The organism is Camelimonas sp. FR25 (genome assembly GCF_059740505.1).
On record NZ_JCAWFG010000021.1, the window covers coordinates 1 to 57,671 of the forward strand.

Annotated in this window: 44 protein-coding genes and 1 pseudogene (1 of these 45 running past the window's edge); 32 read left to right on the forward strand and 13 right to left on the reverse strand. The window is 67.9% G+C overall.

Annotated elements, in window-relative coordinates; all coding sequences use genetic code 11:
• The first annotated feature begins 680 nt into the window (after nt 1–680).
• Both AC6A67_RS02700 and AC6A67_RS02705 read left to right on the forward strand, forming a co-directional pair.
• A complete protein-coding gene (locus tag AC6A67_RS02700) occupies nt 681–1,247 on the forward strand; it encodes an HK97 family phage prohead protease (protein ID WP_498035008.1) in 567 nt (188 codons plus the stop codon).
• 233 nt (nt 1,248–1,480) lie between these two features.
• Nucleotides 1,481–2,782, forward strand: a complete 1,302-nt coding sequence (locus tag AC6A67_RS02705) for a phage major capsid protein (protein ID WP_498035009.1) — start codon at nt 1,481–1,483, stop codon at nt 2,780–2,782.
• Nucleotides 2,783–2,810: 28 nt separating this feature from the next.
• Here the strand turns inward: AC6A67_RS02705 and AC6A67_RS02710 are convergent, their stop codons facing one another.
• The gene (locus tag AC6A67_RS02710; RefSeq protein ID WP_498035010.1) at nt 2,811–3,596 is read right to left on the reverse strand and encodes a S1 family peptidase; all 786 of its coding nucleotides are present in this window, start codon (nt 3,594–3,596) and stop codon (nt 2,811–2,813) included.
• Between the two features lie 220 nt (nt 3,597–3,816).
• Here AC6A67_RS02710 and AC6A67_RS02715 point away from each other — a divergent pair, with 220 nt between their 5' ends.
• From AC6A67_RS02715 to AC6A67_RS02840, 26 genes and pseudogenes are all read left to right on the forward strand, one after another.
• Complete coding sequence (locus AC6A67_RS02715; RefSeq protein ID WP_498035011.1) at nt 3,817–4,383, forward strand: head-tail connector protein; 567 nt, start codon at nt 3,817–3,819, stop codon at nt 4,381–4,383.
• Between the two features lie 111 nt (nt 4,384–4,494).
• Nucleotides 4,495–4,830, forward strand: a complete 336-nt coding sequence (locus AC6A67_RS02720; protein WP_498035013.1) for a phage head completion protein — start codon at nt 4,495–4,497, stop codon at nt 4,828–4,830.
• Nucleotides 4,827–5,252 carry a DUF3168 domain-containing protein gene (locus tag AC6A67_RS02725; RefSeq protein ID WP_498035015.1) on the forward strand — a complete coding sequence of 142 codons (426 nt, stop codon included), beginning with the start codon at nt 4,827–4,829 and terminating at the stop codon, nt 5,250–5,252. The genes AC6A67_RS02720 and AC6A67_RS02725 overlap by 4 nt, the downstream gene beginning before the upstream one ends.
• Nucleotides 5,253–5,321: 69 nt before the next feature.
• Nucleotides 5,322–5,735 carry a phage major tail protein, TP901-1 family gene (locus AC6A67_RS02730; protein WP_498035017.1) on the forward strand — a complete coding sequence of 138 codons (414 nt, stop codon included), beginning with the start codon at nt 5,322–5,324 and terminating at the stop codon, nt 5,733–5,735.
• Nucleotides 5,736–5,743: 8 nt separating this feature from the next.
• Complete coding sequence (locus AC6A67_RS02735; protein ID WP_498035018.1) at nt 5,744–6,262, forward strand: gene transfer agent family protein; 519 nt, start codon at nt 5,744–5,746, stop codon at nt 6,260–6,262.
• Complete coding sequence (locus AC6A67_RS02740) at nt 6,208–6,387, forward strand: phage tail assembly chaperone (protein WP_498035020.1); 180 nt, start codon at nt 6,208–6,210, stop codon at nt 6,385–6,387. Before AC6A67_RS02735 ends, AC6A67_RS02740 begins: the two co-directional genes overlap by 55 nt.
• A 52-nt stretch (nt 6,388–6,439) precedes the next feature.
• On the forward strand, nt 6,440–6,997 hold the full coding sequence (locus AC6A67_RS02745; RefSeq protein ID WP_498035174.1) for a phage tail tape measure protein: 558 nt from the start codon (nt 6,440–6,442) through the stop codon (nt 6,995–6,997).
• 43 nt (nt 6,998–7,040) lie between these two features.
• A pseudogene (locus AC6A67_RS02750) lies at nt 7,041–7,683 on the forward strand (phage distal tail protein, Rcc01695 family).
• A 58-nt stretch (nt 7,684–7,741) separates the two neighbouring features.
• Nucleotides 7,742–8,632: a phage/gene transfer agent baseplate hub protein gene (locus tag AC6A67_RS02755; RefSeq protein WP_498035022.1), complete on the forward strand. Its 891-nt coding sequence runs from the start codon at nt 7,742–7,744 to the stop codon at nt 8,630–8,632.
• Nucleotides 8,629–9,093 carry an NlpC/P60 family protein gene (locus tag AC6A67_RS02760; RefSeq protein ID WP_498035023.1) on the forward strand — a complete coding sequence of 155 codons (465 nt, stop codon included), beginning with the start codon at nt 8,629–8,631 and terminating at the stop codon, nt 9,091–9,093. The genes AC6A67_RS02755 and AC6A67_RS02760 overlap by 4 nt, the downstream gene beginning before the upstream one ends.
• Nucleotides 9,094–9,095: 2 nt before the next feature.
• Nucleotides 9,096–10,442 carry a hypothetical protein gene (locus AC6A67_RS02765; protein WP_498035024.1) on the forward strand — a complete coding sequence of 449 codons (1,347 nt, stop codon included), beginning with the start codon at nt 9,096–9,098 and terminating at the stop codon, nt 10,440–10,442.
• Entirely contained in the window at nt 10,439–13,009 is a 2,571-nt protein-coding gene (locus AC6A67_RS02770; protein ID WP_498035025.1) for a baseplate multidomain protein megatron, read from the forward strand. Before AC6A67_RS02765 ends, AC6A67_RS02770 begins: the two co-directional genes overlap by 4 nt.
• A gap of 71 nt (nt 13,010–13,080) precedes the next feature.
• Nucleotides 13,081–14,484 carry a DUF2793 domain-containing protein gene (locus tag AC6A67_RS02775; RefSeq protein WP_498035026.1) on the forward strand — a complete coding sequence of 468 codons (1,404 nt, stop codon included), beginning with the start codon at nt 13,081–13,083 and terminating at the stop codon, nt 14,482–14,484.
• A 111-nt stretch (nt 14,485–14,595) separates the two neighbouring features.
• The gene (locus tag AC6A67_RS02780) at nt 14,596–14,931 is read left to right on the forward strand and encodes a hypothetical protein (RefSeq protein WP_498035028.1); all 336 of its coding nucleotides are present in this window, start codon (nt 14,596–14,598) and stop codon (nt 14,929–14,931) included.
• A 19-nt stretch (nt 14,932–14,950) separates the two neighbouring features.
• On the forward strand, nt 14,951–16,117 hold the full coding sequence (locus tag AC6A67_RS02785) for an SGNH/GDSL hydrolase family protein (RefSeq protein WP_498035029.1): 1,167 nt from the start codon (nt 14,951–14,953) through the stop codon (nt 16,115–16,117).
• 129 nt (nt 16,118–16,246) lie between these two features.
• Nucleotides 16,247–17,152, forward strand: coding sequence for a glycoside hydrolase family 108 protein (locus AC6A67_RS02790; RefSeq protein WP_498035030.1), 906 nt, complete (start codon nt 16,247–16,249; stop codon nt 17,150–17,152).
• Nucleotides 17,153–17,870: 718 nt separating this feature from the next.
• The gene (locus AC6A67_RS02795) at nt 17,871–18,536 is read left to right on the forward strand and encodes a response regulator transcription factor (protein ID WP_498035031.1); all 666 of its coding nucleotides are present in this window, start codon (nt 17,871–17,873) and stop codon (nt 18,534–18,536) included.
• Nucleotides 18,537–18,708: 172 nt separating this feature from the next.
• Nucleotides 18,709–20,157: a sensor histidine kinase gene (locus tag AC6A67_RS02800; protein ID WP_498035032.1), complete on the forward strand. Its 1,449-nt coding sequence runs from the start codon at nt 18,709–18,711 to the stop codon at nt 20,155–20,157.
• A 142-nt stretch (nt 20,158–20,299) separates the two neighbouring features.
• On the forward strand, nt 20,300–21,400 hold the full coding sequence (gene ccmI, locus AC6A67_RS02805) for a c-type cytochrome biogenesis protein CcmI (protein WP_498035034.1): 1,101 nt from the start codon (nt 20,300–20,302) through the stop codon (nt 21,398–21,400).
• Between the two features lie 9 nt (nt 21,401–21,409).
• Entirely contained in the window at nt 21,410–21,865 is a 456-nt protein-coding gene (gene ccmE, locus AC6A67_RS02810) for a cytochrome c maturation protein CcmE (RefSeq protein WP_498035035.1), read from the forward strand.
• Nucleotides 21,862–23,907 (forward strand): heme lyase CcmF/NrfE family subunit, encoded by a 2,046-nt coding sequence (locus AC6A67_RS02815; RefSeq protein ID WP_498035037.1) that lies wholly within the window; start codon nt 21,862–21,864, stop codon nt 23,905–23,907. The genes ccmE and AC6A67_RS02815 overlap by 4 nt, the downstream gene beginning before the upstream one ends.
• Before the next feature lie 26 nt (nt 23,908–23,933).
• Nucleotides 23,934–24,425, forward strand: coding sequence for a cytochrome c-type biogenesis protein (locus tag AC6A67_RS02820; RefSeq protein WP_498035175.1), 492 nt, complete (start codon nt 23,934–23,936; stop codon nt 24,423–24,425).
• 252 nt (nt 24,426–24,677) lie between these two features.
• The gene (locus tag AC6A67_RS02825) at nt 24,678–26,255 is read left to right on the forward strand and encodes a Do family serine endopeptidase (RefSeq protein WP_498035039.1); all 1,578 of its coding nucleotides are present in this window, start codon (nt 24,678–24,680) and stop codon (nt 26,253–26,255) included.
• A 310-nt stretch (nt 26,256–26,565) separates the two neighbouring features.
• Nucleotides 26,566–27,249, forward strand: coding sequence for a response regulator transcription factor (locus AC6A67_RS02830; protein ID WP_498035176.1), 684 nt, complete (start codon nt 26,566–26,568; stop codon nt 27,247–27,249).
• Nucleotides 27,250–27,280: 31 nt separating this feature from the next.
• Nucleotides 27,281–28,708, forward strand: a complete 1,428-nt coding sequence (locus AC6A67_RS02835; RefSeq protein WP_498035177.1) for a HAMP domain-containing sensor histidine kinase — start codon at nt 27,281–27,283, stop codon at nt 28,706–28,708.
• A 258-nt stretch (nt 28,709–28,966) separates the two neighbouring features.
• Nucleotides 28,967–31,933, forward strand: a complete 2,967-nt coding sequence (locus AC6A67_RS02840; protein ID WP_498035040.1) for a bifunctional [glutamine synthetase] adenylyltransferase/[glutamine synthetase]-adenylyl-L-tyrosine phosphorylase — start codon at nt 28,967–28,969, stop codon at nt 31,931–31,933.
• 142 nt (nt 31,934–32,075) lie between these two features.
• Here AC6A67_RS02840 and AC6A67_RS02845 read toward each other — a convergent pair whose 3' ends face one another.
• Nucleotides 32,076–34,331, reverse strand: coding sequence for a PAS domain-containing sensor histidine kinase (locus AC6A67_RS02845; RefSeq protein WP_498035042.1), 2,256 nt, complete (start codon nt 34,329–34,331; stop codon nt 32,076–32,078).
• Nucleotides 34,332–34,586: 255 nt separating this feature from the next.
• Nucleotides 34,587–37,253, reverse strand: coding sequence for an aminopeptidase N (gene pepN, locus AC6A67_RS02850; RefSeq protein WP_498035044.1), 2,667 nt, complete (start codon nt 37,251–37,253; stop codon nt 34,587–34,589).
• A 1,382-nt stretch (nt 37,254–38,635) separates the two neighbouring features.
• Between pepN and AC6A67_RS02855 the strand changes: the two genes are divergently transcribed.
• Together AC6A67_RS02855 and AC6A67_RS02860 are read left to right on the forward strand one after the other, a co-directional pair.
• Nucleotides 38,636–39,076 carry a VOC family protein gene (locus tag AC6A67_RS02855; protein ID WP_498035045.1) on the forward strand — a complete coding sequence of 147 codons (441 nt, stop codon included), beginning with the start codon at nt 38,636–38,638 and terminating at the stop codon, nt 39,074–39,076.
• Between the two features lie 168 nt (nt 39,077–39,244).
• Complete coding sequence (locus AC6A67_RS02860; protein ID WP_498035046.1) at nt 39,245–40,147, forward strand: PfkB family carbohydrate kinase; 903 nt, start codon at nt 39,245–39,247, stop codon at nt 40,145–40,147.
• A 95-nt stretch (nt 40,148–40,242) separates the two neighbouring features.
• On the opposite strand, the gene cysG is transcribed toward AC6A67_RS02860, so the two are convergent.
• Nucleotides 40,243–41,658, reverse strand: a complete 1,416-nt coding sequence (gene cysG / locus AC6A67_RS02865; RefSeq protein ID WP_498035047.1) for a siroheme synthase CysG — start codon at nt 41,656–41,658, stop codon at nt 40,243–40,245.
• Between the two features lie 352 nt (nt 41,659–42,010).
• Between cysG and AC6A67_RS02870 the strand changes: the two genes are divergently transcribed.
• Nucleotides 42,011–42,379, forward strand: a complete 369-nt coding sequence (locus AC6A67_RS02870) for a ComEA family DNA-binding protein (protein ID WP_498035048.1) — start codon at nt 42,011–42,013, stop codon at nt 42,377–42,379.
• 63 nt (nt 42,380–42,442) lie between these two features.
• Here AC6A67_RS02870 and AC6A67_RS02875 read toward each other — a convergent pair whose 3' ends face one another.
• The 4 genes from AC6A67_RS02875 to AC6A67_RS02890 form a co-directional block, all read right to left on the reverse strand.
• On the reverse strand, nt 42,443–43,966 hold the full coding sequence (locus tag AC6A67_RS02875; protein ID WP_498035049.1) for a malonate--CoA ligase: 1,524 nt from the start codon (nt 43,964–43,966) through the stop codon (nt 42,443–42,445).
• A complete protein-coding gene (locus tag AC6A67_RS02880) occupies nt 43,963–45,501 on the reverse strand; it encodes a malonyl-CoA decarboxylase (RefSeq protein WP_498035050.1) in 1,539 nt (512 codons plus the stop codon). Before AC6A67_RS02880 ends, AC6A67_RS02875 begins: the two co-directional genes overlap by 4 nt.
• A 354-nt stretch (nt 45,502–45,855) precedes the next feature.
• Nucleotides 45,856–46,932 carry a glycosyltransferase gene (locus AC6A67_RS02885; RefSeq protein WP_498035051.1) on the reverse strand — a complete coding sequence of 359 codons (1,077 nt, stop codon included), beginning with the start codon at nt 46,930–46,932 and terminating at the stop codon, nt 45,856–45,858.
• A 420-nt stretch (nt 46,933–47,352) separates the two neighbouring features.
• On the reverse strand, nt 47,353–47,721 hold the full coding sequence (locus AC6A67_RS02890; RefSeq protein ID WP_498035052.1) for a 4a-hydroxytetrahydrobiopterin dehydratase: 369 nt from the start codon (nt 47,719–47,721) through the stop codon (nt 47,353–47,355).
• A 400-nt stretch (nt 47,722–48,121) separates the two neighbouring features.
• On the opposite strand from AC6A67_RS02890, the gene folB reads away from it, so the two are divergent.
• Nucleotides 48,122–48,484, forward strand: a complete 363-nt coding sequence (gene folB, locus AC6A67_RS02895; RefSeq protein WP_498035053.1) for a dihydroneopterin aldolase — start codon at nt 48,122–48,124, stop codon at nt 48,482–48,484.
• A gap of 489 nt (nt 48,485–48,973) precedes the next feature.
• Here the strand turns inward: folB and AC6A67_RS02900 are convergent, their stop codons facing one another.
• From AC6A67_RS02900 to AC6A67_RS02920, 5 genes are all read right to left on the reverse strand, one after another.
• Complete coding sequence (locus AC6A67_RS02900) at nt 48,974–50,086, reverse strand: S-(hydroxymethyl)glutathione dehydrogenase/class III alcohol dehydrogenase (protein ID WP_498035054.1); 1,113 nt, start codon at nt 50,084–50,086, stop codon at nt 48,974–48,976.
• A 378-nt stretch (nt 50,087–50,464) separates the two neighbouring features.
• Nucleotides 50,465–51,757 carry a chromate efflux transporter gene (gene chrA, locus AC6A67_RS02905; protein ID WP_498035055.1) on the reverse strand — a complete coding sequence of 431 codons (1,293 nt, stop codon included), beginning with the start codon at nt 51,755–51,757 and terminating at the stop codon, nt 50,465–50,467.
• Between the two features lie 39 nt (nt 51,758–51,796).
• Nucleotides 51,797–53,845 (reverse strand): NAD(+) synthase, encoded by a 2,049-nt coding sequence (locus AC6A67_RS02910; RefSeq protein ID WP_498035056.1) that lies wholly within the window; start codon nt 53,843–53,845, stop codon nt 51,797–51,799.
• Nucleotides 53,846–54,126: 281 nt separating this feature from the next.
• Entirely contained in the window at nt 54,127–57,645 is a 3,519-nt protein-coding gene (locus AC6A67_RS02915) for an autotransporter outer membrane beta-barrel domain-containing protein (RefSeq protein WP_498035057.1), read from the reverse strand.
• A protein-coding gene (locus AC6A67_RS02920) for a hypothetical protein (RefSeq protein WP_498035058.1) crosses the window boundary here: on the reverse strand, nt 57,639–57,671 show its 3' end. 1,263 nt of this gene lie beyond the right edge of the window; 33 of the gene's 1,296 nt are visible here — the last part of the coding sequence; its start codon lies beyond the right edge, outside the window; the stop codon is at nt 57,639–57,641. Before AC6A67_RS02920 ends, AC6A67_RS02915 begins: the two co-directional genes overlap by 7 nt.

Sequence of the window (57,671 nt, forward strand, 5' to 3'; positions counted from 1 at the left end):
AGCGATGATGAGAAGCGCGCAGCTGTTGGCTATGGCCGGGCGGGTGTGGCGTGATTTGATGGGGCGTTGTGTGGTGTTCCGGTAATTATGTAAGTATTTAATGATTATAAATTCAATATTTGTAACGTTTTTCGAGGGAAATTTCAGAAAAAATGTCCGTGTTGAGGGGTATTGGTTTGGAAGATGGGTGGGTCAATCTTTTGATTGATGCGATTGCCTGTGCGCCGCGTGGCGCGGGTGAGGCGCGGACGCTGCGAATGGGTGCGTCAGCCTGTGCGACTGGCGGGCGCTGCGTCGGGCGCGGCGATGCAGCTGAGGGAGATGCGCCATGGCACGTTATGTCAGATGCAAGCAGAAACGGCGCGAAGCGCCGGGCGCAGTCCGACGTCGTTTCCAGCCGCGATTTACCGCCCTGAGCGACGGGGCCTGGCGACAGCCTGGCGTCCAGGGGAGCGGCGCCGGGATCATCGCCGACTTTATTGGCGTGATTGGCGCGCCGGCGCATGGGCCAGCGGCAAACTGTTGCGATGGCGGTGGGCCATCCGAGTGAGCTGCGCAGGGGGCTTACGATTGGCGCCGGGCCGCGACGGGCCGGGCGGCATGGTCGTGGCGCGGTGTGCCGGGCCATTTTTCGTTGCGGAGCTTTGCTGGGGACGGCGGTGGGCCGCCGGGGGGATGCGATGGCGCAGGCGGAGGCACGGAGCGGGGTGTTCAGCGGCTATGCCAGCGTGTTCACCCAGCCGGATCTGGCAGGCGATGTGGTGCTCGCCGGGGCTTTCACGCGCACACTGGCCCGGCGTCCGCCGGCCATGGTGCGGATGCTGTGGCAGCACGATCCGGGCCAGCCGCTCGGGCGCTGGCTGGAGCTGCGCGAGGACGGGCGTGGCCTGTTCGTGCGTGGCGCGCTCAATCTGGCGGTGCGTCGCGCCGCTGAAATTCATGCGCTGGCCATGGCTGGTGATATCGACGGGCTGTCGATTGGTTTTCGCGCCGTCGAGGCGACCCGCGATCAGCGCAGCGGATTGCGCCGCCTGAGTCAGATCGATCTGTGGGAGATTTCGCTGGTCACCTTTCCCATGCAGCCGATGGCGCGGGTGCAGATGGCGGCGCAGGACGCAGGCGCGGCGCTTGCCCATGCGGGCGACGCCGGGACCGAGCGCCGCATGCTGGCCAGTCTCAGCCTGATGCGCGCCGCTTGTGGCGGGGCTGGATTGCAGCAGCCTCCCGCTGGCATGCGAAGACGCTGACGCCTTGGCGGCCTCCAGGCTCAGGCGCTGAATGGCTGTCGCCGAGCCGGGTTAGGGGCACATCGCGCTGTTTGGCGTCGCAAGGGTCTGCGGCGCCCCTTTAAACACCATCGCTGGTTTTGTTGGGCCGTGCTGACGCGCAGCATGGCTGCTTGCGACCGCCGCCTGTCCGATCTTGTGCAAAGGTTATGGCTCGCGTTGCGGCGTGGGCATGACCATCACCGGAGTTCGTCATGACCATCACCGCCTTACCCATGCCGGAGAACCTGACTGGCCAGCTGGCTGCGCCCGAGTGCAAGGCGCTGGCTGCGTCTGTGGCGCCTGTGGCCACGCCAGAGGTTGTTCAGGCTTTCGAGGATTTTTCGCGTCAGTTCGCCGCCTATCAGGAGGCCAATGACTCAAGGCTCAAATCACTCGAAAAGCGCCAGGCCGATGTGCTGAGCGATGAGCGGCTGGCGCGTATCGACGCGGCGCTCGATGAAAGCCGACGTCGTCATGACCGGGCGCTGCTCGACAGTCGTCGGCCACAACTTGAGGTCGCAGGCGTCGCTGATCCGCTGCGGCAGGAGCATAAATCTGCCTTCGACGCTTATGTGCGGACCGGCGAGGCCGCCGGGCTGAAGCAATTGGAGACCCGGGCGCTGTCGGCGGGCTCCGGGCCAGACGGCGGTTATCTGGCGCCGGCGGAGGTGGAGCGGGACGTGCTCGGGCGGCTGGCGGCGCTGTCGCCGATCCGGGCGCTGGCCTCGGTGCGGACGATTTCCGCCGCCACCTATCGCAAGGCTTTCAGCGTCGCTGGGGCCGCTGCTGGCTGGGTGAGCGAGACCGCCGCGCGGCCGCAGACCACATCGCCGACGCTTGCGGAAATCGCCTTTCCGGCCATGGAGCTTTACGCCCAGCCCGCCGCGACCCAGACCTTGCTTGATGACGCGGTGGTCGACATTGATCGCTGGCTGGCCGAGGAAGTGGAGCAGGCCTTCGCCGAGCAGGAGGGGGCGGCGTTTGTCGCTGGCGACGGCACGTCGCAGCCGCTGGGTTTTCTCACCGCGACCAAGGTGGCTAACGCCAGCTGGGAGTGGGGCAAGCTGGGCTATGTCGCGACCGGCGCTGCAGGGGCCTTCGCCACTACCAGCCCAGGCGATGCGCTGGTCGATCTGATCTACGCCCTGAAATCGGCGCACCGGCAGAAGGCGACCTTCGTCTTTAATCGCAAGACCCAGAGCGCCATCCGCAAGTTCAAGAACGGCGACGGCAGCTATCTGTGGGCGCCGCCGGCCACGGCGACTGGCGCGGCTTCCTTGCTGGGCTTTCCGGTGGTGGAGGTCGAGGACATGCCCGATGTGGCGGCCAACAGCTTCTCGGTGGCGTTCGGCGATTTCCGGCGCGGCTATCTGATCGTCGACCGCGCCGGGGTGCGGGTGTTGCGCGATCCTTACAGCGCCAAGCCCTATGTCCTGTTTTACACCACCAAGCGGGTGGGCGGCGGCGTTCAGGATTTTGACGCGCTGAAGCTGCTGAAGTTCGCTGCGTCCTGAGGGGTGTCGCGGCCCTGCGCTGGCGTAGCTACTTCCAGTTGGCGCGCAGGCCCCAGCTGGCGAGGGTGTCGTCGATCCAGCGCCGCTGCGGGGCGAGCAGCACGCCCTGGGTGGTCTGGCCGCAGGGCTGGCCGCGCGCCCCCTTCGACCAGACGGTGATCGCCGTGACCGCATCGCCCCAGGCGATGGGGCCGCCGGAATCCCCGGCGCAGGCGCCCAGCGCCCGACCCCTGGGGGCGTCGACCCATAGCAGGATACGGCCCCGGCCCCACGGTTCGGTTACCGGGGCGGTGACCGAGCGCAGCTGTCCGTCGGCGCGTTGTTTGCCGACGGCGCCAAAGCCGCTGATGGTGACCATGTCGCCAGCGCGCGGCTGTGGCCCTGTGGAGAGATCGGCTGGCGCAAAGCGGGCGGGCAGCGGCTGCGCCAGCTGGATCAGCGCCAGATCCACCGACTGGCGGCGGTCGCGGACGGCGCTTTTCACATAATCAGGATGAGTGGCGGAGGCCGACGGCGTCAGCAGCATTGGGGCGCCATTGTCCATGTAATGCACGCGATGCTCGCGCGCCGCATCGGCGCAATGGGCAGCCGTAAGCACGGCGCGCGGGTTGACCACCACGGCCGTGCACACGCCGCCATCCGAGCCCAGCACCATCAGCGTCGAGGCGCGGGCCGGGCCGTGTTCCTCGGCGCCGCCGACAATGGCGTGCGCCGCATGGAGGCTGCCGACGCAGAACATGGCCAGCGCGACGAACAGGGCGCGGGCGCTGGAGGCGGTGTGAGCGGCGGCTGGCCGATGGTGTGGCTGGTTCACGTGTCATCCCGCCATGTGCGGCGCCGGATCACCGGCGCTGATGGTCGAAAGCCTGTGCTGGCGGCGCGCCGCCGTAGCGCGGCGACAGGCTGGCGCCTGAGCTGGACCAGACCCCGCCCAGGAAGTCGGCCCAGCAGTATCCCGCCCGCGTGATCGGCGCACTCCCTGGCCTGCTGGCAGCGCGGCGCTGGCGTCAGCCAGGCGCGCGAGGAGGAATGGCATGAACCTGGTGCTTGTCAACGGTCCTGCGGTGGAGCCGGTGGGGCTGGACGCGATGAAACACTATTTGCGGCTGACGGATGACAGTGAGGATGCGCTTGTTGCGGCGATGATCAGCGCCGCGCGCGCCACTGTCGAGGCGACCACTGGGCTGGCGCTGATCAGCCAGCAGTGGCGCGTCAGTATCGACGCCTGGCCGCTCGCTGATCTGCTGCGTCCGCCGCTCAGGCCGCTGCGCCAGATCGACAGCGCGCGGCTGGTGGCGGCGGATGGGACCGCCACGGAGCTTGAAGCGGCGGATTTTCGCCTGGAGCCAGGCTGCGACGCTATTCGCCCGCTTGGGGCGCGGCCAGAGATCGCTGCGGGCGGCTGGCTCGAGATCGTCTTTACCGCCGGCTACGGCGACGCGTCCACGGACGTGCCGCCGCCGCTGCGGCTCGCCATGCAGACGCTGGCCGCCAGCTGGTTTGACCGGCGTGGCGACCATGTCGCGGCGCCCGGCGCGCCGCTTCTGCCAGAGGCGGCGCTGGCGCTGCTGGCGCCGTTCCGGCGGATGCGGCTGAGCTAGAGCAAGGTCTGATCCGTCGCGATCGGCGCCTGCTGCTTATCTCGACGCAGTGAGCGAATGCTCATCGATCAGACGATCCGTTTTAATCGTTGGGCGTTCCACGGAGGCGACATGGCCAGGGTTGCGACCCACAGCGGCGACCTCCGTCGCCGTCTCATTCTTGAGCGTCGCGCTGACAGCGGCGACGCTTTGGTTGGCGGCGGCGAGAGTTGGGATGAGGTGGCGGCGGTCTGGGCGTCGCTGCGCCTGTTGCGTGGCGCACGGGTCGACCGGGGCGACCGCGCAGCGCTCGACACTGTCTGGGCCATCCTGATGCGCTGGCGGGACGATATCGACGGCGACTGCCGCTTGCGTGACGGCGCGCGGGTGCTGGCCATCGTGGCGCGCGGCGATCCGGATGGCCGGCGGCAATGGCTGGCGGTGACGGCGCGGGAGGAAAGCCCATGAGCGGCGCAAGCGATGTCTCGCCGGTGCTGGCCTTGCGGGCGGCGGTTTACGACGCGCTGGTGGCTGACGATGTCCTTGCCGAGCTGTCCGGCGGGCCGCGAGTCTTCGACGAGGCGCCGCGCGGCGCGCGCGGGCTTTATGTGGCCTTTGGCCCGGCGCAGGCCCGCGACCGGTCCGCCGGCGGCCTGGCGCTGGAGAGCCAGCAATTGACCCTGAATGTGTGGGCGCCAGCTGGCGCGCAGCGCCTGGCGCTGGGCGTGGCCGCGCGCATCCGCGCCATTGTGGCTGACGGGCTCGCCATGGACGGGCGGACGCTGGTGCTGCTGCGGGTGCTGCGTGAGGACGTGGCCCGCGACACACGCACCGGCGGCTGGCGGGTGCGGCTGACGCTGGCGGCGATCACCGCTGGCGCCGCGGCCTGAGCTGAACGCCTTCTGGCTCCTCTCACAGGGCGCCGATTTTTCCGATGATTCGGGCGAGGGGAGGCAGGCATGGGCGCGCAAAAGGGCAGGGATTTGTTGCTGCGGATGGCGGGAGCGTCGACGGGGGAGTTCACCACCGTGGCGGGGCTGCGGGCGCGGCAAATGTCGTTCAACGCTGACGCGGTGGATGTGACCAATGCGGAATCCGCCGGGCGCTGGCGCGAATTGTTGGCCGGGGCCGGTGTGCGGCGCTGCGCCATCGGCGGGGCGGGCGTGTTTCTTGATGATGTGAGCGACGCGGCCGTGCGCCAATGTTTCTTCGATGGCCTGATCAAGATTTGGCGGGTGATTATTCCTGATTTCGGCACGGTCGAGGGGCCGTTCCAGATCACCGCGCTGGAATATCGCGGCGAGCATGCGGGCGAGCTCACCTTCGATCTGGCGCTGGAATCGGCCGGCGCCATCTCCTTCACCGCCAGTTGAGGTCAGCCATGCGCCAGATGAGCAATCGCCGTCGCGGTGAGGTCACCGCATTGATCGGCGGCGAGCCACGCCGCCTGCGTCTGACCCTGGGTGCCCTGGCCGAACTGGAAAGCGCGCTCGGCTCCGGGGATCTGGCGCAATTGGGCCAGAGGCTGGCGCGGGGGGCGCTGTCGGCCCGCGATCTGCAGGTCATTCTGGCGGCGGGATTGCGCGGCGCTGGGGAGACGATCTCCGACGCTGAAGCGGCGGCCCTGCCAGTGGCGGGCGAGCTGCCAGCCATGGCGGCGGCGGCGGTTGAATTGCTGGCGCTGACCTTCGGCGAGGCCGGGGCAGAGGATGAGATGAAGACTGGGGCGCGGGCAGCGGGTGATGATGGCGCGTCGGCGGAGGCCGGCGCCGGCGGCCCTTTTCCGGCGCGGCGCAGGCGTTTCTGGCGGCGGGCGCGGTCAGGGCCTTTCCGTGGGATGAGGTCATGGCTTTTGGCCTCGGGCGTCTGGGCGTTGCGCCGGCGATTTTCTGGGCGATGACGCCGCGCGAGCTGGCGGCGGCGATGCGGGCGCATGCGCCACAGGCGCGTGACGCCGCCCCGACCCGCGCCGAATTGCGCGCCCTGGACCTGGCCTATCCGGATGGAGCTGGCGATGAACGATGACGGCGACAGGTTTGACGGGGGCGGCGACTGGGACCCCGCCGCCGTGCAGGACATGGCGGAAGCGTTTCGCAATCTGGACGAGATGGCGCAGCGGGCGGGCAAGGCCATGACCGCCGCCTTCGCCAGCGGCGTGAGCGGCGGCAAGAACCTCAACCAGCTGCTAGGCGCCCTGGGATCACGCCTCAGCGCCATCGCGCTTAATGCAGCGCTGAAGCCGCTGGAGGGGGCGATCGGCTCTGGTCTTGAATCGCTGCTCAAGGGGCTCGGAGGGGCGTTTGGAGGCGCGTTTGGTGGGGTGAGCGCCCATGCGCGCGGCAATGTTTTCGCAGGCGGCAAGGTTCAGGCTTTCGCCCGAGGCGGGGTGGTGGCGGCGCCGACCTATTTTCCCATGGCTGGCGGCGTCGGATTGATGGGGGAGCGCGGGGCGGAGGCGATCATGCCGCTGCAGCGCGGCGCCGATGGCCGACTTGGGGTCGCCGCCGCTGGCGGCCGGGGCGCCCAGGTGACGGTGCATATGGCGGCGCGGGATGTCGACAGTTTCCGGGGGTCGCAGGCCCAGATCGCCGCCACGCTGGCGCGCGCCGTGGCGCGGGGGCAGCGGGCGATGTGAGGGCGCTGACGATTTGGGGCGGCGACAGGCGGCGGGTGGGCAGATGGCGGCTTTCCATGAGGTGCGGTTTCCGGTCGATGTGGCGCTTGGGGCGCGCGGCGGCCTGGAGCGCCGGACCGAGATCGTTGTGCTCGCCTCGGGGCGCGAGCATCGCAATGCGCGCTGGGCCAATTCGCGCCGGCGCTATGACGCGGGCTTCGGCGTCAGGACGCTGGACGCGCTGGCGGCGGTGATCAGCTTTTTTGAGGAACGGCGCGGGCGTCTGCACGGTTTCCGCTGGCGTGACCGGCCCGATGATCGCAGCTGCGCGCCTTCGGGGACGCCGCAGGCCGGGGACCAGACGCTTGGCGAGGGCGACGGTGAAACCTCTGTTTTTCAGCTGGTGAAGCGCTATGGGGCTGGCGACGATCCGTGGCTGCGGCGCATCGTCAAGCCGGTGACCGGCACGGTGCGGGTGGCGGTCGATGGGGTGGAGCAGGAGGCCGGCGTCGTGTCGGTCGATCACACGACAGGCGTCGTTCACTTCGCCTCCGGGGCCATTCCTGCCGCCGGGGCGGTGGTGACGGCAGGCAGGCTACCAGTTTGACACCCCGGTGCGCTTTGACAGCGACAGGCTTGAGATTGATCTGGCGGCCTTTGACGCCGGCGATATTCCGCACATTCCGCTGATTGAGATCATGCCCTGAGCCGACGGCGACATGGCCGGGATCAGGAATTGGCTTCGGTGACACAGGAGGAGCGCTGATGCGCGCCGTTCCGGAGGGGCTGGCCGGGCGGCTGGCCAGTGAAACCACGACGCTGGCCCGTTGCTGGCGGTTGCAGCGCACCGACGGGCTGACGCTGGGCTTCACCGATCATGATTGCGACCTCACCTTTGGCGGCGTGACCTATGTTGCGGGCACGGCCTTGCAGGCGGCGGAGCGCAGCAGCGAACTGGGCTTCGCCATCGGTGGCGGTGAGGTCTCGGGCGTGCTCGACGCCGCGGCGCTGACCGCTGCCGATATCGCCAACGGCCGCTATGACGGCGCGCAGGTGGAGATTTGGCTGGTGGACTGGGCGGCCCCTGAGCACCGTCTGTTGCTCGATATGGCGGTAATTGGCGAGGTGCGGCGCAGCGGCGAGCGTTTCGACGCCGAGCTGCGCAGCATCACCCACCAGCTCGACCAGAGCGTCGGGCGCATTTATGCCGCCGCCTGCGCCGCTGACCTCGGCGACGCCCAATGCGGCGTATCGCTGGACCACGCTGATTTACGCGGCGCGGGCGAGGTGACGGCGACCGCGGACGGGGGCGGCATTTACTGCAGCGGCCTTGAGGGTTTTGCCGATGGCTGGTTTAGCCACGGCCGTTTGTTGTGGGACACCGGCGCCAATGCGGGCCTTGCCTGCGATGTCAGATGGCATCGGGCCCAGGGCGGCGCGGTGGAATTGCTGCTGTGGGCGCAGACGATACAGGCGATGTCGCCGGGCGATCGCTTTACGGTGACCGCCGGCTGCGATCGCAGCTTCGCCATGTGCCGTAACCGCTTTGGCAACGCGGTGAATTTTCGCGGTTTCCCGCATATGCCGGGCAATGATTTTGCCCTGGGCGCAGGGCAGGCCCGCGCGCCGATGGATGGCGGGAGCCTGTTCCGGTGAGCGGCGCAGGCCAGCCATGGCGTCGGCGGATTGTGAGGGAGGCGCGGGCCTGGCTTGGCACGCCTTATCTGCATCAGGGCAGCTGCATCGGCGTGGGCTGTGATTGCCTGGGGCTGGTGCGGGGGGTGTGGCGCGGCCTGTATGGCGCTGAGCCGGAGACGCCGCCAGCCTATGGCCAAGATTGGGCCGAAGCCCGGGGCGATGAACGGCTGCGCGACGCCGCCCTGCGGCATCTGCGCCCGGTGGCGCTCGGGGATATCGCGCCGGGGGATGTGCTGCTGTTTCGCTTTCGCGCCAGCGCCCCGGCGCGGCACTGCGGCGTGATGAGCGCCGACGATTTGATGGTGCACGCCCATGATGGCGCGGTGGCGAGCGAAGTGGCGCTGACCTGCGCCTGGCGGCGATGCCTCGCCTACGCCTTCGCCTTTCCGCAGCCGCTGGATGTCGACGCAGGAGGATAGCGATGGCGACGCTGGTGCTTCAGCTGGCAGGCGGCGCCCTGGGGGCGGCGGTGGCCGGTCCTGCCGGGGCGGTGGTCGGCCGGGCGCTGGGCGCCATGGCCGGCGCCGCAATCGATTCCAGCCTGCTCTCGGCGCTGGACGGGCGCAAGGCGGGGACGTCGCCGGCGCTGACCGATGTGCCGGGATTGTCGTCGACGGAAGGGGCGCCCCTTGCGCGGGTTTATGGCCGGGCGCGGGTGGGCGGTCAGCTGATCTGGGCCAGCCGCATCGAGCGCGTCGCCAGATTCGACACAGAGCGTAGCGGCTTTGGCGGCAAGGGCGCGCTCGGCGCCATGAGCCAGGACGGCCAGGCGAGCTGGAGCTATTTCGCCAATCTGGCCATCGGGGTCTGTGAGGGGCCGGTGGCTTTTATCCGGCGGGTCTGGGCCGATGGCGAGGAGCTGGATCTCGCCCGCGTCGTGATGCGCGTCCATACGGGTGAGGCGACCCAGGCGGCTGATCCTCTGATCGTCGCCAAGGAAGGGGCGGATGCGGCGCCCGCCTATCGCGGCCTCGCCTATGTGGTGTTCGAGCGGCTGGCGCTGGCGCGGTTCAATAACCGGATTCCGCAGTTCTCGTTTGAGGTGGTGCGGCCGCTGAATGGGCTGCGCAGCCTGATCCGGGCGGTCAATCTGATCCCCGGGGCCACCGAATTTGGCTATGACCCGCAATGGCGGGTGCAAATGCCGGCGCCAGGCGTCAGCACGCCGGAAAACCGGCGCCAGCTTTATGCGCCCACCGATGTTAGCGCCTCGCTCGATGCGCTGCAGGCGTTGTGCCCGGCGCTTGAGCGGGTGGCGGTCGTCGTCAGCTGGTTCGGCGATGATCTGCGCTGTGGCCATTGCGCCATCGCTCCGCGCGTCGAGGCGCATGAGCGGATCACCACCGGCGATCCGTGGATGGTGAGCGGCGTCAGCCGGGCGGCGACGGCGCGCGTCTCCAGTAGCGGCGGCCAGCTGGCCTATGGCGGCACGCCTTCGGACGCCGCCATTATCCGGCTTGTGCATGAACTGAACCGGCGCGGGTTGGCGGTGACGCTGTATCCCTTCGTGATGATGGATGTTGCGCCAGGCAATGACCGGCCTGATCCGCGCCAGCCGGAGGCGGGGCAGCCCGCCTATCCGTGGCGCGGCCGCATCACCTGCCATCCGGCGCCTGGTGTAGCGGGCTCGCCGAATGCGACAGCCGAGGCGGCGGAGCAGGTGGCGGCGTTCTTCGGCGACGCGACGGCGGCGCAGTTCTTGCCGTATTTCGCCACCGTCGCCTTTCTGGGCGCTTCATTCTGCATTATGCACGGCTGGCCAGCATGACCGGCGGGGTGTCGGGGTTCATCATCGGCTCGGAGTTCGTCGGCCTGACGCGGGTGCGCGGCGACGAAGGCTATGCGGCCACAGCGCATTTCGCTGCCATCGCGACGGAGGCGCGCAGCGTGCTGGGGCCAGACGTCGCTTTGACCTATGCCGCCGACTGGACCGAATATGGCGCGCATGTCCGCGATGGCGGCGAGGAGGTGGATTTTCCGCTCGACGATTTGTGGGCTGCGTCTGAGATTGATGCGGTGGGTGTCGATTATTATCCGCCGCTGAGCGACTGGCGCGATGGCGAAGACCATGCGGACGCAGCCCTCGCCAGCTCGATCTACGACCTGGATTATCTGATCGGGCGGGCGGGGGCGGGGGAGGCTTTCGACTATTATTATGCCGATGCGGCGGCGCGCGCCGCCGGGCTGCGCACGCCGATCACCGACGCAGCTTTCGGCAAGCCGTGGCTGTATCGGGCCAAGGATCTGGTCAATTGGTGGAGCCAGCCGCATGTGCGGCGGAGCGGCGGCGTCGAGACCAGCGCCACCGCCTGGACGCCCGGCGGCAAGCCGCTGTGGCTGACGGAGATCGGCGTGCCGGCGGTGGATCGCGGCGCCAATGGGCCGAATGTGTTTCCCGACGCCAAATCATCCGAGAACGCGCTGCCGCCGCAGTCGCGCGGCGGGCGCGATGATCTGATGCAATTGCGCGGGCTGGAGGCGATGATCCGGCGGTTTGATCCGGCGGCGGGGGCGCTTGAGGCGTGGAACCCTTCCGCCAGCCTCTACGCTGGCCGCATGATTGATCCGGCGCATATTTATGTGTGGGCGTGGGATGCGCGGCCATTCCCGGCGTTTCCCGCCATGGGCGACGTCTGGGGCGACGCCGCCGCCTGGTGGACGGGGCACTGGATCACCGGGCGTCTGGAGGGAGCCGAACTTGGCCTGCTGGCGATGCGATTGCTCTGCGACCACGGCATGCCTTTGGCGGGGGCAGCGGTGGAGCCAGGGGTTGAGGCGGTGCTCGACGGCTATGTGGTGGACCGGCCGATGTCGGCGCGCGACGCCTTGCAGCCGCTGTGCGATCTGTACGGGTTTCATGCGGTGGCCAGTGCTGGCGCGGTGCGCTTCACCACGGCCGATACGGTGGGGAGTGCGCTTGACGCAACCTTGCTGGCGCCGGCGGCGGACGGCGCTCTGTTTGAGCTGACGCGGTCTGAGGCGTCTGGGCTACCGCTCGAAATCCGGCTGGGCTTTACGGACAGTGACGGCGATTATCGCCGCGCCGCCGCCGTGTCGCGGCGGTTGGGCGGCGAGAGCGTGCGGCGCAGTAACGCTGAATTCAGCGTGGTGACGCACCGCGCCGAGGCGGCGCGCCGGGCCGACGACTGGTTGCAGCGGATATGGCAGGGGCGGGAGCAGCTGACGCTGCGGCTGTCGCCGCGCGCCGTGGCGCTGGAGCCGGGCGATGTGTTCAGCTTCGACGCTGGCGACGGCATGCGCGCCTGGCGGGTGACGCGCATCGTCGATGGCGATGTGCGGCAGGCATCGGCCGAGGCTTGCGTGCGGCGGCGCGCTGATGGCGGGCTGGCGCCGCTGGCGGCGCCCAGCGCGCCTGCGCCGGCCTTGCCGGGGCCGCCGCTGGCGCTGACGCTTGATCTGCCGGCGGCGATCAGCACGCCGGAGACCTTGCAGCATCTGGCGGTGTTCGCCGATCCATGGCCTGGCGCCATGACGCTATGGCGGTCGTCTGACGGTGAGCATTTCCGCCAGATCGACCAGATTGTGGCGCCAGCGCTCGTTGGCGAGACGACGACGGCGCTGGGGCCTGGGCCGCTGTGGCGCTTTGATCACGCGGGCTGGTTTGAGGCGGTGATGCGCGGCGGGGCGCTGGCTTCGGTGGATGACGCCAGCCTGTTCGAGGGCGCCAATCTGTTCGCGCTGCTGGATGAGGCGGGCGACATCGAGATTGTCGGCGCCGGGCGGATTGTGTTGTGCGACGGTGTTGGCGCGGCAAGGCGCTGGCGGTTTAGCCGGCTGCTGCGCGGGCTGGGCGGCAGTGAAGCGGCGGCGGGACGGTCGCTGGCTGCGGGCGCCCGTGTCGTCGCCATCGACGGCGCCCTTTCGCCGCTGACCAGGGATCGCAGCGATCTTGGCCGCGCTATGCGTTATCGCATTGGCCCAAGCGGGCGCGATCACGGCGACGCTTCGGTGGTGAGTTTTGCGGCGACGCCGGGGCTTGCGGCGTTGCGACCCATGCCGCCGGTGCAAGTGCGGGCGTGGCGGACGCTGGACGGCGTGCGCATCGGTTTTGTGCGCCGCATTCGCTTCGCTGGCGAAGGCTGGGATGCGGCGGAGCCATCGATTGAGGGCGGGGCGCGCCATGAGATTGATATTTATGCAGGCGGCGCTGTGGCGCGCACCCTGACGGGCGAGACGGCGCCGATGCTGTATCCGGCGGCGCAGGAACTTGTCGATTTTGGCGCGCCGCAGACCACGCTCGATGTGGCCATCGCCCAGGCCAGCGCCGTCGCCGGGCGCGGTTTCGCCACGCGGCGACTGCTCGCCATCGGCTGAGCCCGGCGCCCACAAGCGTGGGGCGCGGCGCGCTCATTTTGCCTCACCAAATCTGTGACCCTGGAGGGAAGATGTCCGACACCCTGCGTCTCGGAATGCCGCTTGTGGCGCCTGGCCAGGCCCAGAAGCATGTGCCCGTTAATGAGAGCCTGTGCCTGCTCGACGCGCTGGTGCATCTGGCGGTGCTGGACGCCAGCCTGACGGCGCCGCCGCCAGCGCCAGCCGACGGCGATCGTTATATTGTCGCTGCGGAGCCTGACGGCGACTGGGCCGGACATGGCGGCGAGGTGGCGGTATGGCGTGATGGCGGCTGGTTGTTTCATGCGCCGCAGTCTGGCTGGCTGGCATGGGACGCGTCCCGGGCGTTGTTGCTGGCCTATGACGATGGCGACTGGTCGGCGGCCTGTGGCGCGCTGCCAGCGTTGGGGATTGGGACCAGCGCCGATGCGCTCAATCCCTTAAGCGTGCGGGGCGACAATGTGCTGTTTGCGGCGCGGGCTGTTGTCGACGGCGGCGGCGATATGCGCGTCAAGATCAATCGGGAGGCGGCGGAGCGGACCGCCTCTCTGCTGTTCCAGTCTGGTTGGTCGGGGCGGGCGGAGTTTGGCCTGATCGGCGACAGCGATGTCGCCCTGAAGGTGTCGCAGGATGGCGCGCTGTGGCGCGAGGCGTTGCGGGTTGACGCTGAAACGGCGACCCTGAGCTGTCCTGCGCAAGGCGCGGCGACGCCGTTTAGCCATGGCGCCTGCTGGCTGGCGCTGGATGGGACGGTGTTAGGCCTCAGGCCTGACAATGGTGGCGGCCTGCAGATCGATGGCCGATTGCGCAGCGTGCCTGCAGCCGGGGTGACGCTGGCCGCGACGGGATTTGCCGCCGACACCACCTTCTTCATCTACGCCAGCTGGAGCGGCGACGCCATGGCGCTGGCGGCCAGCACGGCGGCCCCCGTGGCTGATGGCGCCACCGGGGTCATGGTCAGCAGCGCTAGCGCCGCCCACACGCTGGTTGGCATGGCGCGCACGGTGACGGGCCCGGCCTGGGTGGACAGCCCGGGCCAGCGGTTTGTGCGCAGCTGGTTCGGTCGGCGGGGCGTTGTGGCGACAGGGGCGCTGGCGGGCGATGTGACGCTGGCGGCAGGCCCCAGTGCGACGATTGACGCCGCCGTGAGCCTCGACGTGCTGGCCTGGGCGGGCGAGGCGCTGATGTTGTCGATGTCTGGCTCCTGCGTTGCGGCAGGGACAACCCAGGCGCAATGCGCCCTCGTTGCCGATGACGTTGTGCGCGCCCGGCAGGTCGCCAGCCTCGCCGCGGCCGCGGTGTGGTCGCCGGCGCTGGCTGCACATTTGACGGCCGGGAGCCATGGCCTCATCGCTTTGCATTGCGCTTCTGGCGCATCCACCGCCGCCCTGACCTGGGCGGGCGCCGACGCCGCTTTGGCTGCGCGGCTGCGCATCACGGCGTCGGTGGGCGGCTGACGACGCGCCCTCGTTGTTGGCGTCGGGCGCTGTCTCGCGGGACGCCGTCTGGCTGTTGACGATCTCCGTCCTCATTGGCGCGCGCCTGTGGCGCGGCGCGGGAGAGAAGTGATGACCGCATTTCTGGAGAGTTACCCGTCTGGCTCGGGCCGGGGCGCGTTTGCGCCTGAATTCGCCGAGCGCATCGACGCCGTGCGCCTCGTCGGCGGCGTCGCCGAGGCGCACCCCATCCCTGCGGGCTTTCGTTTCGCGGTGTTCAGCTTCACCGGCAATGTGTTTGTGCGGACCGGCGGCGCCGACGTCAGCGCAGCCTTACCCAACGCCAGCACCACCAGCGGCGATGCGTCCGAGCTCAACCCGGCCGCCAGGCGCTTCAGCGCCAGCGCAACGCATATCGCGCTGGTGTCGCGCGATGATTGCCTGGGCTCCATCGCATTCTATCGCTGAGCAGCCGCAGGGGGCGCACATGCATGGGTTAAACCTGACCAATCCGCGACCGGAGACGACGGGGTTGCTTGAGCCATTCGCAGGTCCATTCGCCGCGCGGGCGCGCAAACGGATCGTCGTCGGGCTCGACAGTTTGGGTAACAGCGGCGGCTTGCCTGGACTTGCTGATGGCTTGCGCGCGCATTTCAACGCGAGGCTCGGCGATGGCGGCATCGGGCTGACGCCGCTCGATCATACGGCAGCGGCGAACTGTTTTGCGGGTGGTGAATTTTCGCTCAGCGCCGGCTTTAGCAATGTCGGGAATTTGAGCTGGAGCCACGCCAATCGCCTGCGCGCCCCGTTCGGGCGAGGGCTGCTGTGCGTCAACAGCGCCGTCAGCGAGGAGGAGAGCTCTGATTATTTGCTGCTCTCGGGCGCCTCAACCACGGTGACTGCGGTGGACCTTTACTTCGAATGGTCGAAGGCGGGGCAGTCGTTCCGCCTGCGGCAATGGCCCACGGAGGTGCTGAGCAGCGGCGTGGAGGGGAGCCAGAGCGCTTACCCGCAACTCGGCGTCGTGCACAAAATGACGTTTCTGCTTGATGTTGGCGGCGTGCAGGCGGTCAAGGGTTTCAATGTCGAAAGCGTGGTCTGCCAGGATGAGCCGGTGTTCTTCTGGGCGGTGGAGTTCCATGAGCCGCAGGACGGCGCCGGCGGCGTGCAGGTGATTGACGTCGGCACGCCCTCCGCCATGGCGGCGGACTGGAGCGGCCTCGATGATGACCGCATGCGCGCCTGGATGCGCCTGCTGGCGCCGGATGTGTTTGTGCTGAACGCTGGCGTCAATGATCGGGGCGCCAGCCCGCAGAGCGATGTGGCGGCGCGGGCCAACGCCGCCGTTTATAGCCACCATCTTGGCCGGATCATCTCGCGGCTGCAGGCGAGTGCGCGCACGGCGGTGGCGCTGGTGCGGCCGCTTGATCCGGAGGACGCCGCCACCACGGGCATCCGCTATTACGACCGGGTGTTGCGCTCGGCCGCCTGGGCGCATGGCTGCGCTTATCTCGACGAGCGCGACACGCTTGGTGATTACGCCGCGGCAAACGCCGCTGGCTATATGTCGACGGACGGCGTGCATCCCTCAACGACTGGCAACGCCCGTCGCTGGGCGGCGTTGGCCGACAAGCTGGCGCGCTTCGGCGTTTAGGGCGGCGCTTCAGGCGGACCCGGCTGGCGACTTGTGTGCGGTTCATGACGCAAGCGGCGGCCATAGGGCGACGCCGGTTCGGCGCGGGTGCGTCGCCACCATTTCCGACATGATGATCAGGAGGCTGACATGGTCGCCACCAACCAGAATGGCGCGGTTGCGCGCGTGCTTGCGCACGAAGGCGGCAATGTGGATGATCCGCAGGATCCGGGCGGGCGCACCAGTCGCGGCGTCACCCAGCGGGTATATGATGCGTGGCGCAAGGGGCGCGGTCAGGCTTGTCGCGATGTCTATCGCATGGCGCCGGCTGAAGCGCGGGCCATTTATATTGAGCAATACTGGAACCGGGTGCGCGGTGATGAACTGCCGGCGGGCGTCGACTATGCAGTGTTTGACGCGGCGGTGAATTCCGGGCCGGTGCAGGCCGTCAAATGGCTGCAACGGGCGCTGGGCGGCGTGCGCGTCGATGGCGTGGTCGGGCAGGTGACGCTGCGCGCCGCCCAGGTTCATCCTGACAAGGCGCGCCTCATCGCCGACATGTGCGCGCGTCGCATGGCGTTTCTCCGGCAGCTGCGAACCTGGCGGCGGTTTGGCGGCGGCTGGACCAGGAGAGTGACAGAGGTGGAACGGGCAGCGATAGGGCTGGTCGCTGGTCGCAAGGTCGCGGGCGCCGCGGCTGCATCAGTTGGCGGGGCCCGGGCCGACCCGGCGCAGATGCGGGTGGCGCGTGGGGCTGGTGCGGCCCAGGCCATAGCTGGGGCAGGCATCGCCACTGCCGCCGCCGCCGAGGCGATTGGGCAGAACTTACGCGAGGCCGCAGCCGAAATTGGGGCCGCCTCGCAGCATCTGGCGACGCTGAACTGGCTGGCGTCGTGGCTGGCGGTCGCCGGCGCCGTGGCGCTGGCCGGGGGGATTTGCTGGCGGATCTGCGTCGCGTGGCGGGCACGCGCCATCGCCGCAGCGCGTGATGATCAGCCATCCGGCGATGGGCACCGCTGGCCATGGTCGTGGTTCGGCATGGCTGGCGAGCGGTGACGCGACGCTACATTGCGCGCTCTCGCGCGAGATACGGCCGCTATGATCAATCCGGCGCGCGTATTGGGGCCGATGCTGGCGCAGGCGCCCTGTGCAGATTACGAACATGACGTCACGTCGCCGCCATGGCAAATTCGCCGTGGACGGGGTTGTCGGACGAGGGGAGAGCAGCATTGGGCCAGAGCTATGCCCCGCGATTGACTGCCTGGCGCGGCATGATGATGAGCGCAGCCATCGCCTGTGTCTGGCTTGCGGCATGGGACATGCCCGTGCAGGCCCAGCAGGCCGAGCTGCGACCGCGCCATGACGAGCAGTGCTTCACCGGCGCCGAGGCCAGAGAGCTGGTCAACAACAAGGTCGTGACGCCGCCTGGCCCGGCGATCCGCAAGGCCAAGGCTGCGGGCGGTCCAGGATCGCGGGCCTTGCGGGCGCATTTGTGTCGGCGTGATGGGCAGTATTACTATAAAGTGACGCTGCTGAAGCGGGACGGCAAGGTCGTGCGCCAGGTGGCGTCGGCGCGGCCGGGGGGCGCCGCGCTAGCGCGCATGTCGCGACGGCGCGACGTGCGTGACGTCTGGAGCATGGGTTGGGGCGCTAGCTACGCGGGGCCTTGCGATGAGCGCCAGGCGTCTCCCCGGCGCTCGGGGCCCAAAATCGGGAGCCGGCAGGCTGGCGCGCGCGCTCCTGCGATGACGCCCAATCGGGCATGGAGTTTTTCGTGCGACTGTTGGTGGTGGAGGATGACCGGGATCTGAACCGGCAGATTGTTCAGGCGTTGGAAGGCGCCGGTTATGCGATTGATCGGGCCTTTGACGGTCTCGAAGCTGCGTTCCTCGGCGAAACCGAGCCTTATGACGCCGTCATTCTCGATCTCGGTCTGCCCGGTCTGGATGGCCAGGGCGTGCTGCAGCGCTGGCGTGGCGCTGGCGTGGCGACGCCGGTGCTGGTTTTGACGGCGCGGGATCGCTGGAATGACAAGGTGCTGGCGTTTGACGCAGGCGCCGATGATTACGTCGCCAAACCTTTCCATATGGAGGAAGTGCTGGCGCGCATCAGGGCGCTGTTGCGTCGCTCGGCCGGCCACGCCAGCAATGTCCTGGCTTGCGGCGTCGTGCGCCTCGATGTGGGCGCGGCGCGGGTGACGGTGAATGGGGCGGAGGTGCGGCTGACCTCGCATGAGCTGCGCCTGCTGAGCTATCTGATGCATCACCTCGGCAAAACCGTCTCGCGCAGCGAGCTTACCGAGCACATTTATGATCAGGATTTTGACAGGGATTCCAATACTATAGAGGTGTTTGTCGGTCGGTTGCGGCGCAAGCTTGGGGTGGATGTGATCGAGACCGTGCGCGGGCTCGGCTACCGCATGGCGACGCCAGCTGGCTAATGCGGCTTCTGCTCCGGGATTTCTCGTTCCTGATCCGGTTCAGAGTGAACAGATGCTGTTTCGTGGCGCATTCACATCTGAGGGGCAGGTCGGATCGACCGAAATGCTTTGCAGACGACGAGGTTGGGCGGCTGGCTGGGCATGAGCCGGCGCCGCGAGACGGACTATAGGCATGGGTGAGACGAAGCGGACGGGCACATGGTTTGACGCCAGTTCATTGTCGCTGTCGCAGCGGCTGGTGCTGTCGGCGATTGGCTGGTCGTTTCTGATCCTGGTTGCTGCGGGGCTTATCCTGACGGCGATCTATAGCCGCGCGGCGGAGCGGGCGTTCGACGAGCGGCTGCAGGTATATCTGACGGGGCTGGTGTCTGAGATGGCCGCGCCGGCGACGGGCGAGCGCAGCGAACGGATCGGGCTGGGCGAACCACGGTTCGACTTGCCGCAGTCCGGCTGGTATTGGCAGATCAGTAAGATTGGCGCGCCAGCCTCAGAGTTGCGCGCGTCGCGTTCGTTGTATGGATCGCAACTGGCAGCCAATCTGGCGACGAGCACGCGCATATCCAGGGTCGAGGGCGGGCGAGCCGGTTATGTAACCGGACCAGACGAGCGCAAATTGCGCTATGTGTTTCGCACGATCGACTTCGGCGACGAGGGCAAGTTCGACATCATCGTGGCCGGCCCGGCCGATGAGATCGAGAGTGAGAAGCGCGAATTTATTGTCTATCTGACGCTAACCTTCTTGCTGCTCGGCGGCGCGCTGGCGCTGTCGACCCTGTTGCAGGTGCGTTTTGGTCTTGCGCCTTTGACGCAATTGCGTCGCGCCATTGGCGGCGTGCGCCAGGGAGAGGCTGACCGCATCAGCGGCGATTATCCGCGTGACGTCGCCCCGCTGGCGGCGGAGCTGAATTTGCTGATTGATTCCAATCGCAAGATTCTTGATCGCGCCCGCACCCAGGTCGGCAATCTGGCGCATGCGCTGAAAACGCCGCTGAGCGTGATCGTCAATGAGGCGGAGATGGCGGCGCGGCGGCCTGGTTCGGGTGATCTGGCGGCCCAGGTGCGTGATCAGGCGACGATCATGCGCAATCAGGTGAACTATTATCTCGACAGGGCGCGGGCGGCGGCGCTGGCGGGCGCCCTCGGCACGTTTACCGATGTCGCGCCGGTGGTGAACGGCTTGTTGCGCACGCTGGGGCGTATCCATGCTGAACGGGATATCAAGGTTGAGACGCGGATTGCTGATGGATTGCGCTTTCGCGGAGAAGCCCAGGATTTGCAGGATTTGATTGGCAACCTTGCCGATAACGCCTTCAAATGGGGCAGGACCCAGGTGCTGGTCGAGGCGGGAGCGGTCCCCGGAGAAGGCCCGCCGATGATCCGCATCACCGTGGATGACGATGGGCCGGGGTTGCCGCTGGCGGCGCGGGAGGAAGCCATGACGCGCGGGCGGCGTCTGGATGAGAGCAAGCCTGGCTCTGGTCTTGGTCTGTCGATCGCCGCTGAGCTGGCGGAGCTATATGGCGGGGCGTTGCGCCTCGATATCTCGCCCTTGGGCGGGCTGCGGGTGGAGATGCTGTTGCCGGGGGTGGCGCCTGCGGCTGCGTCAGGCGGCGGGCTGTGAGTGGGCCGGGACTGATGTGGTTGGAATGGGCGCAATTCCCATGCTGGGTATGTGTTTAGGGCCATTTACGTGACCTTATGTCGCCGCGCCGGGCCGTCTCACCGCGCCGCCAGCCAGGGTATATGGCCCTATGGCGACGTGGTTGATTTTTGCATTGATGACCGGGCTGGCGATCGTGGCGGTGCTGTGGCCGCTGTCGCGGCGTCGCGTCACGCCCGCCGCCCAGATTGATGAACGGGCGTTTTACCAGCAGCGACTGGCGGAGATCGCCCGTGATGAGTCCACGGGATTCATTGCGGCGCCGGAGGCGGAGGCCGCCCGGGCTGAGGCGGCGCGTCGGCTTCTGCGCGAACAGCGCAGCCCCCAGGCAGGAGGTCTTGATGGCGACAGCGAATATGCGCTGCGCCGCCGCCGGGCGGCTTCGGCCATCGCCCTGTCGACCATTCCACTCATTACGCTCGCGATCTATGGCGCCGTTGGCTCGCCGGACATGCCGTCGCTGCCGGTGGCGGAGCGTGAGGCGAAGCCGTTGGGCGCCGCGACGCCTGACGAAGTCGTTGCCCGCGTCGAGCGTCGCCTCGCCAGCCAGCCTGATGACGGCGCTGGCTGGGAGATGCTCGCGCCCGTGTATCAGCGCCTCGGCCGTCATGCTGATGCTGTGAAGGCGCGCGCCAACGCCATGCGGCTGCTGGGGGAGACCCCTGAGCGGCTCGCGCGCTATGGCGAGGCGCTGGTGGCCCTGGCCAATGGCATTGTCGAAGCGCCGGCGCGTCAGATATTCGAGAAGGCTCTCGCCGCCGACCCGGCGGCGCCGATGCCGAAATTCTATCTTGCGGTCGCAGCCGGGCAGGATGGCGATGCCGAGGGTGCCCTGAAGGCGTTTGAGGCTTTGCTGGCCAGCGCGCCAGCCGACGCGCCGTGGCGCGGCGCGGTGGAGGCGAGAATCGCCGGGTTGCGCAAACAGCAACTGCCAGGAAGCATCGCCGCCGCGCCGGAAGACGCCCAGACGGCGGCGATCGCTGGCATGGTGTCGGGGCTCGCCGCGCGCCTGCAGCAGCAGCCGGACAATGCCGAGGGCTGGGCGATGCTTATCCGCTCTTACATGGTGCTGGATCGCAAGGATGACGCCGCGCGCGCGCTTCTGGACGCACGCCGCGCCCTGGCCGCCAGACCCGACGCCGTGGCGCAAATCGATGCGCTTGGCCGCCAGCTGCAGCTGCCGGCCGCACAGAACAAGCCTTGAGGACGATTGATGACGCGTAAGAAGCGCCGGCTGCTGTTGATTGGCCTCGCCCTCGCCGTATTGGGAACTGCGGCGGGGCTGGTGCTGTTCGCCATGCGCGACACCATCGTGTTCTTCCATGGCCCGACGGATATTATCGAAAAAAACCTGGCGTCGGGTTCGCGTCTGCGCATTGGCGGACTTGTGCAGGAGGGCAGCGTCGAGCGCCTTGCCGATCAGAGGGTGCGCTTTGCCGTGACGGATGGCGCAAACCGGGTCAAAGTCAGCTTCAGTGGCCTGTTGCCGGACCTGTTTCGCGAGGGGCAGGGGGTGGTGGCCGAGGGCGTGTTGCAGCCCGACCGGAGCTTCATCGCCGACAAGGTGCTGGCCAAGCACGATGAGCGCTATATGCCGCGCGAAGTGGCGGACACCCTGAAAAAGCAGGGCGTGTGGAAGGGTGACGCGGCCGGAGAAGCGGCGAAATGATCGTTGAGATTGGCCATTACGCGCTGGTGCTGGCGCTGGCGCTGTCGCTGATCCAGACGGTGTTGCCGTTCTGGGGCGCGCGGGCGCGCGATCCGGCGCTGATGGCGATTGGTCCGGCTGCGGCGGTTGGGGTGTTTGCAGGCGTCGCCGTGGCGTTCAGCGCCTTGACCTGGGCCTATGTGGTGTCCGACTTCACGGTTCAGAACGTGGTCGAGAACTCGCATTCGCTCAAGCCGCTGCTGTTCCGCATCACCGGCGTCTGGGGCAACCATGAAGGCTCCATGCTGCTGTGGGTGCTGGTGCTGGCGCTGTGCGGCGCCATGCTGGCGCTGGCCGGGCGCATGACGCCGGGCGTGCTGCGCGCTGACGCCATAGCCGTGCAGGGCCTCGTCACCTTCGCTTTCCTCATCTATCTGATCGCCGTCTCCAACCCATTTACCCGCCTGATGCCGCCGCCGGCGGAAGGGCAGGATCTCAACCCGATCCTGCAGGACATCGGCCTCGCCATCCATCCGCCGCTGCTCTACGTCGGCTATGTCGGGTTTTCTCTTGTGTTCGCCTTTGCGGCCGCCGCGTTGATCGGCGGCCGCATTGACGCGGTGTGGGCGCGGGCGGCGCGGCCGTGGTGCCTCGCCGCCTGGGTGTTCCTGACGCTCGGCATCGCCATGGGCTCCTATTGGGCCTATTACGAGCTCGGCTGGGGCGGATTCTGGTTCTGGGACCCGGTGGAGAACGCCTCCTTCATGCCCTGGCTGTCGGGCACGGCGCTGCTGCACTCCATCCTTGTGATGGAGAAGCGCGACGCCCTGAAGGTGTGGACGATCCTGCTCGCCATCCTGACGTTTTCGCTCTCGCTGCTTGGCGCTTTTCTGGTGCGATCGGGCGTGCTGACCTCGGTGCACACCTTCGCCACCGATCCGGGCCGCGGCCTGTTTATTCTCGGCATTCTGGTGTTCTTCATTGGCGGCGGCTTTGCGTTGTTCGCCTGGCGGGCGCCGTTGCTGAAGACTGGCGGGCTGTTTGCGCCGGTGTCGCGTGAAGGCGCGCTGGTGATGAACAATCTGCTGCTGGCGACCTGCTGCGCCACCGTGTTTATCGGCACGCTCTATCCGCTGGCGCTTGAAGGTGTCAGTGGCGACAAGATTTCGGTGGGGCCGCCGTTCTTTGAGGCGACCTTCGTGCCGCTGGCCATGGCGCTGCTGCTGCTGATCCCATTTGGCCAGGCGCTGGCGTGGAAGCGCGGCGATCTGATCGCCGCCGTCAGCCGGGTGATGTTTGTCGTCGGCGTGTCCATGGTGCTGTGCCTCGCCATCGTTTTTGCGGTGCGCGGCGGGCCGGTGCTGGCGGTGATCGGCCTGTGGCTGGGGCTGTTCGTGCTGGCGGGCGGCGTCAATGAAATCATCGCTCGCAGCTACAAGCGCGGCGCCTCACTGTCGCTGATCCTGCGTCGGGCCTTTGGGCTGCCGCGCTCGGCCTGGGGCGCGGCCATCGCTCACGCGGGCGTCGGGATCTGCGTGATTGGCCTCGCCGCCCAGGCGTGGAGCGTCGAGACGCTGGCGACGGCGCGTCCGGGCCAGCCGCTGAAGGTCGGGCCCTATACGCTGGTGCTGACCGACACCTTTTCCCGCAACGTCAATAATTTCCGTGAGGACGTCGCGCGTTTCAATGTGCTTGAAGGTGGATCAGTGGTGCGGACCGTTGACGCCTCCAAGCGCTATTTCCCGGCGCGCAACACCTCGACCACCGAGGCGGGGATTTCGACCATCGGTCTCGGCCAGGTCTATGTGGCGCTGGGCGACGCCGCCGATGGCGGCATCGGCGTGCGTCTGTACTGGAAGCCGTGGGTGCTGCTAATCTGGCTGGGCGCCCTTGTCGCCTCGTTCGGCGGCGTCCTGTCGCTGTGCGACCGGCGGCTGCGGGTCGGCGCGCCGAAGAGCGCCCGGGGCGCTGGCAAGGCAGCGGCTGGCGCGAGCCCGATCGCCGCTACGGTGGCCAGTGGGAGTGGCGCCTTGGCGGCGCCGCTGGCGACGGACAGCCCATGATGCGCCGCCCAATGCCAGTGAAGATGATGTTGCGCAGGGCGTTGTTTACGGTGGCGTTTGCTGGGGCCATCCTGGCTGGCGCTGGTTTGTCGGCCATTGCGCCCGCCATGGCTATGCAGCCGGATGAGGTGTTGGCGGACAAGGCGCTGGAGCGGCGGGCGCGGGACATCTCCCTGGGGCTGCGCTGCCTGGTTTGCCAGAATCAGTCGATCGACGATTCAGACGCCGACGTGGCCCGCGATTTGCGCCGGGTCGTGCGCCAGCGGCTGACCGCTGGCGATAGCGACGCCCAGGTGCGCGACTATGTCGTGGCCCGCTATGGTGATTTCGTGCTGCTGAAGCCGCCGGTCAACGCGCGGACGCTGCTGCTGTGGGGTGGGCCGGCGCTGGTGCTGCTATGTGGCGTCCTGCTGGTGATGGTTAGCCGCCGCCAGATGAGCAGGGACGCCGAGCCGCTTGATGAGGCGGAGAAAGAGGCGCTGGAGCAGGCCTTGCGCAAGGACGACGCAGCGACATAGCAGCGATCGCCGCCAGCGAGAGGGCGGGCGACGTAGGGCTGCTGCGACGGGATGCGCCTGAGGCGCGACGCGCTGCGGGCTGAACGGCGCATACGCCGGGACAGTTCGCCGCCAGCCTCCATGCAAGTTGGTGCGAGCGTCGGGACAAGACCTGATCCCCTTACCAAATTGTCATGTTCCCGTGAGGTTGCCGTAAGACGGCAAAGGTCATCTTCACCCCAACAGAACGGCGAATACGCCATGGAGTGACAGATGACCGACACGAATAACCGCACCGACTTCAGCAATACGCAGGACGCCGCCGTGATGCTGCGTCGCAACACCCGCAAGAAGACCCGCGCTTCGCTGCTGCTGGGCGCCGTCGCCCTGGGCGCCGTTGGCGTCGTCGGCCTGGCGCAGGGCAGCCTGCTGCCGCCTTATGGCCAGGCCATGGCCGCTCCGGCTGCCGCCGCCAGCGTCGCTGGCCAGCCTTCTTTTGCCGATGTGGTGGCGCGGGTGAAGCCGGCGGTTGTCTCGGTGCGCGTCAAGGTGGCCTCGGCCACTGCGCAGCAGAGCAATTTTGACGGCGAGCAATTCGGCGGTCCGCAGGGCGGCCCGATGGAGCAGTTCTTCCGTCGCTTTGGCGGCGAGGGCATGCAGGGCATGGGACCGGAAGGCATGCGGCGCGGTCGCGGCGGTCCCGCTCCGAAGCGCTTCGGCGAATCCCAGGGCTCGGGCTTCTTCATCACCAGCGATGGCTACATCGTCACCAACAACCACGTCGTTGAGAAGGGCGCCAAGGTTGAGGTGGTGATGGACGATGGTCGCACCTTGCCGGCCAAGGTCGTCGGCCTGGATCCCAAGACCGACCTGGCCCTGCTGAAGACCGAGGCCAATGGTCCGTTCCCGACCGTGCCCTTCGCCAAGGAAACCCCGCGCATTGGTGACTGGGTCATCGCTGTCGGCAACCCCTTCGGTCTGGGCGGCACCGTCACCGCCGGCATCGTCTCGGCCCGTGGTCGTGACATTGGCGCCGGTCCCTACGACGACTTCCTGCAGATTGACGCGCCGGTGAACCGGGGCAATTCGGGTGGCCCGACCTTCAATCTGGCCGGTGAGGTTGTCGGCGTGAACACCGCCATCGCCTCGCCCTCTGGCGGTAGCGTCGGCATCGCCTTCGCCATCCCCTCCGACACCGCCAACAAGGTGGTGGCCGAGATCCGTGACCATGGTTCGGTGAAGCGCGGCTTCCTTGGCGTGCAGATCCAGCCGGTGACGGCGGACATCGCCGACGGCATCGGTCTCAGCAAGGCCGAAGGCGCGCTGGTGGCCAAGGTCGAGAGCGACAGCCCCGGCGGCAAGGCTGGCCTGAAGAGCGGCGACGCCATCACCGCCGTCAACGGCAAGCCGGTGAAGGATGCCCGTGAGCTGAGCCGCGCCATCGCCATGCTCGACCCAGGCGCCACGACGGAACTGACGGTGTTCCGTGGCGGCAAGTCGGAGAATGTCAAGGTCAAGCTTGGCGCAATGCCGGGCGAGAAGACCGCCGCCGCTGCGGCTGGGGTGGATCTGGGCAAGTTCGGTCTGGCGCTGGCGCCGGCCGATGAGGTGAAGGGTATGGAAGGCTCGGGCGTCGCCGTGGTTGGCGTCGCGCCTGGCTCCCAGGCTGAGGACAAGGGCATCCGGGCCGGCGATATGATCGCCGAGGCCGGCGGCGAGAAGGTGACGACCCCGAAGGACGTAGCCAACGCCATCGAGAAGAGCCGCAAGGAAGGCCGCAAGGCGGTGCTGCTGCGCCTCGCCTCGCCCCAGGGCGATCGCTTCCTCGCCCTGAGCCTGAACGCTGGCTAAGGCCAGATCTGGTCCCAGCTTCGACTGGCAGCTGGCGGCGACATGATTCGGGTGGCGTCACATGGATCGCGTCGTCAGTGGCCGGGGCTGGAGCGCCCGCAAGGATCCGGGAGGCAAGGATCCGGTAGGACTTGGGTCTTGCGACGTGGCGCTCCAGCCTGATTAACGCCGCTGCGCCTCGCGCCTGCGCCCGTCGCCGCTCACTCACTCCCGGCGATGTGGCCGCGCTCAGGCGCAAAACCTTGTGGGGCCAGACGTAATCTGCGTCTGGCCCTCTTTCTTTTAGCGCTGGCAGGTTATCATGGCCGACATGAAGATTCTCGTCGTCGAAGATGATCCTGAAGCCGCCGCCTATATGGTGAAAGCCTTTCAGGAAAGCGGGCATGTCGCCGATCATGCGCCAGATGGCCTCGAGGGCTACGCACTGGCGCGTGAGGAAAGCTATGACGTGCTGGTCGTCGACCGCATGTTGCCGCGACTGGATGGCCTGTCGCTGATCCGCTCCTTGCGCGAGCAGAAGGTGGAGACCCCGGTGGTCATCCTGTCGGCCCTCGGCCAGGTGGATGACCGGGTGAGGGGGCTGCGCGCCGGCGGCGATGATTATCTCTCCAAGCCTTACGCGTTCTCCGAGTTGCTGGCGCGGGTCGAGGTGCTGGCGCGGCGGCGCACGGGCGCGGTCAGCGAGCAAACCACCTATCAGGTCGGTGATCTGACGCTCGATCGCCTCGCCCATGGCGCGACCCGCGGCGGCAAGGAGATCACCCTGCAGCCGCGGGAATTCCGCCTGCTCGAATATCTGATGAAACACGCCGGCCAGGTGGTGACCCGCACCATGCTGCTGGAGAATGTCTGGGATTATCATTTCGATCCGCAGACCAATGTCATCGACGTGCACGTGTCACGGCTGCGCGCCAAGGTGGACAAGGGGCACGCCGTCCAGCTGATTCACACCATCCGTGGCGCTGGATACATGATCCGTGACAGCGCTCGGTAAGCTGGTACGCACCACCGCCTTCAAACTGTCGATGGCCTATCTGCTGGCCTTCGTCATTATGGCCGGGCTGGTGCTGGCCTATGTCACCCAGAGCGCCCGCGACCTGCTGCTCGAGCAGACGCGCACCACGATCGCCGCCGAAACCTCCGGCCTGGCCGAGCAATATCGGCTCGGCGGCGTGCGCCGGCTGGTGCTGGCGGTGGAGCGCCGCACGCGCCTGCCTGGCGCCTCGCTCTATCTGCTCACCACCTTCACCGGTGAGCGTCTCGCCGGCAATGTCGGCGAATTGCCCGCCGGCGTGCTGGACGAGCAGGCGACGCGCATCATCCAGTATCGCCGCGACGACCGCCACGAGGACCGGCAGATTGATGGCCGGGCGTTGGTGCAGGTCTATGTGCTGCCTGGCGGATTTCGTCTGCTGGTTGGCCGCGACCTCGAGGAGCAGGACCGGCTGCGCCAGGTGATGTGGCGCGCCGCTGGCATCTCTTTGGCCATTATCACCATTCTTGGCTGCATCGGCGGCTGGTTTATCGCTCGGCGGGTGCTGAAGCGGGTCGAGGACATGTCGGAGACCGCCAAGACCATTATGGCCGGCGATCTGACGGGGCGGTTGCCCATGGCCGGGACCGGGGACGAGCTGGATCGCCTCGCCATGCATCTCAACGCCATGCTGGAGCGCATTGGCGAGTTGATGAATGGCCTCAAGGAGGTGTCCGACAATATCGCCCACGACCTGAAGACGCCGCTGACGCGGTTGCGCAACCACGCTGAGGAAGCACTGCGCAACGCCAGGACCCAGGACGACTATATGGCGGCCCTGGGGGCGGTGATCGACGAATCCGACAATCTCATCAAGGTGTTCAACGCATTGCTGATGATCGCCCGGCTGGAGGCAGGCGGTGAGCCGCAGGACAGCATGGCCGATTTTGACGCCGCCGAAGTGGCGCGCAGCATGGCCGAGCTCTATGAGCCGGTGGCGGAAGATCTCGGCGTCAGTTTCAGCGTCGACCTGCCGGATAGCCTGCCCATGCATGGCAGCCGCGAACTGCTTGGCCAGGCGCTGGCCAATCTGATCGACAACGCCTTCAAATATGCCGTGACGCCAGAGGGTGGCGATGAGGCCAGCGCAGGGGACGAGGGCGAGGGCGCGGGCGAGGGCGCGGGTGAGAGCGCGCCGACGGCTGCTGCCCCAAAGCTGGCGATCGCCGCGCGGCGTGTCGGCGGCGTGGTCGAGATCGCCGTATCTGATAATGGGCCGGGCATTCCTGAAGCGCAGCGGCAGCATGTGGTAGAGCGCTTTGTAAGGCTCGAGGGCTCGCGCAGTCGGCCAGGTTTCGGTCTTGGGCTCAGCCTGGTCGGCGCCGTCGCCCGGCTACATGGCGGACGCCTGCGGCTTGAGGATAACCAGCCGGGTTTGCGGGTGGTGCTGGAGCTGCCTGCGCCCGTGGCGCCGGCCTGATCGCCGTCGCGTCTCCTGTTGGGGGCGCGGGCGGCCTGATTGGGTGAAGGGCCGCTCCGCGCATGATGGCGGCGCGCCAGTTGATATCCTGGCGGCAGCCTCCTTGGCGGCAGCCTTTCTGGCGACGCTGGCGCTTGCTCCTTGCGCGGAACCATTTACTGGTTCGTTGTGAGCGCAACTGCTCCCGCAGGGTCAGGCGACGACGTCGTCACGGCGTTGGCCGGACCATGCTGGAGCTGCCAGGAAGGCCGACACCGCATGACGACGCCGCAGACCCCGCCAGCCGCCAGCACGCAGGATGATGGGAGCCTCGCCGCCCGGTTTGTCACGGCGCCCAGGGGCGGCGATGCGGCGGCGATGAAAGCGGCGCGCGCCTCGCTGGCCGAGCTGGAAGCCGCGCAGGAGCCGCGTTTGCGGTCCGTGATCGACGCGCATCCGCTGGCGCGCGACGTGCTGCTCGGCGTTTTGGCGCATTCGCCGTTCCTGAGCCGGGCGCTGAAGGCGCGCGCTGACCGCCTGGCGGATTACCTCGCAAACTCCCCCGACGCGATCCATGACGAGCTGGTGGCCCGGGCGGCCGGGGCGTGGCGCAGCGCCGCCGATCAGCCGGCGCTGATGAAAGCGCTGCGGCGCGCCCGCACCGAAAACGCATTGCTGGTGGCGCTGGCCGATCTCGGCGGCGCCTGGGGCGTGGAGCGGGTGACGCGGGCGCTGACCGATTTCGCCGACGCCTGCGTCGGCGCGGCCACCCGCTTCCTTCTTGCAGAGCTGGCGCGACAGGGCAGGCTGGCGCTGCCCGATGCTGACAATCCCGAACACGGTTGCGGCCTGACCATCCTGGCCCTGGGCAAACACGGGGCCGGTGAGCTCAATTATTCCAGCGATATCGACATTGTGGTGTTTTACGATCCCGACGCGCCGCTCAAGGAGGGGCTGGCGCCGCCGCAGGTGTTCGTGCGCTTCACCCAGTCGGTCGCCAAGATCCTGCAGGAACGCACCGGCGACGGCTATTGCTTCCGCGTTGATCTGCGCCTGCGCCCGGATCCTGGCTCGACCGCGCCGGCGATCTCGCTGCCAGCGGCGTTCTCCTATTACGAGACGCTCGGCCAGAACTGGGAGCGCGCCGCCTACATCAAGGCGCGGCCCATTGCCGGTGATCTGGCGTTGGGCGCGGCCTTCCTCAAGGATCTCCGGCCATTCATCTGGCGCAAATACTTCGATTTCGCCACCATCGCCGATATTCACGCCATGAAGCGGCAGATCCATGTGGTCAAGGGCCATGACCAGATCGCTCTTGCCGGCCACGACATCAAATTGGGCCGCGGCGGCATTCGCGAAATCGAATTTTTCGTGCAGACCCAGCAATTGGTGTTTGGCGGCCGGCGCGAAAACCTGCGCGGCGCCCGCACCCTGGATATGCTCAAGGCGCTGTGTGATGACGGCTGGATTTCGGCTGAGGCGCGCGACCAGCTGTCTGACGCTTACCGTTTCCTGCGCACGCTCGAACATCGCCTGCAGATGGTCAATGACGAGCAGACCCAGCGGCTGCCCGACGACGATGAGCGGCTGAAGGATCTGGCGCGCTTCGCCGGTTTCGCATCGATCAAGGCTCTGGGGGCGGCGCTGGAGAAGGTGGCGCGCACGGTGCAACACCATTATGGCCTGCTGTTCGAGGAAGGCCCGGCGCTGGCTACCGAGGCGGGAAGCCTTGTGTTCACCGGCGCCAGCGATGATCCCGATACGCTGGAGACGTTGCGGCGCATTGGTTTCCGCGATCCGGCGACAGTGACGGAGACCATTCGCGGCTGGCATTTTGGCCGCCGTTCGGCCGTTACCAGCGCCAGGGCGCGTGAGGTGGTGACCGAGCTGACCCCCGGTCTATTGGCGGCGCTGGGGCGCACCGCGGCGCCTGACGCGGCGCTGGCGGCGCTTGATCGGGCGTTTGGCCGGATGCCGGCGGCGGTGGAGCTGCTGTCGATGCTGCGCTCCAATGAGCGGCTGCTCAATCTGTTCGCCGATCTGCTCGGCACCGCGCCGCGTCTCGCCGATATCGTCGCCGAGCGCCCGCATGTGCTTGACGCCATCATCGATCCGGCCTTTGCCGAAGACGCCCAGAACCTCGACAGTCTCGCGCTGCGCATTCGCGCCCATATCGGCAAGCCGCCGTCGCTTGAGGATTTCCTCGACCGGGCGCGGGATGCGGCGCGGCTCGCGCAATTCGTGGTCGGCGCCCGCATGCTGACGGGCATCTATGCGCCGGAGCGGGCGGGGCAGGCGTTCTCGGTGATCGCCGACGCCACCATCGCCGCGTCGCTAGAGGCGGTGCAGGAGGCGTTCCGCGCCGATCATGGCATGGTTCCCGGCGGGGCTATCGTGGTGATGGGCTATGGGCGGCTGGGGTCACGCCAGCTCACCGCCTCATCAGACCTTGATCTGGTGGTGCTCTACGATTTTGACGCCGAGCGGCCCGACAGCGATGGGCCGCGCCCCTTGCACGCCTCGGTCTATTACAACCGCCTGACGCAGCGGCTGGTGAGCGCGCTGACCGTGCCGACGCGGCGGGGGAGGCTGTATGAGGTCGACATGCGCCTGCGGCCAGATGGTCGCAAGGGGGCGGTGGCGACGCAATTCTCCGGCTTTACGCGCTACCAGGCCGCCGACGCCGAGACCTGGGAACATATGGCGCTGACCCGCGCCCGGGTGGTGGCGGGCGACGCCGGGCTCGCCGCGAAGGTGACGCAGAGTGTCCGGAGCATCATCGATGCGCCGCGCGACGGTGCGATGCTGGCGAAGAGCGTGCGCGACATGCGGGCGCTGGTGGCCAAGGAGAAGGGCGACAAGAACCCCTGGGACCTGAAGCTCGCCGCCGGCGGGCTAATGGATGTGGAGTTCGTCGCGCAATATCTGGCGCTGTCCCGGCCGGGGCTGACAGCAGGGCTGGAGCGCAATGGCGCGGGCCTGATCATCCAGGCTGGCCGGGACGAGGGCCTCGTCAGCGAAGGCGACGCAGAGACGCTCATTGACGGCTATGCGCTGATGGAGGCGGTGCTGCAGTGGGAGCGGCTGACGGTCGATGGCGAGTTCAACGCAAAGACCGCCTCTCTAGCAGTGATGAAGCGCATCGCCAATGCAGTCGGGCTGCCGGATGTGAAGACGCTGGAGGCGCATCTTGCCGGTGTGCGCGCCCAGGTGCGCGCCGCGTTCCAGCAGGTCCTCAGTCACTGACGCCAGCGTCCGGTGAGCAAGGCTTATTGGCGATTGGTCACGCCAGGGTGTGTCAGTCCTTAAGGTCGCGGCGTCGCCAGTCATTTCGCGACCGTGCATGAGGCGGCGGCGCGCCTGCGCCAGAACGCTTGCCTCGCCCGCCTCAGGCGGCGTTGACCACGGCGGTGGAGGCCCGCAGCGGCAGGCGCACGCTGGCCACGACGCCTTCGCCCAGGGTGGAGCGGATGGTCAGCACGCCGCCATGCATCTCCGCCAGCGAGCGGGCGATGGCGAGGCCGAGACCCGCGCCCTTGTTGGCCTTGTTGAACTCCCCTTCAACCTGCTCGAACGGACGGCCAAGCTTGTCGATGGCCTCCGCCGGAATGCCGACGCCGGTGTCGATGACGTGGAAGTCAGCGACAGTGTGGGCGATGTCGGCGCGCACGGTGACGCTGCCGCCCTCCGGCGTGAACTTGACGGCGTTGCGCAGCAAATTGCTCAGGATTTGCTGCAGGGCGCGGCCATCTGCGTCCATGGCGATCTGCTCGGGCGCCTCAATGGCGAGGTTGAGACCCTTGTCGGCGGCGGCGGCGCTGATGCGGCTGATAGCGACGTCGATAGCCTCGCGCGCGTCGATGGCGCTGATCTCGATCTTGCGGCTACCGGTCTCAATCCGCGACATGTCGAGAATGTCGGCGACCAGCGACAGCAGATGCTCGCCGCTCTTGCGGATGTCGGCGGTGTATTCGCCATATTTCGGGTGGCCGAGCGCGCCGAACATGCCCTGTTCCATCACCTCGGAGAAGCCGATGATGGCGTTGAGCGGGGTGCGCAGCTCGTGGCTCATATTGGCGAGGAATTCGGACTTGGCGCGATTGGCCGCCTCGGCTTTGCCCTTCTGCTCGCGATAGTCCTCGGCCAGATCGGCCAGCTGCTGCCCGCGCATTTCCAGCGCCTGGCGCGAGCGTCGCAGCTCGGAGACCAGCGTCAGCAGGCGGCGCTCATTGTCGACCAGCTGCTCCTCGTGACGCTTCAGCCCGGTGATGTCGGTGCCGATGGAGACGAGGCCGCCATCTTTGGTGCGGCGCTCATTGACCTGCAGCCAGCGGCCATCGGCCAGCTCGGCCTCATAGGTCTGGGCGTCACGGCTGATCAGCGCGCCATTGATCGGGCGGGTCTGGACGATCGGCAGGGTGCCGACCTGCATCAGCTCATCCTGGCTCAGGCCGACCACCTGCAGGTCTGGCGGCAGGCGGTGCAGGCTGCGGAATTTGGAGTTGCAGGTGACGAGGCGCTGGTCCTGGCCCCAGAGCACGAAGGCTTCCGAGATGCTCTCGATAGCGTCGCTGAGCCGGTTGTCAGAGGTCTTCTTCAGGGCGGCCATGCGGCGCTGCTCGGTGATGTCCACCGAGATGCCGATCAGATGCGGGCCCTCATGCTCGCTGACATGCTCAACCAGTTCGCTGCGATGGCGCAGCCAGATCCACTCGCCGGCGGCGTTGCGAATGCGGAACTCATAGTCGACGGTGTCGGCGCGGGCGCCCGCCAGCATGTCGGCGAGGCCATAGAGGTCGCCGTCATCCGGGTGCACCATGGCGTTGACTTCGCCAAACGACAGGAATTCGTTCTGCCGGGTCATGCCCAGCAGCGCATACATGCTGTCTGACCAATAGATGCGGCCACGGGCGATGTCCCAGTCCCACAGGCCGCAGCGACCGCGGTTGAGCGCCGTGTCGATGCGGGCGGTGACGCGCTCGCAGATATCGTCGGCGGCGCGGGCGCGGGCCGACTGCATGAAATAGGCGGCGGCGATGGCGATCAGCACCAGCGAGGCGGTGAGCAGCAGCGTGCCATTGTTGCGGGTGATGATGCGCCATGGGCCAAGCGCGTCGTCGAGCGGCTGGATCACCGCCAGCTGGCCCAGCGGCGCCGGCAGATTGCGCACGGTGGCCAGCACGCGCTGGTCATTGGCGAGGGTGATCTCCATGACGCCGGCGCGGTCGGCGAAGGTGGTCAGCGGCTGCGTCGGTCCGAGCCAGGTGGCGAGGCGACCCTGGCTTGGGGCGCCGGACGGCGTCGAGGCGACGATGACGCCCTGGCTGTCGCTGATGATGGCGCTGCGGCCGGCGGCGAGCGCCTGCGACGGCGCGTGGGCTTCCAGCAAATGGGTGGCGATGGCCGTTGCATCCGCGCCTTCGGGCGTGCGCGCGGCGTTGGCGATGCTGGAGGCGAGCAGGTCGATGGTGACCACCGCCTCATTGACGCTCCCGGTGCGTGAGCTGATGGCCTGCAGGGTGGCGCTAATGGCGAGGGTGAGGACGAAGACGCCGAGCAGGCAGGGGACGGCGAGCTTCAGCCAGGGTTCAGCCGCCACCAGGCGACCGAGCGCCGGGTGCGAGATCGACTTCGCTACTCCCAAAATGGTGGCCGCGCGCGCAGGTGCGCGTGCGGGCGTCGCCTGGACGCGCGCCATCTCGGTCCCCCTTCGGAATCCTGTCAAAAACCATCAGGTTGATGTGCCGCATCTTCCCGAATCATTGCCATCTGAATCCGTTTTGAACGGTTTGTCCAGCATGGTTTCGGTTTCGTTATGGGCGGATTTTTCAGGGGATTCTGGCGTGTCCTGGCTATAGCGTTTCGCGCGCCAGAACACGCCAGATATGGTGGTTGCGCCTCAGTCTGCGGCCAGCATGCGGGTGACGATGTCCCGGGCGTCCACAGACAGCGTGGCGCGGGCGGCGATGCGTTGCAGCGACGCCAGCGCGGCGGCGCGGCGCCCCGGCTCAAGGGTGCGCCAGGCGCGGAACGCTGTCAGCATGCGTGACGCCACCTGCGGGTTGATCGGGTCGATGTCGAGGATGGCGTCGGCGATCAGCGCAAAGCCCTTGCCGTCGGCGCGGGCGAACTGGGTGGGATTCGACAGGGCGAAGGCGCTGAGCAGGGCGCGCGCCCGGTTGGGGTTGCTCAGCGAGAAGCCTCGATGGCGCATCAGTTCGGTGACGCGCGCGAGGGTCTGCGGTTCGGCGACCATCGCCTGCACGCTGAACCATTTGTCCATGACCAGCGGGTCGTCGCCGTAGCGCTGCTCCCAGGCGGCCAAAGCAGCCTCGCGGCGCGGGCCGGGCAAATTGGCCAGCACGCTCAGGGCGGCGAGCTGGTCGGTCATGTTGCCGGCGGCGTTGAACTGGGCTTCGGCCAGGGCGCCCCCTTCCTCCGGCTCTGCGGCAGCGATGAGATCGAGCGCCAGATTGCGCAGGGCGCGCTGCCCGGCGGCGGCGGCTGACGGATCGAAGGCGCCGGAGACGCCGCCTTGCGCATGAATCTGGCGCAGGGCTGGCAACAGCGCCTTGCCCATGGCCTGACGCAGGGCCTGCCGGGCCAGATGGATGGCGTCCGGGTCAATGTCGGCGCCCAGCTCGCGGGCGATGTCGCCCTCGCCTGGCAGGGTCAGCGCCAGCGCCGCAAAGGCCGGGTCCCCAGCGCCTTCGGTCGCCAGGAACTCGCCAAGCGCTGCGGTGAACGACGGCGCAGCCGGGCGCGTCGCGCCGCCAGTTTGCGCGGCGCGGATGGCCGCCACATCCGCCGCCAGGTGGCGCAGCATCAGATTTTGCACCGCTTGCCAGCGATTGAACGGATCGACGTCGGCGCGGAACAGCAGCAGCTCATCGGCCTCGCTCAAGTCGATGTCGAGCCGCACGGGCGCCGAGAAGCCGCGGAACAGCGACGGCGTCGGCCGCTCGGCGACATTGTGGAAGGTGACGCTGAGTTCGCTGCTGGCGAAGGTCAGCACGTCGTCGCGCAGCGGCGCGTCATTGTCGGCGATGAGCGGGATCGGCTGGCCGCTGGCGCCGATCAGTCCCATTTTCACCGGGATCACCTGCGGACGTTTGTCGGGCTGGCCGGGGGTGGGCGGGGTGGACTGCGTCAGGGTCAGCGTCCAGGTCTGGGCTGCGGCGTCATAGTGGCCCCGGGCCGTGACATGCGGCGTGCCAGCCTGGGCGTACCATTGGGCGAAATGGCCGAGATCCTGGCCGCTGACCTCGGCGAAGCAGGCGAGAAACTGCTCGATGGTCGCCGCTTCGCCGTCGTGACGGTCGAAATACAGATCCATGCCGGCGCGGAAATCTTCCGGCCCAAGCAGGATCGACAGCATGCGCACCAGCTCTGAGCCCTTCTCATAGACGGTGGCGGTGTAGAAATTGTTGATCTCGCTGTACTGCTCCGGGCGCACCGGATGGGCGAGGGGGCCGGCGTCCTCGACGAACTGGGCGGCGCGCAGCGTCTTGACGTCGGCGATGCGGCGCACCGGGCGCGAACGCTGGTCGGCCGAGAACTCATGGTCGCGGAAAACCGTCAGGCCTTCCTTGAGGCACAGCTGGAACCAGTCGCGGCAGGTGATGCGATTGCCGGTCCAGTTGTGGAAGTATTCATGGGCGATGATCGCCTCGATATTGGCGTAGTCGAAGTCTGTCGCCGTCTCCGGGCTGGCCAGAACATATTTGTCGTTGAAGATGTTGAGGCCCTTGTTCTCCATGGCACCCATGTTGAAATCGGACACGGCGACCACATTGAACACGTCGAGATCATATTCGCGTCCGAATACCTCCTCGTCCCAGCGCATCGAGCGTTCGAGCGCATCAAGCGCGTAAGCGGCGCGGTCGGCCTTGCCGGGCTCGACATGCACGGCGATCTCCACCTGGCGGCCGGACATGGTGGTGAAGGGCTGGGAGACGGTGTCGAGCCTGCCGGCCACCAGCGCGAACAGATAGGCGGGCTTGGGGAAGGGGTCGAACCAGATGGCGTAATGGCGGCCGCTGTCGCCCACCGGCCCGGTCTCCAGCAGATTGCCATTGCCGAGCAGCAGCGGCGCCGCCTCCCGCTCAGCCTCGATACGCGTGGTGTAGACCGACAGCACGTCGGGCCGGTCGAGGAAATAGGTGATGCGGCGGAAGCCCTCGGCCTCGCACTGGGTGCAATAGACGCCGCTGGAGCGGTAAAGCCCCATCAATTTGGTGTTGGCGGCGGGCTGCAGCCGGGTCTCGATGCGCAGGGTGAACGGCTGCTGCGGCGGCGTGTGCAGGGTGAGGCCCTGAGGGGTGGCGGTGAAAGCTGTGGCGTCGGGCGTCACGCCGTCGACGCTGAAAGCCAGCAGCTCCAGCTCATCGCCATCCAGCTTCAGCGGCGCCCCGGCGACGCCCGACGGGTTGGGACGCATGGCCAGCTCGGCGATCACCCGTGTGTCGTCAGGGGCGAGGCGGATGTCGAGCGCGACGGTGTCGATCAAATAGTCGGTGGGCCGATAGTCAGAGAGGCGAACAATTGGGGGAGCTTCACTGCGCATCTGTCACCAGCCGTCTGTCTTGAGCCGCCCGCAACCCCATCGCCGCAGGCTCCGCGCGCACGCGCGTCGGCAAGTAATGGCCGGTGATCGTGGCGACTGCAACGCCTGGCATGGCTGCGCGATGGCCAGCGTAAGGGTCTGTAGCAGGGCGCGAAGCATGATCGGCACCCTCGCGGCGCGCCCTGGAGCCGCGCTTTGGCGACGGGCGCAGCTGCGCGGCGATTCAGTTATTTTTTAAAGTAATGCACCATATGCCATGACGCTGCAGCTGCCAAGACGGTACAGCTGCCATGACGCCACAGCGTCCGGCAGTCGGTTCAGGCCGGCCTCTTGCGCCAATAGTCATTGCTGGAGATCTCTGGCGGCGAGGCGCGCGGAAGGGTCTTCGCCTGCGCGGAAGAGCCTTCGCCCGGTTCGACGAAGCCGTCATGTCATCGCTATAAGGGGGAGGCGCCTTAGGGGCAGGCGCGGGGAGCGCTCGTGCCGGCATGACGCGAGTTATGCACAGGGCGAAGAGCGGCGAAAAACCCGTCAAGCAATTGATGCAATTAGATAAATCAGAAAAATTGAAATTCGTTATTAAAATTCGGGCGACGCGGAGATTTTTTGTTGCGTGCGCGACGATTGAGAGGGTAGGGTCAGCCCATGAAAAAACGGCTGCGCCGAAGCGCAGCCAAGTCTAGGGAGGAAACGCCCAAGGAGGGCACGCAGCATCTCTGCTGCAGTTCCGACATTAGACGTAATTTCCTATTTTAGCAAGGTAAAACGCGCCTCTCTTCTTGAGAGGTTTTTTGTGTTGGATTTTTGCAACAATTGATTGTCGTTGGCGGCAATTGCCGCCGGGCAGCGCCTATCTGGCGCCGCCACGCTGGCCCCAGCGGCGACGACATGCGCCGCGACATGCGTGTCGACATCCTTGTGTTGCGTCTCCCGTCAGGCGCCTGCGGCCTGCGAGCTAAATCTGCGCCGCTATGCTCGTCAGCCTCCTTATCCTCGCTTCCCACCGCCCGGCCGGTGGCTGTGCCCCTTGTATTGCACCCCTTGTCTGGCGCGGGCGGTTTGCGTTTTGCCACGGGCGCGGCCATGGTCAGCAAAACATCTGCGCCACATCGCCAGCCTCGCGCCGCATGGCGACAGGTCAGCGAGCGACAGGCCTGTTTGCCCCAGTCGGAGATGGCAGGGCACATGGCGGTGGGCCAAGGGATTGTCGCACCGTTCCGGTCGCCGCTTCCTGCGCGATCCGGCGGCGACATCATGGGGAGCAACGTTCGGCGGGAAGGGCGAAGCTGCGCCGTCACGTCCGGGCTTTGCCCGGCGGCGGCGCTCATCACGCGGGCAGGGCTCAGGCCCTGTCGTTGCGGCGGACATTACAGGAGATCCGGATGCGCTTTTTGCACACCATGGTTCGCGTCACCAATGTCGAGGACGCCCTCGATTTTTACTGCAACAAGCTTGGCCTCATCGAAACCCGCCGCAAGGACGTCCCGGCCGGTCGCTTCACCCTGATCTTCCTCGCCGCGCCCCAGGACGAGGCGTCATCGCGCGCCCGCCAGGCGCCGGAACTTGAGCTGACCTACAATTGGGACCCGGAGACCTACAGCGGCGGTCGCAACTTCGGTCATCTGTGCTATGCGGTGCCCGATATCTATGAGACCTGTGCGCGGCTGATGCGCGCTGGCGTCACCATCAATCGCCCGCCGCGCGACGGCTATATGGCCTTCATCAAATCGCCCGACGGCATCTCCATTGAACTGCTGCAGGACGGCGACCCGAAACCGCCGCAGGAGCCATGGGCGTCGATGCCGAACACCGGCACGTGGTGAGCGGACGTAAGGTCCGGCTCATGGCTGGCAAGTGCGCCTTCTTGCGCGCCTTGGGAGGGCGCCTGGAGGCAGCTCTTGTTAAGGGCTGGGCGTGATGTTGGTTGGCGCCGGCGGCTGGTGTGACTGCGCCTGCAGCGTCAGGCGGTGAGGGAGCGTGAAGTCAGGCTGATGGCGAGCGTGCTGTGTGTGGGGATTGCGACCCTCGATTACATCTACCGTGTCGATGAGATGCCGAAGGTTGCGGAAAAGCACCGCGCCCGGGATCTGGTGATCACCAGCGGCGGCATCGCCGCCAACGCCGCCGTGGCGATTGCGCGGCTCGGCGGTCAGGCGATCTTCGGCGGCAGGCTCGGCGACGATGGCGTCGCCGTGGAGATTCTCAACGCCTTGCATCAGGAGGACGTGCGCTGCTCTTACGTGCGCGGCTTTCCAGGGGTGAAGTCGCCGGTCTCCACCATTCTCGTCGACAATGAGGGAGAGCGCCTGCTGGTCAGCTATCGCGACGGCAGCCTGACGGAGGAGGCCTATTGGCTGCCGCAGGAACTGCCGCCAGGCGTCGATGCGGTGCTTGGCGACACCCGCTGGCAGGAGGGCGCCGCCCGCATGTTCCGCGCCGCCCGCCGCGCCGGCAAACCGGCTGTGCTGGATGGCGACCGCGCTCCCGAGCACCCGACCGTGGTCACCGACAGCACCCATGCCGCCTTCAGCGCCCAGGGGCTGCGCGAGCTGACCGGCGAGCGCGATCCGCGCCAGGGCCTGCTGGCGTTGGCCAGCAAGGGGCAGGACGTCTGGTATGCGGTGACCGTCGGCGCCGAGGGCGTCTATTACATGGACCAGGGGGCCGTGGCTCACGCCCCGGCGTTCCCGGTCGAGGCGGTGGATACGCTGGGGGCGGGCGACGTCTGGCACGGCGCGCTGGCGCTGGCGCTGGCCGAGGGTCAGCCGCTGCGCCGGGCCATCGATTTCGCCTCCGCTACCTCAGCGCTCAAGTGCCTGACCTTCGGCGGGCGCAATGGCGCGCCGCGCCGCCATGAGGTGATGGCCTTCCTGGCCGAACGCGGCGCGCTGTGATTATTGCGCACGCTCGCATGCAGCCGCACGCGTCGCCCTCGGCGGGGGCTCATACCAGCATGCGAAGGTGCTGACGCATCCGCATCCTGACAGGCTCAGCCGCCGCCCAGCGCCACTGCGTGGCCAATGATCACCAGCGCCGGCCCGCGCAAAATATCGCCGCGCGCCTGAAGCTCACTTAGCCTCTGCGGCAGCGCGGCGATGGGCGCGGTGATGATCCTTTCGTCATCATAGGTCGCCCGCTCCACCAGCGCCGCGGGTGTCTGCGGATCAAGCCCCGCCGCCACCAGCCGCGTGGCTAGCGCCTCGAGCGTCGCCAGCCCCATATAGACCACGGTGGTGGCGGCCGGGTCGGCGAGGGCGCGCCAGTCGAGGTCCTCAGGCAGGGCGCCATTTCGGGCGTGGGCGGTGATGAATTGCAGCCGTCGCGCCGCGTCGCGATGGGTCAGCGAGGTCGCCATGCGCGCAGCGGCGCCCGAGGCGGCTGTGACGCCAGGGGTGACGTCACAGCTGACGCCCGCCGCCTTGAGCGCGCTGAGCTCCTCGCCAGCGCGGCCGAAAATCATCGGATCGCCGCCCTTCAGCCGCACCACCTTCAGGCCCTTGCCCGCCAGCTCCAGCAGCAGCGTATTGATGTCCTGCTGGGTGCAGGAGGGCTTGTGGCCGCGTTTGCCGACATGGATCAGCTCAGCCTCGCGCCGGGCGAAGTCCAGCGCACCCGGGGCGATGAGATCATCATGCAGGATGACGTCGGCTGATTGCAGCAGACGCACGGCGCGTAAGGTCAACAATTCCGGATCGCCGGGACCTGCGCCCACCAGATGCACCTCGCCAGCCGTCGCCAGCGCCGCGCCAGACGGCGCCGCCTCAGCCCTGTCGGCATCGGCGAGCAACTGATCGCGCAGGGCGTCGTCCGGGCGACGGTCAGGGGCGGCGAAGGCCAGCGCGGTGAAACGTTCCCAGAAGCGCCGGCGCAGCCGGAATGGCCAGCCGCGATCGCTGACGAGGCTGCGCCAGCGCCGCGCCGCCTCAGCCCACAACTGGAACGATTGCGGCAGCAGCGTCTCGATCCGCGCCCGCACCGCCTGGCCGAACACGGGCGCCGCCCCATCCGTGGAAATGCCCACCACCAGCGGCGAACGGTTGACGATGGCCCCGAACTGGAAGTCGCACAGCGCCGGGCGGTCGACGCAATTCACCGGCACCCCCGCCGCCCGCGCCGCCGCGGCGAAGCGGCCGGCCTCGTCGTCGGTGGCGAAATCGCCAATCGCCAGCATCGCGCCAGCCAGATCCTCCGCGCGCCAGGCCCGGCCCCTCAGTTTTAGCCGGGGCGCGTGCGCCCGCTCCAGATCGCGCATCAGCGCCGGCGGCGTCACGGCGAAGACGTCGACATGGGCGCCAGTGGCGGCGATCAGCTCCAGCTTCCACGCGGCGCCGTCGCTGTCGCCAGCCAGCACGATGCGCCGCCCCGCTGGCTTGAAGAACAGCGGCAGGCTGGCGAGCGGACCCATGCGGGGGGTCGGGGTGGGCGTCGGCGCGCCATTTTGGGGAGATGGGCCTGTCACTGTCCGTCACATTCAGTTGATGCGTGATGCGCGCCGGCCGGCGTCTGTCGCCGCCAGAGGCGGCCATTCGACAGGGCGCTGCGCGCTAACGCATTGTTTCTGCACCCATCTGTAGGCCGGTTGTCGATCCGGGGCCAGGGGCGTGGCGCCATAAATGTCGATTGCGCGCGTGGCCTGCATCCTGTCATCTTCGCGTGGGCGACAGGATTCCGCCCGCGCCAGACCATAATATGGCCGCGACGCAAGATCACCCAAAGGCAGGGGCGATGATTGCATCCGTCCCCGGGAGAAAATGACCATGCGTAAACTTGTGATGTCAGGTATTGCGGCCCTTGCGCTCCTGTCGGCGCCGGCCTTCGCGCAGACCTCGCAGACGCCCGCCGCCCCGGCGAAGCCGCCAGCAGCGGCCGCTCCCGCAGCGCCCGCCGCCAAACCCGCCGCCCCGGCGATGAAGCCTGCCGACGGCAAGGCGATGGCCCAGCTGCTCGACATCAACACCGCGACCAAGGAGCAGCTCCAGGCGCTGAAGGGCGTCGGCCCGGCGCGCGCCGAGGCCATCATCCAGGGCCGACCCTACAAGGGCAAGGATGAGCTGGCGCAGAAGAAGATCCTGCCGCAAAACGTCTATGACGACGTCAAGGCGCAGATCATCGCGCGCCAGCACTAACCCAACGCGACCATCGCCTACCACAACCGACGGCGCTCCGCAAAGGGGCGCCGTCGCATTGCGTCAGGCATAGAGCGTCTGATGCGCCGCGCGCAGCAGGTTCTTCTGCACCTTGCCCATGGTGTTGCGCGGCAGCTCGTCGACAAACAGCACGCGCTTGGGCAATTTGAACTTCGCCAACCGGCCATCCAGCGCCGCCAGCAGCCGCGCCTCATCCAGGGTGCGATCACTGGCCACGACGATAGCGGTGACGCCCTCGCCGAAATCCGGATGCGGCGCGCCGATCACCGCGCTTTCAACCACGCCATCAAGGGCGTCGATCTCGCTCTCCACCTCTTTGGGATAGACGTTGAAGCCGCCGGAGATGATCAGATCCTTGCCGCGTCCGACGATCTGCACATAGCCATTGTCATCAATGCGTCCGAGATCGCCGGTGATGAAGAAGCCATCGGCGCGGAATTCGGCGGCGGTTTTCTCCGGCATGCGCCAATAGCCCTGAAACACGTTCGGGCCCTTCACCTCGATCATGCCGATATCGCCATCGGGGAGCGGCGCGCCGCTCTCCGGATCGACGATGCGCAACTGCACGCCAGGCAGGGGCCGCCCGACCGTGCCGGCGATGCGCGGGCCGTCATAAGGGTTGGACGTGTTCATATTGGTTTCGGTCATGCCATAGCGTTCCAGAATGGCGTGACCGGTGCGGTCGCTCCATTGCTGGTGCGTCTCGGCGAGCAGCGGGGCCGAGCCGGAGACGAACAGGCGCATATGGGCGACGCGATCCCGCGTCAGGCCGTTGTGCTGCAGCAGGCGGGTGTAGAAGGTCGGCACGCCCATCAGCGCCGTCGCCTGCGGCATGGAGGCGATCACCGCATCAGCGTCGAACTTCGGCTGCAGGATCAGCGCGCCGCCGGCGAAGAAGCTGACATTGCTCGCCACGAACAGCCCGTGCGTGTGGTAGATCGGCAGCGCGTGGATCAGCACGTCGTCGGCGGTGAACCGCCAGTAGTCGCGCAAGGTCAGCGAGTTCGACGCCAGATTGTCATGGCTGAGCATGGCGCCCTTGGAGCGCCCGGTAGTGCCCGACGTGTACAGGATCGCCGCCAGATCAGCATCGGCGCGCGCCACGGTGGCGAAAGCGCCCGGCTGCCGGTCGGCCAGCTGGCTCAGTGAGCCGACGCCGTCGCGATCGAGGGTGGCGACGGCGGCCCCCACATTCGCCGCAAGGGCGGTCATGGCCATCTCATCGGATGGATCACACACCAGCAAGGCCGGCTCGGCGTCGCCGATGAAATAGGCCAGCTCGGCTGCGGTGTAGCCGGTGTTCAGCGGCAGATAGATGGCGCCGACCCGCAGCGCCGCCAGATACAGCGCCAGCGCCGTCTCGGTTTTCTCCACCTGCACGGCCACCCGGTCGCCAGGCCTGACGCCTGACGCTACCAGGGCGTGGGCCAGCTGGCCAGAGCGCGCGTCGAGATCGCCATAGCTGGCGCGCGAGCCGTCGGCCCGGATGATGGCCGCCCGCCCAGGGTCATGGCCCGGATTGTCTGGACCACAGCTGAACATGCGTGTGTAGAGATTGCGGTTCATGCCACCACGCCTTTGGCTTTGGCGTTGGCCGCCTGCCCAGACGCATCGGTGTCGGCGCGCGCGTGCTCGCCGCCATCCTTGCCGCCACTCTTGCCAGCCGCCGCGTCCTTGTCAGGGCTCTTGCCTGCAGCCTTGCCTGCAGCCTTGCCTGCCGCCTTGCCTGCGTCCTTGCCAGCCTCCTTGCCGCTCCCGAGCCGCGGCAGGCTGACGCCCGGCTTCAGCAGCTTCTTTACGGCTGTGGAGGCGGCGACCTCGCTGTGTTCGGCGAAGGCCTCGTGGTTCTTCTCGATGTCGTCCAGCGCGTAAAGATAATTGACCATCAGGCCGTGGGCCTGGCTGAGCCCCTTTGGCGAGACGTCGCCGAGATAATTGATCGCCTCGAGCCGCGCGCCATTGCCCAGATGGAAGCGCGCCACCGGGTCAACCGGGCGACCGGCGGCGTTGCGCGCCGCAAGGTAATAGCACGCCGCCATCTGGGTCAGCGGCTTGCGCAGCGCCTCTCGCCGCGCCGGGTCCTGATGCCAGCCAGGCTCATCCAGCGTCTTGAGCGCCTCACGGGTCGACGCATCCAGCCAGGCCGAGTCGGCGTCCGCCCGCTGCTTGCCTAGCCAGCTGGCGAAGGTCGGCGACGGCGACAGGGTGACGAAGGTTTTCAGGTTGGGCAGCTCGCGCTTCAGCTCCTCGACCACCTGCTTGATCAGGAAATTGCCGAAGCTGACGCCGCCGAGGCCGCGCTGGGTGTTGGAGATCGAGTAGAACACCGCCGTGGTGGCGTCTTCGGCGGCGATCGGCTTGCGATCGGTGTTGAGCAGCGGCGCGATGGCGTCGGGAATGCCGGCGGTCAGCGCCACCTCGACAAAGATCAGCGGCTCATCGACCAGCTGCGGATGGAAAAAGCCATAGCAGCGCCGGTCGGAAGGCTCGAGGCGGTTGCGCAGGTCATTCCAGTCCTGGATGGCGTGCACCGCCTCATAGCGGATGATCTTCTCGAGAATATTGGCCGGCGTGGTCCAGTCGATATGGCGCAGCACAAGAAAGCCCCTGTTGAACCAGGTCGAGAACATATGGGCGAAGTCCTGGTCCACGCCTTTCAGATCGGGGCGGCTGGGCAGATGATCAAGCAGGTCTTCGCGCATGCGCACCAGCGCGGCGGTGCCGCCCGGGGCCAGATTGATGCGCCGCATCAGCTCCTGACGCCGCGCCTCGGTGGCGCGGTGCAGCCGCTGGATATTGGCTGGGGTCGGCGCCTTCTCCACCGCGTGCAGGGCGGCGGCCATGCCGTCCACATCGGCGCCGAAACGATCGGCGAGGGCGGTGAGGAAGGGCAGGCGCGCGGCGGCAGGCGCTGCGGCGTAGTGGCTGATGATCGCCGCGCCCAGCGCGACGCCGGACGCCTCGCCCTGCCGCGACAGCAGATTGTCGCCCAGTTCCACAAGATCATCGCCTTTCACCGGGCTCTTGCTGCGGCCGAGCAGGGCGCGGCCGCGTTCGGACAAAGTGGTGAACAGGTCATTGAGGAATGACGTCGGCATCATCTCTCCTGGGTGCTGCGGTCGCCGCCAGCGGCGGCGCCAGTGCTGGGTCAGCGCGTCACGCGGCCAGACTTGGCCGCACAGGGCTGCATGGGGACGAAGAGGATCGCACCCCGCCGCGTGCTGGCGCGGCGGCGCGCGCCGCTGTTCGGGCCCTGCACAGGCAGGAAACGGGCGGCGTCACTTCTCCAGCCGGCGCAGCCCCGCGCCGGGGAGACTGTGCCACGGCGGCCGAGGTCGGCCAAGCGAGCTGATGCAGAGGCTGTGGGTGTTGGGCGATGGCGAGCAAGGCGTCGACCGGGCAGACTGCGCGCAGCGCTGGCTACGTATGAACGGCGTAGCGTCAGGCGTCAGACGTCAGGCGGCGTGCGGATGCGCTGCTGCTGCGGCCACGTCGCGAATGAAATCTGCCCAGGCCTGGACGTATTGGTCGAGGCTGTAGTCGCTCGCCCTGTCGCGGGCCGCCGCGCCGAGGCTCGCGCGTCGGTCTGCGTCGGCCATCAGCGCCGCGATGGCGCGGCCCAGGGCCACCTCGTCGCCGGCGCTGGCAAACACCGCCGCCCCGTCCCACAATTCCCGATAATCCGGCGCGTCAGCCAGCACCAGCGGCAGACCAGCCTGGGCTGCCCGCCACACGGCTTCGCCATCGGTGTCGCCCGTCGCCGCCGAGACGAACAGGCTCGCGCCCGCGATCCAGCGCTGCATCTGGCCAGGGGGCAGGGGGCCCAGCGCCCACAGATGACCGGCGTCTGGCTCTGCGCCAGCGCTGACGCCCGCCAGCATCAGCGGCGTGTCGCACAAAAACGCCGCTTCATTCAGCGTGGCGGGATTCTCCCGTCCATCACCGGCTGAACGCACGGCCAGCGCATAAGGCGCCAGATCGACCGGCGGCGCATCGGCGCCAAAGGCGGAAAAGCCGCGCCGGATCACCCGCGGCGGCAGGCGCAGCCGGTGGGCGTCGACAATGTCCATGGCGTCGGCATGGGTCGGCGCGACGACGGCGGCGGCCTTCTGATAGCCGGCGCGCAACAGCCGGGCGCGCCACTCATGGCCGGCGACGGCCTGCTGACGACCTGTGACGACAATATCGCGGCTGTCTGGCGTTACGATCACCGGCGCGTCGAACGGGCCAAAACCGGCGAGGGCAGGGTGATGCAGCACGACGGCGTCGACGCCGGTGACATTGCTGAGCCGGGCCAGGGCCTGGCCCGCGGCCTGCAGATCAGCAAAGCCAGTGGCCTGCCGGGCGCCGACATCATGGGCGGAGAACCAGCGCAGCCCCGCAGCATCCAGCTCAGCCTGACGAGCCGGGGCAGGAGCCGGGCCGAGCAGGGCGAGCGACACGTCGAACCCCGCTCCGGCCAGACCCCTGGCCAGATGCATGACGGGGCTCCAGCCGCCGCCAACGGTGTCCACGCTCACTACCAGCCGCACGCAGCGCCCCTCCTGTGTCGACCACAGCAGTCGACATGATTAACAATCGGTAAATGATAATTGTCATTAAAGAGCGGCATTTTGAAGAGCGTTTGCCGCCGCGCAGATGACCGGACGCACAGTCAATTATGCGCATCTGCAGCAAAATTCCGCTAAGTCATTGACGTTTCATCGCCAGCGGACTGGGAAAAAAAGCCGTTGATAGGCAGGCTTCCGTCACAATCGCTTGACCTGACGCGGCGCCGGCGGCGGTCGGCAAGGCAGAATCGCGCGCGGGCCGGGCGCAACGGGCCGCAGCTCCGCCGTCGTCTGGCCGTGAGCCGATAAGTACGCGGTGCGTCGCCAACCCTGCCGCCGGAGACAGCCCCTGCGCGGGCGGGCCGGCTGGCCAGGCGGCTGTTCAGGGGGCCCGGCGCAGGCTCAGCCGTCGCTATCGAGCATGGCGTGGCTGGGCGGCGGCCCTTCGAGCACGCCGTCGTCGGGGCGCCAACTGATGAGCGCCTCGATCTGCAGGGCGAGGGCGATGTCGTGACCGGTGACGCCATTGGCGGTATGGGTCCACAGGCTGACCTTCACCCGGCCCCACGACAGGGTGATGTCCGGGTGATGCCACGCCGCCTCGCTGAGGAAGCCGATGGCGTTGACCAGCATCAGCGACGCCTTCCAGCCGGTGGTGGCGTAGGTGCGGACAATGGCGCCGTCCTCCAGCGTCCAGCCCTCGAGGTCGGCGAGGGCCGCAGTGATGGCGTCTGAATCCAGCGGGACATCGGATGGGCGAGGGTTTGGCATCATGCGCTCCTGTAGATGCGTTGACCAGTTCGGGCGATGGCTGGACCTCGCAGGCGCGGACGGCCGGCAAGGCGCCAGTGGAGGCGGAGCGCAGGCCCTGCCTCTGTCATGCACAGATGCGGTGGGGTAGGGGCTACCCGCTCCGCAACGCTGGTCAGACGAGCCCCTGAGCCCAGGTTCACAAACGCAGGCCCACAAACGCAAGCCCCCAGATCAAGGCTCCCGCGCCACAGCCGCCGCCCAGCGAGGCGCCGGTCCGCCTGGCGCCATGGCGGGCGCCTGCGACACAGGCGCCGCCCCGTCAGCTGGGCCTTGCTGGCGCCCCTGGGCGGGTATAAGGCAATCAAACCGCAGATGGCTGCGCCTGTCACGGCGTTTTGGCCCAGCGAGGAGCGCGCCAGTGTCAGACAGGATCAGGGTCACCCGCATCGCGGTCTACGCCCACCATGGCCTGCATCCGGAAGAGGCGCGCCTCGGCCAGCGCTTCTTCGTGTCGCTCGATTGCCAGCTCGATCTCACCGAGGCGGCGCGCAATGACGACTGGCACGCCTCGGTGTGCTACGCCGAGCTGACCGAGCGGGCGACGCGTGTGTCGCTGGACCGTCGCTTCCGCACCATCGAAGGCCTGGCGGAGGCCATCGCCTCGGACGTGCTGAGCACCTTCCCGCGCGTCGACGCGGTGACCGTGCAGGTGGAGAAGCCTGGCGCCCCGGTGCCCGCCATCATTGATGGCGTCATGGTTGAGATCACCCGCCGCCGTTAAGCACGTAATCCGCTCTTTCTCCTGAGAAATCACTTTAATCGCGACGATGTTTGTGTTTTTACGCAGTGACTTGCACGGATTTTATTAACCATAAAATCAAGCGGGATGCTCGCGTAACGGCCGGGCAGGTCTCGCGCGACGCGAGTCGCCGCGCTGGGGGCGCGTCGTGGCGACTTATTTCAGTAAATTCATCGTATTAAGTCGATTTGGTGAAGCTCCTTTTCCCTGCGTGATCGACGCGCCGGATGCTCGCCATGCCTGCCTTCGCCAATGGCGAAGGAATGCTCGGGCCGCCCTCCAGCCTGGCGGCGAGGGCGATCCCTGCTCAACGCCCAGCGCCCGCGCGACAGCGAGCCCCACCTCCCGGTCGCCACCGGCCGACGCGACTTCCCTCCCGTCGCGTCCCACAAAAAAAACCGGTCAGGGATGGCCCTGACCGGCGCGATCGGTGTCCGGCTTGCGGCGAGGCTGGCCCGCCGCCTGATCGCCTCAGAACTCGACGACGGTGCGGATCGACTTGCCCTCATGCATCAGGTCGAAGCCTTCATTGATGCGCTCGAGCGGCAGCTTGTGGGTGATCAGATCGTCGATATTGATCTTGCCCTCCATGTACCAGTCGACGATCTTCGGCACGTCGGTGCGGCCACGGGCGCCGCCAAAGGCCGTGCCCTTCCAGGTGCGGCCAGTGACCAGCTGGAACGGCCGGGTCGAGATCTCCTTGCCGGCTTCCGCCACGCCGATGATGATCGACTGGCCCCAGCCGCGGTGGCAGCATTCGAGCGCCTGGCGCATCACATTGGTGTTGCCGGTGGCGTCGAAGGAGAAGTCAGCGCCGCCATCGGTGGCGTCGATGATCGCCTGCACCACATGGTCGTTGCCCACTTCCCTGGGATTGATGAAGTGGGTCATGCCGAATTTCTCGGCCATGGCGCGCTTGTCGGGATTGATGTCGACGCCGATGATCTTGTCGGCGCCGACCATGCGGGCGCCCTGTATGACGTTGAGGCCGATGCCGCCGAGGCCGAACACCACCACATTGGCGCCGGGCCAGACCTTGCCGGTGTAGATCACTGCGCCGATGCCGGTGGTGACGCCGCAGCCGATGTAGCAGATCTTGTCGAAGGGCGCGTCCTCACGCACCTTGGCGAGGGCGATCTCCGGCAGCACGGTGTAATTCGAGAAGGTCGAGCAGCCCATATAGTGCAGCACCGGGCCAGCGTCGCAGGAGAAGCGGCTGGTGCCGTCGGGCATCACGCCCTTGCCCTGGGTGGCGCGGATGGCGGTGCACAGGTTGGAGCGCTGCGACAGGCAGGTTTTGCACTGGCGGCATTCCGGCGTGTACAGCGGAATGACGTGGTCGCCCTTCTTCAGATTGGTGACGCCGGGGCCGACGTCGACCACGACGCCCGCGCCTTCATGGCCGAGAATGGCCGGGAACATGCCTTCCGGGTCGAGGCCAGACAGGGTGTAGGCGTCGGTGTGGCAGATGCCGGTGGCCTTCACCTCAACCAGCACTTCGCCGAACTTCGGCCCCTCCAGCTCGACCTCCATGATCTCAAGGGGCTTGTTGGCGGCGATGGCCACGGCGGCGCGGGTTTTCATGGCGATGTCTCCAGATGGATGAAACGATGGCGCGAGGCCCACCGGCGGCCAGCCGCGCCCGCCCGTCGGGACGGCGCAGCCCATCGGGCGCGACCTGACGCGGCGACCGGAGGCGAGCCTCGGGCGCATGATTGTCACAGACCCTTACAGGGCGTCGCCGCCAGCGCAAGCATGCTGTGACGCCGGATCAACTTTACGCTGCGGCAATGACAGGCAATGGGCGAAAGTCGCGTGATATCAGAGCGATGCGATGACGGGCTGAATCATCGTCATCGCCCGCCGTAGCTCCAGCTTCAGCGGATCGCCAGCGTCTGTCCTCGCGAAAAAGCCCTGCATGTCCAGCAGGTTTGGCGCGATTGCGGAATCAATCTGGCAGCGTCAGAGGGCGAGCAGCGCCAGCCCCGCGCCGGTGGCGGCGCCGAGCAGGGCCACCGCCCAGGGCGGGGCTTTCCACATCACCAGCAGCAGAAAGCCGCAGGCGGCGAGGGCGAAATCGAGCGCGGTGAGCACGGCGCTGGTCCACAGCGGCTGGTACAGCGCCGCCGCCAGAATGCCGACCACGGCGGCGTTGGCCCCGGCGATCGCCGGCCCGGCCCAGCGATTGGCGCGCAAGGCGGCCCAGAACGGCAGCGCGCCATAGACCAGCAGCAGCCCCGGCAGAAAGATCGCCACGACGGCGATCAGCGCGCCATAGCCGCCGGACGGCCCGGCGGGATTGAGCGCGCCCAGCCAGGCGGCGAAGGCGAACATTGGCCCCGGCATGGCCTGGGCGAGGGCATAGCCGGTCAGGAAGCTGTCGGCAGGGATGCCGGCTGGCGCCGCGACCTCCGCCTGCAACAGCGGCAGCACCACATGACCGCCGCCGAACACCAAAGAACCGGCGCGGTAAAAGGCGCTGGCCATGGCGACGCCGCCGCCATCCTGTCCGGCGGATTGCGCCGCCAGCAGCGGCAGGCCGACGAACAGGGCTGCGAAACCGACGAGGGCGATCAGCCCGTGGCGGCGACCGACGGCGTGAGCGGCGGCCTCGTCTGGCCGGGCGGTGAGCGAGGCGGCGCCGCGACACAAGGCGAGCCCAAGCGCAAGACCGGCGGCGATGGCCAGCAATTGCGTGGCGACGCCGCCTGGCGTGACCAGCAACAGGGCGAGCAAAGCGATGGCGGCGCGCGGGCGATCCGGGGCGAGCGCGCGGGCCATGCCCAGCACCGCATGCGCCACCACCGCCACCGCCACCAGCTTCAGCCCATGCAACATGCCGGCGGCGCCTGGGCCATGCAGGAGCCCAGCCCCGAGGGCCAGCAACGTCATGATCAGGGCGCTGGGGGCGGTGAAGCCGATGAAGGCGGCGACGCCGCCCAGCAGCCCGCCGGTGCGTTGCAGGCCAATGGCGAAGCCGGTCTGGCTGGAGGAGGGGCCGGGCAAGAACTGCGACAGGGCGACCAGCGCGCCGAAATCGCTTTCGCTGAGCCAACGCCGGCGCAGCACGAATTCGTCGCGGAAATAGCCGATATGCGCCGCAGGCCCGCCGAACGCCGTCACGCCGAGCTTCAGAAAGACCAGCAGCACCTCCAGCGCTGAGCCCTGGCCGCTGGCCGCCGTCACTTTGGCGGCGTCGGCGGCAGCCTGGTTGTCCGCTGGCGTCAGCGCCTCGCCCTGCTGGTTGTGCGCCATGGCCATGCCGATCCTGTTCCTGCGTCGCGGCCTGAGGGCTCAGGCGTCCGGTACGTTGCGCTTCAGCTCATCAAGCCAGACGGTGGCGTTGCCGTCAGACGGCGCCCGCCAGTCGCCGCGCGGCGACAGCGAACCGCCAGACGACAGCTTCGGCCCGTTCGGCACGGCGGAGCGCTTGAACTGGCTGATGGTGAAGAAGCGGAACAGGAATAGCTCAAGCCAGTGACGGATTTCCGACAGGCTGTAAGCGCGCTGGTCTGCTTCAGCGATATTGGCCGGCCAGCGGCCACGCGCCGCATCGCCCCACGCCTGCAGCGCCATGAAGGCAATCTTCGACGGCGCGTAACCATAACGGGTGACATAGAACAGGTTGAAATCCTGCAGGGCGTAAGGCCCCACCTTGCTTTCGGTGGATTGCATGGCCCCGTCGGCGTCAGCCGGCACCAGCTCCGGGGAGATCTCCTGGGCGAGGATGTCCTCCAGCAGCGCCGCCGTGTCGGCGTTGACATCACCGGAATGGGCGACGAAGCGGATCAGATGCTGGATCAGCGTCTTCGACACCGAGGCGTTGGGGTTGTAGTGCGACATGTGATCGCCAACCCCATAGGTGCACCAGCCCAGCCCCAGCTCCGACAGATCGCCCGTGCCCACCACCATGCCATTGTGATGGTTGGCGAGGCGGAACAGATAATCGGTGCGCAGGCCAGCCTGAATGTTCTCAAAGGTCACGTCATAGACTGGCTCGCCCTTGCCCGCCGGGTGGCCGAGGTCGCTGAGCATCTGCTTGGCCGCCGGGCGGATATCCAGCTCCTGCGCCGTGGCGCCGATGGCGCGCATCAGCTTCCAGGCGTTGGACCTGGTGCCGTCAGAGGTGGCGAAGCCAGGCATGGTGTAGGCCAGAATATCGCTGCGGGGCTTGCCGAGGGCGTCCATCACCCGGGCGCAGACCAGCAGCGCATGGGTCGAGTCCAGCCCGCCCGAGACGCCGATCACCAGCTTCTGGGCCCGGGTGACGCGCATGCGCTGGGCGAGGCCCTGGACCTGGATATTGAAGGCCTCGTAGCAATCCTCCCTGAGCCGCGCCGGATCTGATGGCACGTAAGGGAAGCGCTCGAACCAGCGCTCCAGCGCCACATCCTCATCGGGGGCGTCGAGGTGGAATTCCACCGCCTGGAAGGCGCTGACCCGCGCCGCCTCATGGCGGGCGCTGTCGCCGAAGGTGGTGACGCGCAGCCGCTCCTGGCGCAGCCGGTCAAGATCGACGTCGGCGGTGATGATGACGCTATCGTCAGGGAAACGCTGGCTCTCGGCCAGCAGGTCGCCATATTCGAAGATGGCGGCGTGGCCGTCCCACGCGAGGTCGGTGGTGGATTCGCCAGGGCCGGCGGCGGAATAGACATAGGCCGAGATGGTGCGGGCCGACTGGCTGCCGCACAGCAGCCTGCGGGTTTCGGCCTTGCCGATGGTGATATTGCTGGCCGACAGATTGACCAGGATCTCCGCCCCGGCCAGCGCCGCATAGCTCGACGGCGGCACGGCGGTCCACACATCCTCACAGATCTCGACGTGGAAGGTCACCGGCGCGCTGCCGGCGCTGCGGAACAGCAGATCGACGCCAAACGGCGCCTGCTGCCCCGCGACCTCAATCACCGCGTCCGCGATGTCGGCGCCGGAGGAGAAGTGCCGTCCCTCGTAGAACTCGCGGTAATTGGGCAGAAACGACTTCGGCGTCACGCCAAGGATTTCGCCGCGATGCAGCACGACGGCGCAATTATACAGTCGCCCCTGCCAGCGCAGCGGCGCGCCGACGATGAGCACGGGAAACAGTTGCTCCGACGCTTCGGCCAATTGCCGCAGCGCCTCATCAACCGCATCCAGCATGGGCTGCTGCAACAACAGATCGTCAATGGCGTAGCCGGTCAGCCCCAGCTCTGGAAACACCACAAGGCCGACATGGCGCTCATGCGCCGCGCGCGCCAGCTCCAGGGTGCGGGCAAGGTTGAACTGCGGATCACCCACGCCCATCCGTGGCACACAGGCTCCGGTGCGGAAGAAGCCGTGCGTGTAGAGCGAGTGAAAGCCACCCATACCAACCTCATTTGTCAAACGGCGCGCGCCAGCCCGTCGGGCGCCTGCACCGGCCAGATCAGTTCGTACCGACACAAATAACACGGCGCGAATGGCTCGCGTGATGAAGATCAGACCTGGCGCCGGGCGGCCACAACATTTGATCTTGATATAGGTCGGGCGCAACCTGGAGGGTAGTGGCCGCCGGGGCTGCGCGCCAGCAGGCGGCGCGCGCAGCCGTATTGCTGATTTGCAACCGGCTGAGCAAGTGCGGCGCTCCTGGGCGACGGCGCATCACGCCATCAAAAGCGCACGGCGAAGGCGCCGCGCAGCGTCTGGTCCTGAGTTTTGGCGGCCATCTGCCCGGTCCACGAGACGCCGAGGCTGATATTGGCGGCCAGCGCCCAGTCGGCGCCGGCCTGGGCCACCAAGGCGTCGCGGGCGATGGGCGCGCCATTGACGAAAAAGCCCACCGGATCGCCGGCCAGCGCCATCAGGCTGCGCGGCTGCACGTCGCCAAAGGCGTGGCGCCAGCCGAGCGCGGCGCGCGCCGTGACGGCGTCGCCATTGGCGAGGGTCAGCACCTGCGACAGCCTGGCGCCCAGCGTCGAAAAGCTGACATTGATGCGCAACTGGTTGACCGACAGGGCGGCCAGCCCGCCGCTCTCCTGCAGGCGCTGGCCGCCAGCGCCGATGAAGGCCAGCGCCAGATAGGGCTCGAGACTGGCGTCGCCGAGCCGGGCGCGATAGCTGGCCTCGCCGAACAGTTGCGCGATGCCGGAGCGGCCTGACGCGCCGAGGGTTTCGCCAAAGCCGGCAAACACCACAGTGCGCCGGGTGGAGAGGTCGACCCAGCTATAGGCCGCCCCCAGGCGCAGGCTGACGTCACCCCAGGTGGCCGCGCCATAGGCCGCCGCGTGATAGCTGTCGGCCCAACCATCGGTCAGGCGTTCCCGCACGTTAATGCGGGTGCGGGCATAGCCGGAGGCGAGGCCAATTCGCCAATGATCGCCCACTGCGGCGTCAACGCCGGTGAGGAAACCCGCCGTGCTACGCCGCGCCGTGGCGATGCCCTGGTTGCGATCGCCGGCCTGTCCCCAGCCGCCCAGAACATGGCCCCACAGGGTCAGCGACAGGCCGCGCGGCATATGGGAGCGCGGACCAATAGCCCAGGCTTCCCGCGTTCGCCGGTCATTGTCGTCATCGCCGAAGGATCCGGCCTGGGCCAGGCGCTCCAGGATGCTGTCACGCACAAAGCCGCTGCTCTCGGCGAGCGCGGCGGCGATGGACGGGTAAGCGTCGCCGGCTAGCGCCGCGAGGGCGCGCCGCGCCGCGTCGTCCGAGGGCAGGGTGGCGACGCGGGCGAACAGCCCATCATCGATGGGCAGGCGGTCGACGGCGCCGCCGGCGCCGGCCTGGTTGGGGTTCTCGCCCACCGTGCCCACCCCGGTTTCAGAGCGCAGCACCGTCAAATAGGCGTTGTTGGCGTCATAAGTGATGACCGGCTGCAAAAAGCGGTAACTGTCCGGATCGGCCCAGGCGGCGCCCACGAAACGCGAGCCATTAATGCCGCCGGCGGCGCTGACGATGGTATAGGGCTGCCCCAGCCGAAAACCATTGCTGACCGGTATGGTCGATACCTGGACGCCGCCGCCTAGACTGGCCCGCCCGGCGACGAGGATCTGGTCGTTGAGGCCCATCGGCGTCACCTCGACGTGATAGACCGAGGTCGAGAACAGATTCAGATCGCCGCCCACATGGATCACGCCAACCGACTGGCCAGGGGAGATTGCGCCACGGCTGGTCAGATCGCCGCCGATGCGCCAGTTTCCGCCCATATGTGACGAAGCGTCGACCGTCATCTGGCCGCCCACCTCGATTGGCGCGGCGATATGGCCGCCGCTGGTCGTCGCGCCATTGGTCAGATGCACCTGGCCGAAAATATTGACCTCGCCGGCGGCGAAGCTGAGTTGTGCGCCGCTGGCGTTGAGATCGCCGGTGATCTCAGTGCCGTCCGCGAAGTGTAGGCGCGCTCCGGCCTCGCGGGCGCTCACATGACGGACCCCCTTCATCACCCCGCGCCACATGGCGTCGCCCACCAGCGCGACGTCGGTGAAGCCAGTGGTGCGCGGGCCGGTATCCAGGATATCGCCCAGCGCCTCGGCGCCCTGGCCCAGGGTCAGATGGAGCATGCCGCTGCCCGCCGCCGCGCCGCTGCGGTCTACCGCCGCCAGCACGCCGCTGTCGGCAGAGATGTTCGCCCCTGACGACAGCAGGATGTCGACGCGCTGGTCCGCCTTGCTGAAGCTGGCGGCGACGCCGGCGCTGGCGCCGCGCGCCGTGGCGTCTGTCATGGTGAGCTCGGCGCTGTTGTGAACCTGGAGCGCAGGCCCATGGGCCGCTGTCACGCTGGAGCGGGTGATGTTGGCGACGCCGCCATCACTGAGGCTGAGGCCTGCGCCGCCCGCCCCCTGGGAGGTGAGGGCGCTGTCGGAAAAGTCGATGCGTCCGCCATCCGCCGCCGCTGCGGCATGTGCGCCAGCGCCGGTGGTGGTGACGCCGACGCGACCGCTGATGCGACCGCCCGCCAATGTGGGGTCGATCCCGGCGGCTCGCCGGGCGTTGCTGGCATATAGGCCGTGGGCGCCGGCCCCGCTGGTGGTGATGGCGGCGCCTGAAAAGATGATCTGGCTGGCGCTCTCGGCATGGCCGCCATGGCCGCTGTCGCCGCTGGTGGCTATCGCCACGGCGCCAGCTTCGATGCGGCCCTGGTCCACCGCCTGCAGCGCGGCGGCGCCAGCGCCGGTGGCGCTGATCTGTCCGGCGCTGAGGCGCACGACGCCTGCGCTGGCGCCGCCATAGATGGCGTCCAGCGCGCCGGCGCCGCCTGCGCGGACGGCGTGGGCCCGCGCGCCTGTCGTGGCGACCGCCACAGCGCTGTCGATGGCGCCGCCGTCGCGCGCCTGCAGGCCGAAACCATCGTCGCCCGTCTTGCGAACGTCGCCGCCGGCAAGGCTGATGTTGCCGCCGCTGGCGATGGCCGCAGATGTGGCTGCGCCCGAGGCCAGCAGACGCGCGGTGCTGGTGATGGCCCCGCCGTCGCTGGCGAACAGGGCGGCGCCGCCAGCCCCGGACACGGTGGCGTCGCCGCCGCTCATGCTGACGACGCCGCCACGACTGGCGACGACGGCGTGGCCGCCGGCGCCGGTGGCGGCGATGCTGGCGGCGTCCAGGGTGACGCGCCCGGCGGGCGCGCTGGACGTGACGGCGCGGCGGCCGTGGTCGGCGACCACGCCGTGGCCCGCCGCGCCGCTCGCCGATATGCTTCCGCCGCTGATGTGGATGGCGCTGTTGCTGTCGGCGAAAGCCCCATGGGCATTGGCGCCCGCCGCCGTAACCGCCGCGCCGCTGGCGTGAATGACGCCGCTGTCAGTGGCGAACAGGCCGATGGCCCCGGCGCCCTGGGTGGCGACGCCGCCGCCATTGAGCCGCACGACGCCAGCGCTCGCGCCATCATAGGTGGCGGCGCTGCTGGCGGTGAGCCCGGCCTGGGCGCCGTGGGCGCGGGCCCCGTGCGTATTGATGGTCGCGACGCTGGTGATCTCGCCGCTCCGGGCGGCGAGCAGCCCGTGGCCGTCGTCGCCGCTTGTGGTGACGCTGCCGCCGGCGAGGTTGATGCGGCCGCCATCCAGCGCCGCCGCGCCGACGCCATGTGCGCCGCTGGCGGCGATCGCCGCCGTGCTGCTGAGCTGGCCATGCGCCACGGCCTGAACCCCGGCGCCGCCAGCGCCTGAGGCGCTGACCGCGCCGCCGATCAGCACAATCCGCCCGCCGTCGCTGGCCAGGC

Excerpts from the sequence above, each read along its gene's own strand:
- AC6A67_RS02700 (WP_498035008.1), top strand. The coding sequence starts at position 681 with ATGGCGCAGGCGGAGGCACGGAGCGGGGTGTTCAGCGGCTATGCCAGC.
- AC6A67_RS02705 (WP_498035009.1), top strand. The coding sequence starts at position 1,481 with ATGACCATCACCGCCTTACCCATGCCGGAGAACCTGACTGGCCAGCTG.
- AC6A67_RS02715 (WP_498035011.1), top strand. The coding sequence starts at position 3,817 with ATGAACCTGGTGCTTGTCAACGGTCCTGCGGTGGAGCCGGTGGGGCTG.
- AC6A67_RS02720 (WP_498035013.1), top strand. The coding sequence starts at position 4,495 with ATGGCCAGGGTTGCGACCCACAGCGGCGACCTCCGTCGCCGTCTCATT.
- AC6A67_RS02725 (WP_498035015.1), top strand. The coding sequence starts at position 4,827 with ATGAGCGGCGCAAGCGATGTCTCGCCGGTGCTGGCCTTGCGGGCGGCG.
- AC6A67_RS02730 (WP_498035017.1), top strand. The coding sequence starts at position 5,322 with ATGGGCGCGCAAAAGGGCAGGGATTTGTTGCTGCGGATGGCGGGAGCG.
- AC6A67_RS02735 (WP_498035018.1), top strand. The coding sequence starts at position 5,744 with ATGCGCCAGATGAGCAATCGCCGTCGCGGTGAGGTCACCGCATTGATC.
- AC6A67_RS02740 (WP_498035020.1), top strand. The coding sequence starts at position 6,208 with ATGGCTTTTGGCCTCGGGCGTCTGGGCGTTGCGCCGGCGATTTTCTGG.
- AC6A67_RS02745 (WP_498035174.1), top strand. The coding sequence starts at position 6,440 with ATGGCGGAAGCGTTTCGCAATCTGGACGAGATGGCGCAGCGGGCGGGC.
- AC6A67_RS02755 (WP_498035022.1), top strand. The coding sequence starts at position 7,742 with ATGCGCGCCGTTCCGGAGGGGCTGGCCGGGCGGCTGGCCAGTGAAACC.
- AC6A67_RS02765 (WP_498035024.1), top strand. The coding sequence starts at position 9,096 with ATGGCGACGCTGGTGCTTCAGCTGGCAGGCGGCGCCCTGGGGGCGGCG.
- AC6A67_RS02770 (WP_498035025.1), top strand. The coding sequence starts at position 10,439 with ATGACCGGCGGGGTGTCGGGGTTCATCATCGGCTCGGAGTTCGTCGGC.
- AC6A67_RS02775 (WP_498035026.1), top strand. The coding sequence starts at position 13,081 with ATGTCCGACACCCTGCGTCTCGGAATGCCGCTTGTGGCGCCTGGCCAG.
- AC6A67_RS02780 (WP_498035028.1), top strand. The coding sequence starts at position 14,596 with ATGACCGCATTTCTGGAGAGTTACCCGTCTGGCTCGGGCCGGGGCGCG.
- AC6A67_RS02785 (WP_498035029.1), top strand. The coding sequence starts at position 14,951 with ATGCATGGGTTAAACCTGACCAATCCGCGACCGGAGACGACGGGGTTG.
- AC6A67_RS02790 (WP_498035030.1), top strand. The coding sequence starts at position 16,247 with ATGGTCGCCACCAACCAGAATGGCGCGGTTGCGCGCGTGCTTGCGCAC.
- AC6A67_RS02800 (WP_498035032.1), top strand. The coding sequence starts at position 18,709 with ATGGGTGAGACGAAGCGGACGGGCACATGGTTTGACGCCAGTTCATTG.
- ccmE (WP_498035035.1), top strand. The coding sequence starts at position 21,410 with ATGACGCGTAAGAAGCGCCGGCTGCTGTTGATTGGCCTCGCCCTCGCC.
- AC6A67_RS02815 (WP_498035037.1), top strand. The coding sequence starts at position 21,862 with ATGATCGTTGAGATTGGCCATTACGCGCTGGTGCTGGCGCTGGCGCTG.
- AC6A67_RS02820 (WP_498035175.1), top strand. The coding sequence starts at position 23,934 with ATGTTGCGCAGGGCGTTGTTTACGGTGGCGTTTGCTGGGGCCATCCTG.
- AC6A67_RS02825 (WP_498035039.1), top strand. The coding sequence starts at position 24,678 with ATGACCGACACGAATAACCGCACCGACTTCAGCAATACGCAGGACGCC.
- AC6A67_RS02830 (WP_498035176.1), top strand. The coding sequence starts at position 26,566 with ATGAAGATTCTCGTCGTCGAAGATGATCCTGAAGCCGCCGCCTATATG.
- AC6A67_RS02835 (WP_498035177.1), top strand. The coding sequence starts at position 27,281 with ATGGCCTATCTGCTGGCCTTCGTCATTATGGCCGGGCTGGTGCTGGCC.
- AC6A67_RS02840 (WP_498035040.1), top strand. The coding sequence starts at position 28,967 with ATGACGACGCCGCAGACCCCGCCAGCCGCCAGCACGCAGGATGATGGG.
- pepN (WP_498035044.1), bottom strand. The coding sequence starts at position 37,253 with ATGCGCAGTGAAGCTCCCCCAATTGTTCGCCTCTCTGACTATCGGCCC.
- AC6A67_RS02855 (WP_498035045.1), top strand. The coding sequence starts at position 38,636 with ATGCGCTTTTTGCACACCATGGTTCGCGTCACCAATGTCGAGGACGCC.
- AC6A67_RS02860 (WP_498035046.1), top strand. The coding sequence starts at position 39,245 with ATGGCGAGCGTGCTGTGTGTGGGGATTGCGACCCTCGATTACATCTAC.
- cysG (WP_498035047.1), bottom strand. The coding sequence starts at position 41,658 with ATGGGTCCGCTCGCCAGCCTGCCGCTGTTCTTCAAGCCAGCGGGGCGG.
- AC6A67_RS02870 (WP_498035048.1), top strand. The coding sequence starts at position 42,011 with ATGCGTAAACTTGTGATGTCAGGTATTGCGGCCCTTGCGCTCCTGTCG.
- AC6A67_RS02875 (WP_498035049.1), bottom strand. The coding sequence starts at position 43,966 with ATGAACCGCAATCTCTACACACGCATGTTCAGCTGTGGTCCAGACAAT.
- AC6A67_RS02880 (WP_498035050.1), bottom strand. The coding sequence starts at position 45,501 with ATGATGCCGACGTCATTCCTCAATGACCTGTTCACCACTTTGTCCGAA.
- AC6A67_RS02890 (WP_498035052.1), bottom strand. The coding sequence starts at position 47,721 with ATGCCAAACCCTCGCCCATCCGATGTCCCGCTGGATTCAGACGCCATC.
- AC6A67_RS02900 (WP_498035054.1), bottom strand. The coding sequence starts at position 50,086 with ATGAAAACCCGCGCCGCCGTGGCCATCGCCGCCAACAAGCCCCTTGAG.
- chrA (WP_498035055.1), bottom strand. The coding sequence starts at position 51,757 with ATGGCGCACAACCAGCAGGGCGAGGCGCTGACGCCAGCGGACAACCAG.
- AC6A67_RS02910 (WP_498035056.1), bottom strand. The coding sequence starts at position 53,845 with ATGGGTGGCTTTCACTCGCTCTACACGCACGGCTTCTTCCGCACCGGA.